52 protein-coding genes and 1 pseudogene (1 of these 53 running past the window's edge) are annotated in these 57,671 nt (G+C 39.4%); 9 read left to right on the top strand and 44 right to left on the bottom strand.

What is annotated here, in order from left to right; translation table 11 throughout:
- The 6 genes from DL92_RS0112990 to DL92_RS20410 all read right to left on the bottom strand — a co-directional run.
- Positions 1 to 1,651, bottom strand: the 5' portion of a protein-coding gene (locus DL92_RS0112990; RefSeq protein WP_026667959.1) for a thiamine pyrophosphate-binding protein. Its footprint begins 191 nt before the window's first position; 1,651 of the gene's 1,842 nt are visible here — the first part of the coding sequence; its start codon is at positions 1,649 to 1,651; the stop codon falls past the left edge of the window.
- A gap of 2 nt (positions 1,652 to 1,653) precedes the next feature.
- The gene (gene rfbF / locus DL92_RS0112985) at positions 1,654 to 2,433 is read right to left on the bottom strand and encodes a glucose-1-phosphate cytidylyltransferase (protein WP_026656752.1); all 780 of its coding nucleotides are present in this window, start codon (positions 2,431 to 2,433) and stop codon (positions 1,654 to 1,656) included.
- A gap of 157 nt (positions 2,434 to 2,590) precedes the next feature.
- Positions 2,591 to 4,738, bottom strand: a complete 2,148-nt coding sequence (locus DL92_RS0112980; protein ID WP_026667958.1) for a LicD family protein — start codon at positions 4,736 to 4,738, stop codon at positions 2,591 to 2,593.
- Between the two features lie 4 nt (positions 4,739 to 4,742).
- Entirely contained in the window at positions 4,743 to 5,432 is a 690-nt protein-coding gene (locus DL92_RS0112975; RefSeq protein ID WP_026667957.1) for a ribulose-phosphate 3-epimerase, read from the bottom strand.
- 112 nt (positions 5,433 to 5,544) lie between these two features.
- Entirely contained in the window at positions 5,545 to 7,929 is a 2,385-nt protein-coding gene (locus DL92_RS0112970) for a LicD family protein (protein ID WP_026667956.1), read from the bottom strand.
- Between the two features lie 45 nt (positions 7,930 to 7,974).
- A complete protein-coding gene (locus tag DL92_RS20410) occupies positions 7,975 to 9,030 on the bottom strand; it encodes a glycosyltransferase family protein (protein WP_051625350.1) in 1,056 nt (351 codons plus the stop codon).
- Between the two features lie 124 nt (positions 9,031 to 9,154).
- Between DL92_RS20410 and DL92_RS0112960 the strand changes: the two genes are divergently transcribed.
- Together DL92_RS0112960 and DL92_RS20405 are read left to right on the top strand one after the other, a co-directional pair.
- Positions 9,155 to 10,357, top strand: a complete 1,203-nt coding sequence (locus DL92_RS0112960; RefSeq protein ID WP_026667955.1) for a CgeB family protein — start codon at positions 9,155 to 9,157, stop codon at positions 10,355 to 10,357.
- Between the two features lie 16 nt (positions 10,358 to 10,373).
- The gene (locus DL92_RS20405; RefSeq protein WP_051625349.1) at positions 10,374 to 11,696 is read left to right on the top strand and encodes a glycosyltransferase family protein; all 1,323 of its coding nucleotides are present in this window, start codon (positions 10,374 to 10,376) and stop codon (positions 11,694 to 11,696) included.
- Between the two features lie 92 nt (positions 11,697 to 11,788).
- Here DL92_RS20405 and DL92_RS0112950 read toward each other — a convergent pair whose 3' ends face one another.
- The 3 genes from DL92_RS0112950 to DL92_RS0112940 all read right to left on the bottom strand — a co-directional run bounded on the left by DL92_RS0112950 (position 11,789) and on the right by DL92_RS0112940 (position 15,598).
- Positions 11,789 to 12,631 (bottom strand): flagellin N-terminal helical domain-containing protein, encoded by an 843-nt coding sequence (locus DL92_RS0112950; protein WP_026667953.1) that lies wholly within the window; start codon positions 12,629 to 12,631, stop codon positions 11,789 to 11,791.
- Positions 12,632 to 12,852: 221 nt separating this feature from the next.
- Complete coding sequence (locus DL92_RS0112945; RefSeq protein ID WP_026667952.1) at positions 12,853 to 14,019, bottom strand: hypothetical protein; 1,167 nt, start codon at positions 14,017 to 14,019, stop codon at positions 12,853 to 12,855.
- Positions 14,020 to 14,209: 190 nt separating this feature from the next.
- Complete coding sequence (locus DL92_RS0112940; protein ID WP_026667951.1) at positions 14,210 to 15,598, bottom strand: ATP-binding protein; 1,389 nt, start codon at positions 15,596 to 15,598, stop codon at positions 14,210 to 14,212.
- A 755-nt stretch (positions 15,599 to 16,353) separates the two neighbouring features.
- Here DL92_RS0112940 and DL92_RS0112935 point away from each other — a divergent pair.
- On the top strand, positions 16,354 to 17,766 hold the full coding sequence (locus DL92_RS0112935; protein ID WP_026667950.1) for an ISL3 family transposase: 1,413 nt from the start codon (positions 16,354 to 16,356) through the stop codon (positions 17,764 to 17,766).
- A 2-nt stretch (positions 17,767 to 17,768) separates the two neighbouring features.
- The gene (locus DL92_RS0112930) at positions 17,769 to 18,107 is read left to right on the top strand and encodes a hypothetical protein (protein ID WP_026667949.1); all 339 of its coding nucleotides are present in this window, start codon (positions 17,769 to 17,771) and stop codon (positions 18,105 to 18,107) included.
- Between the two features lie 205 nt (positions 18,108 to 18,312).
- Here the strand turns inward: DL92_RS0112930 and DL92_RS0112925 are convergent, their stop codons facing one another.
- Positions 18,313 to 18,519: a hypothetical protein gene (locus DL92_RS0112925; protein WP_026667948.1), complete on the bottom strand. Its 207-nt coding sequence runs from the start codon at positions 18,517 to 18,519 to the stop codon at positions 18,313 to 18,315.
- Positions 18,520 to 18,697: 178 nt separating this feature from the next.
- On the opposite strand from DL92_RS0112925, the gene DL92_RS0112920 reads away from it, so the two are divergent.
- The gene (locus DL92_RS0112920) at positions 18,698 to 19,711 is read left to right on the top strand and encodes a PD-(D/E)XK nuclease family transposase (RefSeq protein WP_026667947.1); all 1,014 of its coding nucleotides are present in this window, start codon (positions 18,698 to 18,700) and stop codon (positions 19,709 to 19,711) included.
- Positions 19,712 to 19,784: 73 nt separating this feature from the next.
- On the opposite strand, the gene DL92_RS0112915 is transcribed toward DL92_RS0112920, so the two are convergent.
- The 14 genes from DL92_RS0112915 to DL92_RS0112850 all read right to left on the bottom strand — a co-directional run bounded on the left by DL92_RS0112915 (position 19,785) and on the right by DL92_RS0112850 (position 35,419).
- Positions 19,785 to 21,830, bottom strand: coding sequence for a hypothetical protein (locus DL92_RS0112915; RefSeq protein WP_026667946.1), 2,046 nt, complete (start codon positions 21,828 to 21,830; stop codon positions 19,785 to 19,787).
- 9 nt (positions 21,831 to 21,839) lie between these two features.
- Positions 21,840 to 22,409 carry a glycosyltransferase family 4 protein gene (locus DL92_RS0112910; protein WP_026667945.1) on the bottom strand — a complete coding sequence of 190 codons (570 nt, stop codon included), beginning with the start codon at positions 22,407 to 22,409 and terminating at the stop codon, positions 21,840 to 21,842.
- Positions 22,387 to 23,196: a hypothetical protein gene (locus DL92_RS0112905; RefSeq protein ID WP_026667944.1), complete on the bottom strand. Its 810-nt coding sequence runs from the start codon at positions 23,194 to 23,196 to the stop codon at positions 22,387 to 22,389. The genes DL92_RS0112910 and DL92_RS0112905 overlap by 23 nt, the downstream gene beginning before the upstream one ends.
- Positions 23,197 to 23,224: 28 nt before the next feature.
- Positions 23,225 to 24,130: a hypothetical protein gene (locus tag DL92_RS0112900; protein ID WP_155841155.1), complete on the bottom strand. Its 906-nt coding sequence runs from the start codon at positions 24,128 to 24,130 to the stop codon at positions 23,225 to 23,227.
- Positions 24,103 to 25,431 carry a glycosyltransferase family 2 protein gene (locus DL92_RS20400; RefSeq protein WP_051625348.1) on the bottom strand — a complete coding sequence of 443 codons (1,329 nt, stop codon included), beginning with the start codon at positions 25,429 to 25,431 and terminating at the stop codon, positions 24,103 to 24,105. Before DL92_RS20400 ends, DL92_RS0112900 begins: the two co-directional genes overlap by 28 nt.
- Positions 25,432 to 26,538, bottom strand: a complete 1,107-nt coding sequence (locus tag DL92_RS20395; protein ID WP_051625347.1) for a glycosyltransferase — start codon at positions 26,536 to 26,538, stop codon at positions 25,432 to 25,434.
- 16 nt (positions 26,539 to 26,554) lie between these two features.
- Positions 26,555 to 27,634 (bottom strand): glycosyltransferase family 32 protein, encoded by a 1,080-nt coding sequence (locus DL92_RS19330; RefSeq protein WP_081816906.1) that lies wholly within the window; start codon positions 27,632 to 27,634, stop codon positions 26,555 to 26,557.
- A gap of 28 nt (positions 27,635 to 27,662) precedes the next feature.
- On the bottom strand, positions 27,663 to 29,162 hold the full coding sequence (locus DL92_RS19325; protein WP_051625346.1) for a glycoside hydrolase family 99-like domain-containing protein: 1,500 nt from the start codon (positions 29,160 to 29,162) through the stop codon (positions 27,663 to 27,665).
- 24 nt (positions 29,163 to 29,186) lie between these two features.
- Positions 29,187 to 30,290, bottom strand: a complete 1,104-nt coding sequence (locus DL92_RS20390) for an FkbM family methyltransferase (protein ID WP_051625345.1) — start codon at positions 30,288 to 30,290, stop codon at positions 29,187 to 29,189.
- A 30-nt stretch (positions 30,291 to 30,320) separates the two neighbouring features.
- A complete protein-coding gene (locus DL92_RS21695) occupies positions 30,321 to 31,295 on the bottom strand; it encodes a CatB-related O-acetyltransferase (RefSeq protein ID WP_051625344.1) in 975 nt (324 codons plus the stop codon).
- 15 nt (positions 31,296 to 31,310) lie between these two features.
- Positions 31,311 to 32,444 (bottom strand): hypothetical protein, encoded by a 1,134-nt coding sequence (locus DL92_RS0112865; RefSeq protein WP_026667942.1) that lies wholly within the window; start codon positions 32,442 to 32,444, stop codon positions 31,311 to 31,313.
- A gap of 91 nt (positions 32,445 to 32,535) precedes the next feature.
- Entirely contained in the window at positions 32,536 to 33,684 is a 1,149-nt protein-coding gene (locus DL92_RS0112860) for a hypothetical protein (RefSeq protein ID WP_026667941.1), read from the bottom strand.
- 115 nt (positions 33,685 to 33,799) lie between these two features.
- Entirely contained in the window at positions 33,800 to 34,813 is a 1,014-nt protein-coding gene (locus tag DL92_RS0112855; protein WP_026667940.1) for a hypothetical protein, read from the bottom strand.
- A 78-nt stretch (positions 34,814 to 34,891) separates the two neighbouring features.
- Positions 34,892 to 35,419: a hypothetical protein gene (locus DL92_RS0112850; RefSeq protein WP_026667939.1), complete on the bottom strand. Its 528-nt coding sequence runs from the start codon at positions 35,417 to 35,419 to the stop codon at positions 34,892 to 34,894.
- A gap of 862 nt (positions 35,420 to 36,281) precedes the next feature.
- Here DL92_RS0112850 and DL92_RS0112845 point away from each other — a divergent pair.
- The gene (locus DL92_RS0112845) at positions 36,282 to 36,761 is read left to right on the top strand and encodes a hypothetical protein (RefSeq protein WP_026667938.1); all 480 of its coding nucleotides are present in this window, start codon (positions 36,282 to 36,284) and stop codon (positions 36,759 to 36,761) included.
- A 153-nt stretch (positions 36,762 to 36,914) separates the two neighbouring features.
- Here DL92_RS0112845 and DL92_RS0112840 read toward each other — a convergent pair whose 3' ends face one another.
- From DL92_RS0112840 to glnA, 16 genes are all read right to left on the bottom strand, one after another.
- Complete coding sequence (locus tag DL92_RS0112840; protein ID WP_026667937.1) at positions 36,915 to 37,538, bottom strand: flavin reductase family protein; 624 nt, start codon at positions 37,536 to 37,538, stop codon at positions 36,915 to 36,917.
- 165 nt (positions 37,539 to 37,703) lie between these two features.
- Positions 37,704 to 38,534: a flagellin N-terminal helical domain-containing protein gene (locus DL92_RS0112835; RefSeq protein WP_026667936.1), complete on the bottom strand. Its 831-nt coding sequence runs from the start codon at positions 38,532 to 38,534 to the stop codon at positions 37,704 to 37,706.
- A gap of 277 nt (positions 38,535 to 38,811) precedes the next feature.
- The gene (gene flgN / locus DL92_RS19310; RefSeq protein WP_051625343.1) at positions 38,812 to 39,291 is read right to left on the bottom strand and encodes a flagellar export chaperone FlgN; all 480 of its coding nucleotides are present in this window, start codon (positions 39,289 to 39,291) and stop codon (positions 38,812 to 38,814) included.
- A gap of 3 nt (positions 39,292 to 39,294) precedes the next feature.
- Positions 39,295 to 39,696, bottom strand: coding sequence for a flagellar export chaperone FliS (gene fliS / locus DL92_RS0112825; RefSeq protein WP_026656715.1), 402 nt, complete (start codon positions 39,694 to 39,696; stop codon positions 39,295 to 39,297).
- A 62-nt stretch (positions 39,697 to 39,758) separates the two neighbouring features.
- The gene (gene fliD, locus DL92_RS0112820) at positions 39,759 to 41,297 is read right to left on the bottom strand and encodes a flagellar filament capping protein FliD (protein WP_026656714.1); all 1,539 of its coding nucleotides are present in this window, start codon (positions 41,295 to 41,297) and stop codon (positions 39,759 to 39,761) included.
- Positions 41,298 to 41,376: 79 nt separating this feature from the next.
- Positions 41,377 to 41,850: a flagellar protein FlaG gene (locus DL92_RS0112815; RefSeq protein ID WP_026667935.1), complete on the bottom strand. Its 474-nt coding sequence runs from the start codon at positions 41,848 to 41,850 to the stop codon at positions 41,377 to 41,379.
- Positions 41,851 to 42,039: 189 nt separating this feature from the next.
- Entirely contained in the window at positions 42,040 to 43,329 is a 1,290-nt protein-coding gene (locus DL92_RS0112810; RefSeq protein ID WP_026667934.1) for a CgeB family protein, read from the bottom strand.
- Positions 43,292 to 43,507, bottom strand: a complete 216-nt coding sequence (csrA, locus tag DL92_RS0112805; RefSeq protein ID WP_026656710.1) for a carbon storage regulator CsrA — start codon at positions 43,505 to 43,507, stop codon at positions 43,292 to 43,294. The genes DL92_RS0112810 and csrA overlap by 38 nt, the downstream gene beginning before the upstream one ends.
- 24 nt (positions 43,508 to 43,531) lie before the next feature.
- Entirely contained in the window at positions 43,532 to 43,990 is a 459-nt protein-coding gene (fliW, locus tag DL92_RS0112800; RefSeq protein WP_026656709.1) for a flagellar assembly protein FliW, read from the bottom strand.
- 114 nt (positions 43,991 to 44,104) lie between these two features.
- Positions 44,105 to 46,216, bottom strand: coding sequence for a flagellin N-terminal helical domain-containing protein (locus tag DL92_RS20380; RefSeq protein ID WP_051594236.1), 2,112 nt, complete (start codon positions 46,214 to 46,216; stop codon positions 44,105 to 44,107).
- Between the two features lie 172 nt (positions 46,217 to 46,388).
- Entirely contained in the window at positions 46,389 to 48,242 is a 1,854-nt protein-coding gene (locus DL92_RS20375) for a flagellar hook-associated protein FlgK (protein ID WP_026656708.1), read from the bottom strand.
- Positions 48,243 to 48,293: 51 nt separating this feature from the next.
- Entirely contained in the window at positions 48,294 to 49,952 is a 1,659-nt protein-coding gene (gene flgK, locus DL92_RS0112785) for a flagellar hook-associated protein FlgK (protein WP_026667933.1), read from the bottom strand.
- A gap of 133 nt (positions 49,953 to 50,085) precedes the next feature.
- Positions 50,086 to 50,613: a flagellar protein FlgN gene (locus DL92_RS0112780; RefSeq protein ID WP_242845862.1), complete on the bottom strand. Its 528-nt coding sequence runs from the start codon at positions 50,611 to 50,613 to the stop codon at positions 50,086 to 50,088.
- A 23-nt stretch (positions 50,614 to 50,636) separates the two neighbouring features.
- Positions 50,637 to 50,924: a flagellar biosynthesis anti-sigma factor FlgM gene (gene flgM / locus DL92_RS0112775; RefSeq protein ID WP_026656705.1), complete on the bottom strand. Its 288-nt coding sequence runs from the start codon at positions 50,922 to 50,924 to the stop codon at positions 50,637 to 50,639.
- A 223-nt stretch (positions 50,925 to 51,147) separates the two neighbouring features.
- The gene (locus DL92_RS0112770) at positions 51,148 to 51,702 is read right to left on the bottom strand and encodes an ANTAR domain-containing response regulator (RefSeq protein WP_026656703.1); all 555 of its coding nucleotides are present in this window, start codon (positions 51,700 to 51,702) and stop codon (positions 51,148 to 51,150) included.
- Between the two features lie 54 nt (positions 51,703 to 51,756).
- Positions 51,757 to 53,091, bottom strand: a complete 1,335-nt coding sequence (glnA, locus tag DL92_RS0112765; RefSeq protein ID WP_026667931.1) for a type I glutamate--ammonia ligase — start codon at positions 53,089 to 53,091, stop codon at positions 51,757 to 51,759.
- Positions 53,092 to 53,480: 389 nt separating this feature from the next.
- Here glnA and DL92_RS20370 point away from each other — a divergent pair, with 389 nt between their 5' ends.
- Positions 53,481 to 54,560 (top strand): hypothetical protein, encoded by a 1,080-nt coding sequence (locus DL92_RS20370; protein WP_051625342.1) that lies wholly within the window; start codon positions 53,481 to 53,483, stop codon positions 54,558 to 54,560.
- Positions 54,561 to 54,651: 91 nt separating this feature from the next.
- Here the strand turns inward: DL92_RS20370 and DL92_RS0112755 are convergent, their stop codons facing one another.
- From DL92_RS0112755 to DL92_RS19290, 3 genes are all read right to left on the bottom strand, one after another.
- Positions 54,652 to 55,287: a thymidine kinase gene (locus tag DL92_RS0112755; RefSeq protein WP_026667930.1), complete on the bottom strand. Its 636-nt coding sequence runs from the start codon at positions 55,285 to 55,287 to the stop codon at positions 54,652 to 54,654.
- Positions 55,288 to 55,355: 68 nt separating this feature from the next.
- Complete coding sequence (locus DL92_RS0112750) at positions 55,356 to 56,210, bottom strand: mechanosensitive ion channel family protein (RefSeq protein ID WP_026667929.1); 855 nt, start codon at positions 56,208 to 56,210, stop codon at positions 55,356 to 55,358.
- Complete coding sequence (locus DL92_RS19290) at positions 56,197 to 56,397, bottom strand: hypothetical protein (protein ID WP_034462158.1); 201 nt, start codon at positions 56,395 to 56,397, stop codon at positions 56,197 to 56,199. Before DL92_RS19290 ends, DL92_RS0112750 begins: the two co-directional genes overlap by 14 nt.
- 238 nt (positions 56,398 to 56,635) lie before the next feature.
- Between DL92_RS19290 and DL92_RS0112740 the strand changes: the two genes are divergently transcribed.
- The gene (locus DL92_RS0112740) at positions 56,636 to 56,848 is read left to right on the top strand and encodes a helix-turn-helix transcriptional regulator (RefSeq protein ID WP_026656699.1); all 213 of its coding nucleotides are present in this window, start codon (positions 56,636 to 56,638) and stop codon (positions 56,846 to 56,848) included.
- The gene (locus DL92_RS0112735; RefSeq protein ID WP_026656698.1) at positions 56,845 to 57,321 is read left to right on the top strand and encodes a hypothetical protein; all 477 of its coding nucleotides are present in this window, start codon (positions 56,845 to 56,847) and stop codon (positions 57,319 to 57,321) included. Before DL92_RS0112740 ends, DL92_RS0112735 begins: the two co-directional genes overlap by 4 nt.
- 86 nt (positions 57,322 to 57,407) lie before the next feature.
- Here the strand turns inward: DL92_RS0112735 and DL92_RS0112730 are convergent.
- Positions 57,408 to 57,671: pseudogene (locus tag DL92_RS0112730) on the bottom strand (group II intron reverse transcriptase/maturase); the annotation flags it as partial.

Here is a 57,671-nt window from a genome sequence, read left to right as displayed (position 1 = left end):
CAAGCTCATTTCCCGTGACCACCCTGCTGTAGGGATAACCGAACGCTTCCGCAATCTTTTCAAAAGACGGAAATGCGAGATCTCCGCTCTCGGGGCCAATTCCGACTTTTGAATACTCTTTGAACAGATTGTTCTGAGTAAGTCTGATCGAATGATAGCCCTCATTGTTTATGAGAAATACCTTGATAGGGAGCTTATTTGTGATAACAGTCTGAAGCTCCTGAAGGTTCATCATTATACTTCCGTCGCCTTCAAGACATATTGTTTCTTTTCTTCCTGCCGCGATGCAAAGACCTATCGCTGCGGGAAGACCATATCCCATGCTGGCTACCGCGTTGTTTATTATAAATCTCGTGCCTTCTTTTACTACCCAGCTCTGGTGGCCCGCTACGCAGCACGCACCGTTACTTACTGCAGTAAGACTTCCCTTAGGAAGTGCCGCAGAAAGAGCTTTGATAAATCCGTATACATTAACCTTGTTATCGCCTGTATGGAGCTGACTTTCCGATACAACGGGATATTTTTCTTTCCATGCAACGCACTGTTTTCTCCATGCATCTGCAGGAGAAACGTAAGTCTCGCCACACTTATCTGCTGCCGCATAGAGCTTTTCAAGAAACTCTTTTGCGTCAGCGTGAATCTTCATATCAACATGAACAGTGTGTTTCTCCATCTCGGCAGGTTCAATGTCGACCATTACGACCTTGGCAGCTCTTGCCCATGTTCCCCATGTGTAGCCTACCTGTCTGATTGAAAGCCTGCTGCCTATGACGATGACAAGATCCGCATTCTGTATCGCAAAGTTCCCCGGTCTGTCACCCATATTACCGCCGCGGCCGCAGTAAAGCGGATTGTCTGTTTCTATAACATCAATTGAATTCCAGTATGTACAAACGGGAACTCCGAGTTTATCCACAACTTTTCTGAACGCGTCAAAACCACCTGAAATACGCACTCCGCCGCCTGCATAGATGACGGGACGCTCAGCTTTTTTGACCATCTCGATTACTTCGTTTATTGTTTCATCAGAAACTTCCGGAGTCTCTTTTTCATAAGAAGCTGCTTCTTCCTCGCTGTAGCCTCTGAGCGAATCGGGATCGATCTCAGCGCCCTGGAAATTAACGGGAACATCGATCCACACAGGGCCCGGTCTTCCGACGTTCATAAGATGCCAAGCTTTTTCCATGTGATATCTTATGTCTGCGGGATCTTCAAGCATAACTGCGTACTTGCACATGTGCTCAGTCATGCGGGTTATATCGTACTCCTGATCTCCGAGAGAACGAAGTCCCTTGCGATCATACTCTTTTCCCATGAGCTTATGCTCATATCTGACTGTTGTGTCATAACGAACCTGCCCGCTCACTACAAACATAGGAAGCGAATCAAGCCAGCCTCCGAGCACTCCCGTTATCGCGTTGGTTCCGCCGGGACCCGAAGTCACGCAAAGAGCCGCAACTCTTCCGTCATATCTTGAGTAGCTCTCAGCCGCTATAGCCGCGCCCTGCTCATGATGGAAGTGCGTGCATGTCATTCCTTTGGTATGGCCAAAAGAATTATTCAAATACATAGCGCCACCGCCTACTACAGTGAAACAGTCGGTGACGCCCTTTTTTACCAAAAATTCTGCTATATAATCAGAAACTCTCATATTTACCACCTTATCCAAGGTGCTCTACCTGTTTCAACAAGTTCCGTAAGTTCGTCCCTTTCTCTTGCCGTATCCATGCACTTCCAGAAGCCGTCATACTTGTATGCGACCATCTCACCGTCTTTTACGAGATTGTGCATAGGTTCTTTTTCAAAGAATGTCGCATCGCCCTCGATATAATCAAAAACTCCTGGCTCAAGAACCATGTAACCACCGTTAATTCTGGCGCCGTCCATGCTTGCTTTTTCTCTGAAATCTTTAATGGTAGAACCATCACCTTTATCAATGTCAAACACACCAAAACGCTGTCCGGCAAGAATCGCAGTCACAGTCGCAAGTTTGCCGTTTTCCTTGTGGAACTCAAGGAGCTTTGTCATGTCTATGTCACACACGCCGTCACCGTAGGTCATGAAGAATGCCTCGTTTCCGACATGCTCTCTTATCCTCTTGATACGTCCACCCGTCATGGTGCTGTATCCTGTGTCGACAACAGTTACCTTCCAGGGCTCCGCCTTCTGTGAATGGAACGTTGTCTTATTCTCATTTGCGAAATCGAAAGTCACATCACAGTTGTGAAGATAATAATTTGCGAAATACTCTTTTATCACTTCCTGCTTGTATCCCGCGCATATAATAAACTCATTGAATCCGTAATGCGAATATTCTTTCATAATGTGCCAAAGTATCGGCTTTCCCCCGATCTCGATCATTGGCTTTGGGCGAAGATGGCTCTCTTCACTGATTCTTGTTCCGAAACCTCCCGCTAAAATTACAACTTTCATCTAATCTCTCTTTCCTTCCCGTTGGGTTACATAGTGCCCCGGTGTCGGAGATTTTCCGTGACCACTACGGCAATATGTACAATTTTTGCTCTATTTATATCAATAATAAATTACATAGTAATATACTACTTTTTGAAATTTTTTTGTAGTCCATTAATTATATGTCCACGTTCTCCAGCATTACCGGAATTTTCCTGTTCGCACATTCCATAGCTATAACACCGGTGTCACCGTAGTATGCGTCCCACATATCAATAAACTCAAGGCTCTGGTTATCTTCATCCCAAATAACACCTTCTGCGTTCTTTACTTTTTCTACAAATGCAAGGTATCTCTCACGAACATCATCTTCTGCCTTATCAAGGTTTGCAGTCAGATAATCCTGGGGAACAAAGATTGCAACAAGTTTTCCTTCTTTTGCAGTCTCCGCAAATGTATCAAGAACACGCTCAAATTTATCGATTGCTGCTTCGCCGCGGCACATGAGAGTACTGATGGTGTAGTAATAAATGACTGCCTTTCGGTCTGCATATCCACCGAGGAAATCATGCCACTTTTGTTTCATGGCTGCATCATCGGCTGATTGTATTTCATCATGTCCGTGTCCGGAAGCATCGATATTCTCTGCATGCGCACATACTGCGTTTTTAGTATCATCTGCTAAGCCGTCGCTCTGCACACGTTTCTGCCAGTCTCTTCCGACATATGGTGAAACTTCGATTTTGTTTTCCCAAAAAGCCCTTGTCTCCTCGCTGGAAAAGCCTATCAATTTCTGAAGATAGAGTTCTCTTTGCTTCTCTGACTTAAGAAGCACCTTATCTGCGTTTACTACCGCAGGCTGCTCCGCAAGTATCTCAATACTGCGGCACGCCTTGTCCTCACTGTCGATTGGATCGTCAATGTCAAAGCAAGGCACATAAATAAGCTCATCCGTCGCATTTATTATATTCGACGAATAGAAAAACTCATGCACGGTAAGCGACGAATTCCACTCATCATAAGGCACCTGTATCACTATCGCATCAGGATGAACTCCCGCATAGTCGAATTTCTCGAAATCCTCGACATTAAGATACTTAGGGAAAAGAGCTCTTTCATCATGCATATCACCAACTTCGCCAACGAAATTGGTATCGTAAAAACTAATCGGAATCACATGAACATCATGTCCTTCCGATACGTACTTATGCCACAAGCCTTCCACGGTATCCCACCAAATCGCCCTGCAAGGCAGGAAAAGAATAGTCTTTTTATCCTTTTCTTTTTGCGGAACAAGCATTTTTTCCATATATCTTCTGACTGAAACAAGCATTTCATTGGAATCAAAAGTATACCTGAACGGATTATGTCCGATTTTTTCAGCAAGCGCTCTCTCCTGACTGATATACACGGGATACTCGTGCATTCCGCCGCCCTTATGTATCTCCATGTAGTTGCCGTAATCCAAAGCCAATTTGTAATCATAGCAACACGGCACCTGTAGCAGCGTATTCTCGAACTCCATCTCAAAAGATTTATCCATGAATTTTTTGGGATAAATATGATTCCCATACTGGAGATAAAAAGGCATCATGGCCACTCTGTCAGCCTCAGACACAGGACACTCCATGTATATTTTTTCGATCAGCTTCTGAAGCTCATGTTTAAGCTTTTTTCCCCTGCGAAGATGAACGTGATTTTCTTTTTCAAGATTTATAACAAGAGATTCTATATTATTTGCAAGACTGCCCAACTCGTCCGCTGCATCAACGGCGTCATGTACCAAGATTGCCCGTTTTACTCTTTCAATACGCTCTTTTTCTTTTTCCTCGTCATTATAGACTCCGTCCATGGGAAAAATATCAACTCCCACCGTATAAGGACATCCGCTGAACTTCGAAAGATGATTCTCACTGCAATCTATGGTGTTACAATTGACTATTCTTCCGAGAAAATTGTCATAGCCCTCTTCGATATCTTTTAGTAAAAGAACTATGTACACACTCGGAAGCTCTTTCTTTGCAAGCTCAAAAAAGCGCTCATAATCATCGCGCAACATATAAATATCGAAATCATCATCCCACGGAATATATCCACCGTGGCGCACTGCACCTAGAAGCGTTCCATAATCCGCGAACCACTTAAGACCATGTTTTTTGCACAGCTTATCAATATCAGACAACATCTGAAGCTGACCTGCCCAATAGCGCTTCATCATCGTTGTGATATAAAAGCCGTTTCTGACTTCCTCTCTGAAAAAAGAATCAGGAAAACTGATCTCATCAAGCGGCACAATATTCTTTTCTTCGGGATTATTTATTCTCATCAGATCAAACTCGCTCCTCTTTCAGATATGAAAAATCAAGCTCTCTTATCGCAGGGATAATTTTCGAATACTCGGTGTTTTTTCCGAACAAAAGAGTTGTACCGAGAACAAAACCGTCCATCTTCTTTGGAACATACTCTTTCATTCTCTCCGCGCCGCAAGCTCCGTCCCAATAAAGCTCAAATCCCATTTTTTTCCTGAGGTGAAGGAGCGCGTCAATTTTCTCACCAACGAAAGGAAGAAACATCTGGCTGGCGTTGCCCGGATTAACCGCCATAACAAGAACTCTGTCAACAATGCGAAGCTGCTCTCTTACAGACTCAACACTGGTTCCCGGATTTATCGCAATACCCGGATGCATTCCGTAATCAATTATCTTCTGGATTGTCGCAGACGGATGATACTCCGCCTCGGGATGAATGTAGACCGTATCTCCCTCGCGAAGATACCTGAGAAAAAGCTCTATATTATTCCTCGGATGCTCGATCATCAGATGCACATCCAGAGGTTTACTGCTCAATCTTGCAATCGATACCATGTCATAGAGCGACATGGCAAAGTTATTAACATACCTACCATCCATGATATCAATGTGAAAAGAATCTATTCCGGCCGCCTCAAGTGCCTTGACCTCTTTCTCAAGATTACCGAAATCAGCGCACATCATGGACGCCGTAAGTACAAATTTATTCATACTGCCCCCTCAAAATATATGAATTGTTCCATTCATTTGAAACCTATATCATATACATTTTATCATAGATAATGCTTTTGTCAGCGTTCAGCCACGCATAAACGCTGAATTTTCAAGATATTCCAAAATCTGCGATCATAACAGGCTTTCCAACAGCAGAAAAAGCCGGCACAAACGGCGACGGACTTCCGTAGTACGCATCATATTCCTGCGCTATCGCATCCGCATCTTTAGAATCTTCAAATGTAGCTTTTACGTAGCCTTTTGAAACAGCGCTATCTATTACATCAAATATCTCTTTTGCCAAAGAATCCTGCACTTTAAGCCATTCTTTTTTATCTTCGGGATAAAGAGAAATCGAGACATCAATATTATCAGCCGACTCCTTTAATATCGCCAACTTTGAATTAAGTGCCTCTGTAAGTGAAATTCCCCGCTCCGTGCTCTCAAGAAGTTCATTGGCACCTATACAGACAAGGAGCTTCTTCCTTCTGCTCTCTCCCGCTTTGTTATCAGCTTTTTCACCGAGAGTTTCAGTTAACGCTTCTATATATTTATCCGCAACCTCGATTTTCTTTTTCCATATATCTTCCGTTTCCTGGCCTGCAAAAGAAGAAAGCGTATCAATATACAAGCTTCTGATATTTTCCGATTGCACAAGAACCTTATCTGCAGCGATCACACCGGGAGCCGTAACGTAGTGGCGCATATTGTACATATCGCTTCCGTCATCCTGCGAAAACTCCGCCGTTGGTGCGATTGGAACATATACCACATTATCCGCATATTTCCTGACATTACTTGCATAGAAATATGGCGGAATCGTATGGCATGGATTTGCTTCATCATATGGATTCTGAATATAAACAACATCGGGAGCATGCAAGCCAAGGTCATAATTTCTGAAATCCGTACATGAAAGTTCCCCGGGATACTCGCTCATATGCGCAGATTCCGCAATCTCCTCATCAGTCATATTAACTTCGCCGACAAAATTCTTTTTCAAAAGAGGAAGCGGAACAACATATACGTCTGTGTCCGGATCTGATATCTCCTTTTCATATAAGTCTTCAAAAGCCTTCCATTCTCTGATTCCTATGGGTAAAAAGAGAATTTCTTTTCTATCTAGAATGTTTTCTTTTACCGATTGTTCCACCTTATCTAAAGCATCCCTACTCTTATAAAAATCGGTTTCGGCATTATTTGCAACCGTTTCTTCTGTGGCTCCGCTCTCTGCCTTTTCTTTTACTTTTATATAATCTTCCCAAAGCGCATCACACAAGGATTGCAACGCACCTACAAGTTTGAATGTACACTCTCTGTCCGCACCTTTAACATTCTCGGTAAGCGTTCCAAGATCTGCCGCAAGCTGCTGAATATCACCTACAAGCTTCGTAAGTTCATCAAAAGCCTCTGCGGCAAGCTCACTTCCCGCACATATCTTATCCGCATCTGCAAGCATCTTCTTAAGCCCGGAAACACATTCTTTTGCAACCGTCTTAAGAGAATTACTTTTATCAGGGACATCTCTTTCAAGAATTTTCGAATCAAACTTATATCCGCCAAAAGACTCTCCTGAGATTTCTTCCATCTCTTTCTTTTGCCCTTCAAAGAAAGGATAATTATGTCCGTCCCAGTTCTTTTTGACCGTACAATAATCGCCGTATCTTTTGGTAAGTACCGTGTTGTAGCAGGCCGGCACAGGAATTGTGGTATTCTCAAAAGGAAGTCTTATACTTTTTTCATACCACGATTTCGTTTCGCCCGCACCACTTCCATATTTAATTACCCAGGGAAAAATCTGCCCGACACGATTCGTATCCTCAGGCTTAACTCTTGCCATTTGCTTCTCGGCAAGGCGATACAGCGAAACAGCAACTTCTCTTTCAGACTTTTTGTCCGGATTTAACTTTGGAAATTTTGCATTGTATTTTGCGGAAAACTCATTAAGCTTCTGTAATACCGCATTTTTATTAATTTGTCCGTCTATGATGCCATCTGCCACTGCAAGGATATTAAGGATCTCATCGCAGCGGGACTTTTCTTTTTCCTCATCTTCATAGAGATAGTCCTTGATAAAAATGTCTACTCCCGCAAGCCACGGAAAATTATTGTGTTCATTAAGATATTCAAGATCAAAACACATCTTGGAATTATTGACGACTCTTGCCAGAAAGAGCCAATGATTATCTTTTCTCTCATAGTCGTGGATAACGAAATTCTCCGGAAGCTCTGCATCCGCGACCTGTCTGAATTTATCATAATCGTCTCTAAGCATGCAAATATCAAGGTCATCATCCCACGGAATGAATCCGCCGTGCCTTACCGCGCCGAGAAAAGACCCCCAGTCCGCAAAATATCTGATCCCATACTTTTCGCATATACTATCTATCTTTCTTAAAATGTCCAGCGTAGCCAGCCACGCCTGCTTAATCGCCGTAGGTATATAGAAGCCGTTCCTGACTTCATCACGTAGAAAATCAATGGAATTGTCCATTATTTATCCCCTGCTTTTTCTTTTATTATGTATCCGATTATAAATTCACATAAACCTTCTCTTTAAATAATCAATTCCTTGCTGAGATAGCATGCCCGCGTCAAGTTCCGACCTCAAAAAATCCTCAGCACTCTCATCGCCCAAAGCCTCTCTTCGCATCTGAAACTTATACTCATTTAGTCTTCCGATCATTTCATTCACACTGTTTCCAAACAAGGGAAAAGCGCCGACTCCACCGTTAACTTCGCAAATTTCTCTAATATCCATCAAAGCATTAAGCTTATTATCAAGCTCCCGCCTATCTTTAAGTTCCGCAAGTACTCTGTATACAAATTCGTAATTCTCCATACCAATTGCTTCTTCAATTGTGTCAAGAAACTGCAATCCAAGCTTATACATTTCTTCCTTTTCGGGTGACACTGTATAATACTCATCGAATCTGTATTTATCACTATATTCATTGCAAAACTTCTCTCTGTACCTGTCATAGCTTGTGAGCTTACTAAGCCCGCAGTCATGAATGCACCAAGGCTCATCCTGCATTATTACGCCAACTTTGTATCCTCTTCTCTTAAATTCTTCACATTGTGACAGATCATAAAAATCAAATCCGTCAAAAACGTCTTCTCTCCATGGAACGTCTTCATTAGTCGCTATAAGCATTCCATCAACCGCATCTGTCTCAACAACATCCTCATCCGTCATTCGTTCAGATCTAAGATCAAGCTTCTTTTTTTCATTCACTGCATAAGTTGCACCAACAGACCAATGGTCCCATCCGGATCCGTTTTGCGGAAGAAAGCCTCCTATTACGCCAAGAATTCCATATTGCTTATTCTCTTCAAAAACTCTTACTAAATCTTGTGGGAAATTTCTGTTTAAAATAAAAACATCCTGATGTATGTAGACTTTATAGGTAGCATCCGTAGATTTCATCGCCGCGTTGTAACCGGCGCACATTGAGGGGGCATCCTTGATAGTGATAAAATCAATCTCCATGTTTTCAGGTACATTCAGCCTGTCAATATACCATGCACATTCACTTGCCACCCGGTCATCATTTACACAGGCAATAAAAGCCATCTTAACTTTATCCTGCATGAATCGCAATCCCCCTAAATCCCCGAAATAATAATCAAATTATACCTAAATATTCCCACACATTCAATTAAACCAATGGTATGATAGTAATGGCTATACCAAATAACATCCCCGGAGGACTGCTATGAAAGTTCTTTATCTTGATATATCAATTTTTTTCGCCAACATGGACATGCTTGACGCCTTGGAAAAGTACACAGACAGCGAAGGAAATCACCTTGAAATAGTAAAATACCCTTATAACTACGAAGAAAAAAAAGCAACAAGCAATCCCGATTTTGAAGCAGACTTTCTTAAAACCATCAGAGCGACGAATCCTGACTTCGTCTTTTCATTTAATTTCCTGCCGGTAGTTTCCAAAGTCTGCAATATTGAAGGCGTTAAATATGTCTCCTGGGTTTATGACAATCCGGAAGCTTTCCTTTACTCATGTCAGGTCATAAATCCCTGCAACATTGTTCTTATGTTTGATTCAAAGGAATTCGAGACATTTAGAACAGGCGGCATAAAAACAGTGCACTACCTTCCTCTCGCCGCATCCACAAGACGCCTTGACAAGCTTATTCCCGGCAAAAAAGAAAAAGAAAAATTTACAACCGACATCTCTTTTGTCGGCTCCTTATATACAGAAAGAAGGCAATACTATGATGAGATTGCTCCAAAATTAAGTCCCTACTCACTTGGGTACATTGACGGACTTATCCGCGGTCAGCTCCAGGTCGACGGAATAAACTATATCGAAGAATGCCTTCCGCAGGAAATAGTTGATGAAATCCAAAAAGTAAGCAACATATATCCTTATCCCGACAGCGCCGAAACACCTGCATATCTCTATGCCAATTACATAATAAACAGACAAGCTACAATCATCGAGAGAAAAGAAATCCTCACAATGATAGGCGCTCACCACAATATGAGGCTCTATACTTACGGACAAAACAAGGCTTTTTGTCCAAAAGGTGTCGAAAATATGGGCGCAGCGGACTATTTTCTTGAAATGCCTTATATCTTCAAACTAAGCAAGATCAACCTCAACATAACTCTCAGGAGCATCCAGAGGGGAATCCCGCTAAGAGCCTATGATATCCTCGGCTCAGGTGGTTTTCTTTTATCCAATTACCAGGCAGATCTCGCCAATATCTTCGTTCCGGGAGAAGACTTTGTATACTACGAGGATAGAAAAGATCTCCTTGATAAGATTGATTATTATCTTGCAAACGAATCTGAGCGCAAGCAGATTGCCCAAAACGCCCATGATAAAGTCGAAAAAGAGCATTCTTTTGATGTGCGCGTCGGCCAGATAATTGACATCGTAAAGAGTGTTTAATATGAGGTAACTATCTATGATGTTTCCACCAACAATAGATATAACAAAATATCAAGATGAAAACGGCGCCTATACCGAAGCAGGGCGCCATGAAATGATGGATGATACCGAAAAAGAATACGAAGTCTTTTCTGAAAGATACAGCGAAGATGTACTCTCGCACCATGAGATGCTCTGCAAAATCAATTCTCTTCTTGTAGCTCAAACAGATGCTTCTTATAAAGAGATATGCGATATTTGTGAATCATATGAATATCATAAGCTATCTAAGATTTTTACCGACTTCGACAGATTCTTATCTGCTCATATAATCTATCAAACAGAAAAAGCTGCCGGAATAGCCGAAAATGTTTTTTCTCTTATAGATTCAGTAAATGATTATGTATATTTAAAGCAGATAACTTTCTATTTATTCAGGAGAATACAAATGGATTTTCCTGAAGATGAGACTTATTCATTTTATGAAAACATAATAAATATAAATCCATCCATATTCTACATTCTTCAAATGTTGGATGAACTACGCATAGGCAACAAATATGCCGTTGCAGAAAAGCTTTCATATTTCTATAAAAAATCCGGATATGCAAACGAAGCCCTGCTCATAAAATCTTTTTCCGAAAAAAAATATGAGAATGTCCCTATAAATAAGCAAAATATTATTCAAACGGGACGCTCATACAATACTCCCAAAAAAATCTGTTTTATAACCTGCGTAAACAATGCCCTTATGTACGACGAATGTTGTTACTATATCGGAAAATTACTTGTTCCTGCAGGATTTGAAATAGAAACACTTTCAATAAGCGACGCATCCGGCATGGCTGAAGGATATAACATGGGCCAGTCTGCAAGTAACGCTGACATAAACGTATTTCTTCATCAGGATGTCTGTATATTGAACCCTTACTTTATTTATGAAATCGCTGACATTTTTGAATCTGATAATTCTGTTGGTATGGTAGGTCTTGTAGGAAGCCCCGCTCTTCCTCCCGATGCAGTAATGTGGCACGACAAAAGAGTCGGAAACTTGTATTCCGCGTATCCCGACAACCTGTCATATGACTATACTCCGGACAGATCAGGCCGTGCAAAAACTTCGGTTGAAGCAATAGATGGGCTGATTATGATTTCCAACAAAAAAATACCATGGCGCGAAGATCTCTTTGACGGATTTGATTTCTATGACATTTCACAGTGCACCGAATATATTAAATCCGGGTATAAGGTTGTAGTCCCCGAACAATCATCTCCATGGGCAGCTCACGATGACGGCTTAATGAAGCTTGGCCTTTATAATAAATACAGGCTTCTGTATATAAACAAATATAAATCTTGAAAAAACGCAAAATAAAAGGGCTCCGTTTCCGGAGCCCCTTTTGGTAGTTGCAATTATGCAAATGACCAAGTTTTCTTGTGAACCATCTAGGATTAACCGAGAAGTGAAAGAACACCCTGGTTTGTCTGGTTAGCCTGAGCCAGCATTGACTGTCCAGCCTGTGCAAGGATGTTGTTGTTAGAATACTTAACCATCTCGGTAGCCATATCTGTATCACGGATAAGTGATTCAGCAGACTGTGTATTCTCAACTACGTTGTCGAGGTTCTTGATTGTGTGCTCAAGTCTGTTCTGGATAGCACCAAGATCAGATCTCTGCTTTGATACCTTCTCAAGAGCGGACTTAATAGTCTTCATAGCTGTACGTGCGTTTGTAGCATCACTTCCTGTAACTTTGCAGTTATCAGCAGTAATCTCGAGACCAGAACATTTCATCTTCTGGATTGAAATTGTAATCTGGTTCTCATCAGTTGCACCATCTTTAACCTCAGAACCAACCTGAAGCTTCTTACCTGTGAATGATCCATCAAGAAGAGCCTGGTTGTTGAACTGTGTAGCTGAACCTGTTCTGTCGATCTCGCTTCTAAGAGCAGAAATCTCAGCATCGATGTAGCTACGGTCTGAAGATGTAAGAGTCTCGTTAGCTGCCTTTGTAGCAAGCTCGTTCATTCTCTGAAGCATATCATGTACTTCGTTAAGAGCACCCTCAGCTGTCTGAACTGCTGAAATACCATCCTGAGCGTTAGCTGAAGCCTGTGTAAGACCTCTAACCTGACGTCTCATCTTTTCGGAAATTGCAAGACCTGCTGCATCATCTGCTGCTCTGTTGATCTTGTAACCGGATGATAACTTCTCACTTGACTTAGCCTGAATTCCTGTTGTGATTCCAAGCTGTCTGTTTGCATTCATTGCTGTAATGTTGTGTTGTACTACCATAATATAATTCCTCCTTGAATTTGTACGGTGGCATCCTTGCCACTCGTTTGCTCGTTTCGAAATAGTTCTTAGTGCTGGCCTAAAAACCATCTCTGTTTTGTTTTACACTTTTATTATCGACTATAAATCTAAAAAAATAACCCCTTTTAAAAAAAATAATGTATAAACTTTTTATAAACTACATTTTTGTCAAAAAATATCTTTATTTTAGCGCAATCGCATTACTCATTATTCTGTTCATCAGAAGCTGAATTTGTAGCATTTTCTTCATGTGCCGGCGGCTGCATGCTTTCTGATGTGTCAGTACTCTCTTGTGTCTTCGGCTGCTCAGTATCACGCATTGCAGTCTCTTCATTCTCAGTTACTTCCTCTAACTTTTCTTCTACAGGAGTAATTACGCTTGCAGCTGTATTTGCCTGCTCGGTATTTATCTGCTCGCCCAGAACAGGTCTTTTTTCTGCAACAGAAGTTTCAGTAGACGCCGCCTCAGTCTTATTCTCCGTAGTTTCGGAATCTTTCTGTTCGGACTCTTTTATCTCAACTACAGGTGTATCGGATTCAGGCTCTTTTGCCTCCTCTTGTTCCTCTGTCAGCTCGCTGCTTGCTGCAGTTGCAGCTTCCTCTTCAAGTTCTTCCTGCTGCTCTTCCTCCTCTTCCTCAGAAAGAACGGGCTCAACCTTCCATGTAACCTTCACAACCGGATGAACAGCAACATCCTCCCATTTCCCGTTTGGATTACAATATCCCGTAAGTCCAAAAGAATACGAATCAAAATCTATCTCATCAGGAGACCTTGAAAGCTCATACGAATAGCTTCCACTCTCCTCATCAATCCTGTAAATATAAGCATCCTCAGGTGCCCTGCGCATTTCGGTGCTGACAGATATCTCGCCATCTTCGGAAACAGGCTTCTCATTGCCCTCATCATCTACAACGGCAAGATACATGCTGCATGCATCCGAATCGCCAAAGTCCGTGTTTCCTGCTATCTCAATATCTCCGAGATTTTCAACACTTGCCGTTATCGTGACAATAACAGGGACGTTACTTCTGTTTTTTACCGTAAGTGAATCACTTCGCCTTGAAAAATCATACTCTCCATCATGATTTCTAAACAGGAGCGTAGCTCCCTCCTCGACCTTTCCTCCTCCGTACTTGGCCGCATCGGTAGCAAAAATAAGGCCCTGCGGATCTATAACAAAATCAAAAGGAGACTCACTCTCTTCGCTGATGGCAGGTAGCGCTACAGACACCACATCTTTTCCATATACTTCAAGCGGAAGCGTAACCGTATCAACCGCCCGCACATCAACAGAACCGGCAAACAACATAATTGCCGTGCAAATCCCCGTTAACAATGCAGTTGTCCTCATCCTTTGCTTCTTCATGATTTCTTCCCTTTTTACCCAATATCGAAAAATCAACTACAAGACTATTTGTTTTATATATCGGCAACATTTTTATGTTTGATTATATTATACACTCGCGCCGTGCATACAACAAACAGATGGGATGTGTGTGTCTTTTGTCAAAAATACAAGGGATTTTGCTTGGTTTTTGACAAAAATATGAGTGATTTTACTCTATTTTTGTCAAAAATACATTTTTCTTTTGCTTCGCATATTCAATAAGTTCGTCTGTAAATCCGCTCTTGGAATATATTACGAAATATTCTTTTCGCGTATCTTTTTTCCAATTTACATGACGAGCCTTTTCCTGCAATGCCATCAGCACTCCCATTCCCTTCTTTTGGTTTGAATACTTACACTCACCAAAGACCATATCCGTACCGGTCGAATCATATGCCACAATATCTATTTCTATATCTTTTGCTCCCCACCATCTTCCGACTCTGTTAAAAGATACACCTTCAGACAAAAGCTCCCAAATATTCTCACGGCAAATATCTTCGTATACATAGGAAACATGGTTGTCCACAAAATTTTTCTTAAGCTTATCCAGCACAAATTGTACTTTTCCCGATTCAAGCATGCTTCGATTCGGATATACGAACTTAAACCAAAATGTAATGAAATTATCCTTTATCCTGTACAATCCCATTTTACTCTTCTCAGGATTTTCTTCAGTAATAGGCACTTCTCTTTCTATGATGTCCAGATCAATAAGATTCTTTAAATACGATGTCAAATTTGATTGAGACACCCCTAAATCCCCTGCAATTTTGCTAAGTTTATGATTTCCGGCAGCAATTGTTTTCAAAACAGAAAAATAGCTCCCTATCTCAGATACTTCCTTCTGCAGCAAAAACTCCGGCTCAGCATAGAGGAAAGCGCTTGTAGACAGAATGTTATCCCTTATTGATGAATAGATATCTTTTTTCCTATCAAACAACTCAATATACTTAGGGACGCCCCCTGTGACCGCATACTGCTGAATCTGCTCATCCGGTGACAGCGTTTTATCAAATTCATGATAATATGAAAAATCAATCTGCTTAAGCTTTATCTGCGCTGTCCTGCGACCATATAACGGCGAATCATAATTTAAAACTTGCGATGTCATCATATTTATTAAAGATCCGCATAGTATCAGCATGATATTCGCTTTTGAAAGAACCTCATCCCAGATTTTTTGCATTATCGACGGAAATGCCTTATTTGCCTTACCCAGATTCTGAAATTCATCGATTACAAGAACAATTCTCTTTTTCTCTGATTCCTCTGCTACACTCTTAAAGATAGGTGCCCACGAGTCTAAAGACGCACTTGCAAGCAACTCGTTATCAAACATTTCCGATACGAGATTCTTAAATGCATTCCTATTATCTGATTCACTCTCTTCCGTTGCCAGGAAAAAGATAGCACTCTTAGCTTCACAAAAATGATTGATAAGCGCAGTCTTACCAACGCGTCTTCTTCCGTATATGACAACAAATGATGCGCCGTCTCTCGCATATTCATTCTCCAACGTTGCCATCTCGTTAATTCTATCAATAAACTTGGGCATCAGCCTTCTCCTTTAATTGTTATATTTATAATTATTATAATTTGAATTATTATAATTGTAAATATATACCAAAGGTACTTGCATACTAAAACGCATAAATCTGCTGCAATTAACAACATCAACATCAATTTTGAAGTACTTTGAAGTCAATTTGAAGTTAGTTTGAAGTTGACTTTGACAGAAAAGAAGCCGACAACATCGGAAACGGTGAGAATTATTCCCTCATAAAACCTACAACTCTATTCTGCATCACAGATCTGGGACTCATCCCGAAAGCGCCAAACTACGAACCGAGCTTGAGAAATACAAAAACAGGAATACGTGAGTTACATCAAGCGTCTTATTTTCTATTCTTGCAGCCTCAGGCACCAGTTCAATATACTTCTCAAAATACTCAATTATTCCCTTCTGTGCTTTCTCAAAGACCTCTATATCTGTCTTGCTTCTGGTCTCCTTAGCAAATACAGGTTCACCGCTTTCATCAAATTCCTCAAGCTGCGGAAACGGCGCCGTAAGAATAGTGGGTATTCAAAGTTTTTGAGGGTCAATCATTTTGAGGGTCTAGTTTGAGGGGCTGTCGTGAGGGGCTACTTTGAGGGTTTGGTTTGAGGGTCTACAGTAATAATAAATAGAACCAGGGTTAATCAGTTATTGAAACTGACTAATCCCGGTTCTTTTTTATGCAAGAATCATTTCCTGCATTTCCTCCGTCTCTTATGATGTTTCTTGGACTAAATATCAAAGGAGGAGGATACATGAATAGTATCACAGATTTACTAGACCTTGAAGATAACGATGTAATCATCAAAAGCATTGATATCCAAGGTCAGACCAAAATTCTCACACTCGAAACACATCCCACTGCTCATTTCTGTCCCATCTGCGGATTCAGGATGTATTCACGTGGCATCAAGAAAAGGACCATCAACCATCCAATCTTACAAGATAATTACTCTCTTGTTCTTATCCTTAAGCAGCGAAGATGGCGCTGTATCAACCCTGACTGCCACTACAGCACTAACGAATCATTTAAATTCGTCAACAAGAGCCGCAGGATGTCTAACGCTACTGAAATGCTTATAGTTAGCGCCTATAAAGATCTCATGGAAACATCCACATCTATTGCAAAACGTTTTAATGTCTCAGACACCTTTGCACATGAGGTATTCGATCGTTACGTTAAGCTAGACAGACTTTCTCTGACTGATGCCATATCTGTTGATGAGGTATTTCTGGATATGGATGATTACTGTAAATACGCCCTTGTAATACAGGATTTTCATACCGGCGATCCCATCGACCTACTAAGAAGTCGTCGCACAAACGTCACAGAACCCTACTTCACACTTATTCCTATAGAAGAACGCCTAAAAGTCAGATATCTGATTTCAGACATGTACAATCCTTACATAGCATACGTCGAGAAATACTTTCCAAATGCTGTTTCGGTTGTAGATTCCTTCCACGTCATCCAGTGGATTGTGAGGCTTATTGATAACTACATACGGGCACTTATAAAAAAGTTCAAACAGCGCGACAGGGAAGACTTTCTAAAGCAGCATCCTGAAATTCAGCCACCATTCTCTATCCCGCTTTCCAATGAAGTATATCTGCTCCAGAAATACAGGTGGCTTATTCTGGCTAATCAATCTAACATCAAATATCACAATGATCCTCGCATGGATAATCACTTCCATGCTCTTATGAACACCTTTGACTATGAAGACGCTTTATTTCGTATAGATCCAAAGCTTCGAGAATACAGGGAACTTAAAGAGAAATACGTCCAGTTTAATTTACGCAACGCAGAAAATCCAGCGGAAGCCAGAAAAGAAATACAGATACTCATTCAAGAATACAAAAACTCTGAGCATGAGATATTCCGTGATTTTGCATCATTACTGGTGAAATTTGAAGATTCTATCATCAATTCATTCATCATGGTTGAAAAGATCGGTGACGGAAATATATATGACAGTCGGCTTTCCAATGGTCCCATAGAATCCATGAACCGCAAGGTAAAGGATCTAAAAAGACTTGGGCGTGGTTTTAGAAACTTTGAGCATTTCCGAAACAGATTCCTCTATGCCACCAGATCCGCACCAATACTTAATGCAGTAAATGAGTACAATACAGTCTTATATCTTGAAGAAAGTGAGGATGAATAACGATGTTTAATGAAAATGTTTCTGCAGAACTCCAAGAAATCCTTGCTATTGAACTGCACAGATATAAAAGAGAAATAGGGCGCATGACCAAAAAAGAGTGGAATCTTCTCATAGACTGGGTTTACTCTGGCCATAGTCCATACACCAATGGTGATGGTATTTTTGACGATGATGGTTGGCCTTTAGACTTTATAAATACATTTCGTGGCTGGAGTAATATACGAGAATACAGCAATCAGCCAGGTAATGATGAGGCTCAAACTTTCTCCGCTATACCTGATGGAGATAAGTTTGATGATTTCCCAGATGACTTTTTCAACGCAACAGACTTACCATTCTGACGAATGTCCCAGCCCGCGGAGTAATCCGTGGGCTATTAAAATGGCTCTCATATTCAGCCCCTCAAACCAGACCCTCAAACCAGACCCTCAAACTAGACCCTCAAACTAGACCCTCAAACTAGACCCTCAAACAAACCCCTCAAAAACTCCCCATACTAAAAGGGCCTGACCCTCAAGTCAGACCCTAAAAACGCTTGGCAAACCCTCAAAAAGTTTGATTATCCAGAATAGTTTCCAGAATATAATAATTGTCGAATATTGCACTGCTGTTTTTCTCTTCATCAGAATAAAAAGGTTCTATATCCAAACCTTTATCCGCCATAAATTCAGGCTCCAGCTGCAAAAAGTAAAAGCCCTTGATATGCTGAGCGAACAACTTCTGAAGATACATCTGAGTAGTGCCCTTTGCCACATCATATTCAGCCCCACCCTTGTTTTTCTGTCCTACAGAAAATCTTAAGAAAATTCGACGGTATTTCTTAAGATTTATCTGCTATCATGGATAAAGTCGACAGTCTTTCAATGACAATTCTATGTCGATGCTATGGCGATTCGCCAAATCTATAAAAGTTCTATAAGTGAGGTATCAAATGAAAAGTAACCAAACAAATCTTTCAAAATTTTTTCCAATGATCAAGACCAAAGAACAGATACTTGAAGAAATCAATGCAAATGATACGCTTCGTGCAATCTTCAACAATTGGCCGGAAAAACATCAAAATGAGTTTCTGTCAATCTGCACAGGTTCCAAAGGCGTAAAAATGCTTTATGATTGCTACTTCAAAGAGATTCTCAATCCCGAATATGCTCCTGAGCGTCTATCATCGCTTCTAAGCACAATACTTGGAAGAAAAGTCACAGTGAAATATCAGCTGACTAACGACAACACCCGCATCGGAGATGAATCATCCCTTGTTATAACAGACATCGTAGTAGAGCTCGAAGACGGAACTCTTGCAAACATCGAAGTGCAAAAACTCGGCTATGCCTTCACAGGAGAAAGAGCTTCATGCTACTCCGCAGATCTTCTGCTGCGTCAATACAAGCGCATAAGGGATCTACGTAAAAAAGAATTCTCATATAAGGATATCGCTCCTGTATACACCATCGTATTTCTTGAAAACTCCCCTTCTGCATTCAAAGAATACAAAGATGTTTTTGTTCACAAATTTTCTACCGTATCGGATACAGGCCTAAAGATGAATATGCTCCAAAACTTTATATTTATTCCCGTTGATATTTTCCTTGAAAATCTACATAATAATGGTATTAGAAGTGATTTGGATGCGTGGCTGACTTTCCTTGGCTGTGACGAACCTAAATATATCTCAAAACTGTTAGAAACACATCCCGATTTCAAGTCTATGTACCATGACCTTTATGGCATATGCCGGAACACAGAAAGGATGATGACTATGTTTTTTTCTGAAGAATTGAAGATTCTGGATGATAATACAGTTAAATATATGATAGATCAACTTGAAGAAGAGGTTAAAGAGCAGAAAGCTAAGCTTTCTGAAAAGGATGCCACTATCGCTAACAAGGACTCAGAAATCGCTCAACTACGAGCCGAGCTTGAGAAATACAAAAGCATGAATAAATGAGTTACATCTGGGCTGAATTGATTTTTCAATTCAGCCCCTTATTTTATCATTTTTGCTCCCGTCTATTCGCACATCACCCAATCACATCTCTTATATCCGTCATCCTCCCAAAAAACGGATCTTCCACCTTAAGCTTCAAAAAATCTTCATCCATTATCCGGATCTTATTTACAAGAGAAAGAATCTTCTCATCCAGCCTCTTATTTTCTATTCTTGCAGCCTCAGGCACAAGTTCAATATACTTCTCAAAATACTCAATTATTCCCTTCTGTGCTTTCTCAAAGACCTCTATATCTGTTTTGTTTCTGGTCTCCTTAGCAAAAACAGGTTCACCGCTTTCATCAAATTCCTCAAGCTGCGGAAACGGCGCCGTAAGAATAGTTTCCAAAATATAATAATTGTCGAATATTGCGCTTCTGTTTTTCTCTTCATCAGAATAAAAAGGTTCTATATCAAGCCCTTTATCCGCCATAAATTCAGGTTCCAACTGCAAAAAATAAAAGCCCTTGATATGCTGATCAAACAATTTCTGAAGATACATCTGTGTAGTGCCCTTTGCCACAAAATCAAACATTCCAATTGAGCCCTCATCCATGTTCAGCTTATCAATGTATTTTTTATAATTCTCGCGCTGTATCTTGGACTTTCTGAGTATCTCTTCTTCACGTTCAGCACACGAAACATTCGCAGCATCTATACCAAATCGTCTCTTTAACGCTTCATCCGCGGATCCGGAATACTTCATGCTGTCCACATATTCTATATCTTCCGGTTTCTCCATCCCCGCGCGGATTGCAGCAGTTCTGGACGAAAGAAAATAAAAAGACTTAGCACTCGTCGCAACCTTCTCGTAAAGCTTTATCGGCAGATATCCGTCTCTGGCACAGAACAAAAGCTGCTTATAGCCCTGTTTCTCAGCTCTTCGCTTCATCCACAAAACAAAATCAGTGATCATCGGCGCACAGAATGAATATCCTATCCCAAACGAATCCTTCACAGATACTTTTTGCGAAGCTTCTTCAAACCAAAACGGACTGTTAAAAACCGACGCGATCAGCATTCCGACTTTAACTCTGTCAGAATAGCTCTTTATCTCATTATCCAAACCAAAGCCGCCCAAATGATCATACAGATCGGCACCATTATATATACGCTGAGTATCTATACCATATTCCGAAGCCTTTTCAATATCCGTCGTTTCATCATCACCGATATGCAAGATTTTCTTCCCCGGATATCTTTCTTTGAGAAAAGAATACAGCCCCTGCGTTTTCGACACTCCATACTCACAGGAAGCAAAAACCTCACTAACATCGCTCAGTCCAAATCGGCCAATAATACTCTCTATCTGCTCTCTTGAATAGTAAGTATCCGAGGTAATGCAAACTGTCTTCCCTGCAGAAATCGCACTTCTGCAAATCCCGCATACATCTTTTCTCTCAATGATAGTTTTTTGATCCAACATCCATTCAAAATCCGCCAATTCTCCCGCGGATACGGAATGTACGTCTGCTGCCTCAAGAAGAAATGCGTATATCTCTTCCAATCTAGGCGCATGACTTTTTGACAGCTCTTTCTCAGCATACAGACGGAGCCTTGCGAAATCAGGAATGATAATGCCCTTTTCCTTAAGCTTCAGATCTATCAATTCAAAAAGATCCGTGTAGCACATCTCGATTCTTGCAATCAGAGTTTCAAAAAAGTCAAAGCTGATCACGTCTGATTTCTCTATCTTTTCCAGAAGGCACTGCACGGTATATCCTTCGAGCCCGGAAAAGACATATGACACATCGTTTACAGCAAGAAGATCCTTACCTCGAACATCAAAAAGAGCGATATTTTTTTCAATGCATAATGCCCCTATCCTCTTGGCTATCGCCTTGCACGATCCCGGACGAGCAACCACTATTATAAGTGATACTCCACTTTCTACTGCTTCCGAGATTGGAATTATGGGATAGCCGTAGATTTCACCGTCTTCTCTGAAGCCGTCAAGGAGGCCGACGATGCAAAGAGAATCTCCATACTCAGAAAGGAAACGCTCTGTTTCTGTACCAAGACCGTAAAGAGCAATTTTATTATCTTTTTTTCCGTTCAAAAGCTCTTTGATATCATCCATCTACTCAACTCACGCCTTTCCAATCATTTTTTCAACATATGTCAGCAGGTTACGTTCAAAAGCTTCAGCCGAAAAAATATTTTCATATATCTCGTAGGCTTTTTCTCCCATGCCCTTTAACTTGTCAGAATTACTTACACACCAAATAATCTTTTCCTTAAGCCCCGATACATCTCCCGTATCAAATACAAGACCATCATATTCATCTCTGATATACGCAGCCGTACCGGTCGCACTTGAAACAAGGCACGGAACTTTATGCATCATCGCTTCTGCACAAACCGTCGGCATCGGGTCCTCTCTCGACGGGCAAATCAGTACATCTGAACCATCCAACAAACGATGCACTTCTTTTCTGGATACCGTTCCCGGCATAAACACATTTGGAAAGGCTTCTATTTTCTTAGAAAGACTTTCAGCCATAGATGATGTTTTTTGTCCCACCAAAACAAATTCAACTTTCTCCAAAATATACGAAGGCAATTGCTCAATAGCTTCCGCCAAAAGATCCTGTCCTTTACGCCACTCTATATATCCAATCGTGAGAAATTTTAATTTATACGTTTTTTGAAACCCCATATATCAAATCCTCTATCGTCACATCCGATCTATATTTTGCCATCGCTTCTCTCGGAACAGGACCGACAGAAAGTAGTTTCATATTATGCGTATCTATTCCCAACAGCCGTTCCTCTTTAATTCCTTCATAAAAAAATGGTGAGTCATGAAGCCACCATATAACCGGAATCTCCGAATTCCTTTCGGAAAGAAAAACATTATAATTGATCGTATTACATATGATTAGTTCAAATCCTTTTGTCCATGGAAGTTCCTTCATAGTACATATCTGAAGCCTTTTATCGATAATGACCGGGATAGAACTTTCCTCCAGCTTGCTTCTAAGCTCACCATCAAGCATAGACGCATAAACAACATCATATCCAGCTTTTTTTAAGGTAAGCGCAGCATGATACAATGCCAGCGCCGGCCCGCCAAGTGTCAGATCATTCGAAAGAAGAAGTATTCCTTTCGCCTCTCTGTTTTCCGGCAATTCCTCTTCTTTTTCAAAAAGAGCTAACTCATGAAGATCAAAAAAATGATATATCTTATTCTCAGGAACACCGATCCACGTAAGCTGCTTTTTCATTTCCGTCACATAAAAACTCAGAATTATAACAGCATCATACTCAAGCCCCGTAATACTCTCAGGCGAAACAACCGGCCACCCGTCCAACTCCGTGCCCTGTTTCTTTATATCATTATCCAAAATCGCCACGACATTCTTTCCAATAAACCAATGGCGAAATCTCCTATAATAATCTCCGGTACCAAAGAGAATATATTTTTTTGTGTCATCAAGATGCATGTGATCCTCCGCGTATCTATGCTAAACTTTAACGCAATTTATCAGAATGCTTAATCTTTTCATAGCATGCTACTATATTTCGAATATCGTCATCTTCAAAACCCATATCTGAAAGTGTCACTTCATCACATATATACCTAAGTCCGTTAAAGGGATAAGACGCATACCATACATCCTTATGACAGGCCAATGCTGCTGCAACTCTATGCGCACCATTAATTAGATTTCCGTTACTATCCACCGGAATAAATTGTTCCTTTATAAATCCATCTGTATTCATAGAGTTTACAAGTTTTCTAAAGCTTTCCTGAAATGCCTTAATCCCTCTCTTATTTGAATACTCTGAAAAATACGCAGAAATATAATTTTCTGTAGGTTCTTTAGCATCACAGCCGGACATAATAAACTGCTTATACAATCTCTCACCATATCCATCACATATATCTGCTAACAACTCCGATGCATATAAGTATCGAATGACAATATCTAATCGTGTTTCTTTGAAAAAAAAGCTTGCATCAGTCTTCTGCGCACTTTTCATTTCCTTTTCTATATCCCTATCTTTATACCCATAAACAATATTCTCATGTATAGAATAATCTTCACTCCATATAAGCCTATCCTCAGAAACACTCATATCAATAAGATCCTTTCGAATAGATTTATATACCTGTTCATTTTCCGCAGTTATAACTATATAGTCATATTCAGCATTTAGAATCTTTTGTGGTTCATCAATCGGCAAATTAAGTCTTCTAAACCACTCATACTGCCTATCAACCCACAATACAACCTCTGCATATTTGGAAGTTTTTATTTGCCTATAAAAATCATATCCAACTTCCCCTGCACCATAAATTATAATGCGACACCCTTGCGGTATAATTGAAAAAGGAAACAAAAATCTCATAATTGTTTTTCCGGTAACTCCCACAATATTTTTTCTTCAGCAACTCCAATATCATCTAATCTCTTTTTTATCTCTGACAAAAATCTTATATGTTCAACTCCTATAACTACATAATCACAACTTTCTTTTTTCATTTCTTCAGGCAACAATAGCGGAAAGCCTTTATCCTCCGTCTTTGCATCAACCCAAGAAACAACTTTTACAGTTGCCATGCTCTGAAGTTGTGCATAGTAGCATCTTCCAACCATTCCCGCGCCATACAAAACAACATTGCAATTCTGCATACTCAGCTGTTGCCTAATCTTATCCGGAAGCAAATATACAGTTTTGGTCAAAACACCATATTCCTTGTATTTCTTCTCTTTTAAAAATAAAAACTCAGCAAGTGAATAATTAACTATTTCTGATTTCAGTTTCTTCCAATTCTCATCTTCAATATATTTATCACAATCATTTGCAAGACCAATGCGCGAAAAACCATCACCATGTAAAACTTCATAAACTTCAGCAAAGCTATTGTATGAATTAAACCATCCCGTTCTCTCAAAAATATTTTTTATTGCAAAGTTATAATATATTTTCCTTCTTTGCATTAATAACTCATCATTCTTAATTCTGTTCCAAATTGCTTCAAGAACAGATATAGTATCTAACGGGCTGGTGTCATGCCGTCTCATTGAACTTCTCGGATTTTCACTCCTGTAATGAACCAATACTTCATCCAAAAAATCCATTTTAGAAGCGTAAAAAAGAGCAAAAAAAGTAAAATACATACTAAATGCGGTAACTCTCTCATCCTGATGTCGAATATTGTTCCTTGCTAAATAATCATGCCTGTACATCTTATTCCATACGGTTGTAGTTGTGTAATGAAAAGGATCACCATCATATTCTTCATACCCGCTTTGCAAAAGCCATGGCGCAGGTTTCTTTATACCTGTTTCATAGTGGAATTCATCAGCTGCAAATACCAGTACATCACTTTTTTCGCGTTCCATAAACAAAACTGTTTTTTCAATCAATTGTTTTTCAAATCTATCATCTGCATCCAAAAAAAGGATATAATCTCCGTTTGAATGATCATATCCCTTATTACGTGCCGCACCTCCACCACAATTACTCTGTGATACCAATTTAATGCGAGCATCTTTTCTACAAAAATCTTCTATAATTGCCTCACTATTATCCGTAGAGCCGTCGTTTACGCATATAACCTCAAAATCTGAATATGTTTGTGACAACATATCTCCCAATGAATCTTCAAGATAATCTTCAGCATTATATACTGGAATAATTACAGAAACCTTTCTACCTACGTACCCCACCTATATCATCTCCATACTCTTAAGCAACTCTTCCGCTTTACGTTTATTTTCCTTATCTTTGTCAGTAAACCAACTTGCAGCATATTGATGAATTGAGAATGAATTACTCGTAATGTATTGCCTGCCCGTATGATTGCTCTGAACTGTAAGATAATTCATCGGAAGAATAGTCACTCCATCTACAACCTGCATCTTACCGTTACATTTAAGCCCATGTTTCTTCAACACTTCGGTCTGATAAGTCGGAGATGCAATTGTATTCAAGCTACCATCTGCATTCACAAAATTTACATTTTCATATAGTTCATACATTTCCTTTAAAATATGAACCCCGGGTTTAGCTCCAAATCCTACTCCAAAGGCAACTTTCTCATTGTCCTCAAACCCTGCATAAGCCGGCAAATATAACAGTTCATCCAACGGCTTTAGCAATTTCACATCAGTATCAAGATAAATACCACCTTGATTATAAATAACTTTCAACCTGAAATAGTCCGGAACAAATCCATATTTTCCTCGCTCATAAGCTTCTTTTACATATTTACACTCATTGAGATCACAATTGTTTTCATCCCATCTTACAACTTCATAATCAGGACACCATTTATACCATGTCTCAATATTCTTCTTATACTCATCCGGAATATCTTTTTTTCCAAACCAGAAATAATGTATCTTACGAGGAATCTGTTCCGTATCGCTCTTTCCAATAATCTCATCACAATCTTCAATAGTAATCAAATTCTTCTCATAATTTTCTTTTCTCATCAAAAGAAAACTGAATACAGGCAAACCTGATGACACTCTTTTCTCCAACACCTGAAGTATTTCCGAAAGAGCACCTGAAGTGATCAATATAACCGCATTATCGATATCATTCAATACTTCATCCAAACTTTTTATTGTGTACTTATTGCCATAAACTAATCTTTCTTTTCCATGCTTATCTTGATTGCCATCTACTACTTGAATAGATTTACATACAGTCGGAAGTACTGTCAGAATCTCGCTCATCTCATCAAGCATTTTTCCGGCTCCATAGCAGATAAGATTTTTACCGGCAATATATTCTAAAAAACGGTCATAATAAGAATTATATAGTCTCATTTATTCTCCCATAAAATCAGTCTAGATGCTCCATAATAAAGCGATACTTTAATATTTTCTTTTTCTTATTTTCTTTTTTTTCATCATCAAGCCACGAACCTGCATATTGATGAACAGAAAAGCTTTCTTTATGTGCTTGTCCAATACCAATCATATTATTGACTGAATTAAAATATACCGGAGACAACACAAGAAAGTCATCATATTTTCTCGACATTCCATCGCATAACAGTCCATGTTTTCTTAATATCTTTGTTTGATATATTGGGCAAGGAATAAGTTCTTCACCTTCCTCAATATTCGGAAATTGCATGTTATCATACTCATTCAACAGTTCTTCTAAAATAACATTTCCTTTTATTGCACCATATCCCAAACCACAATTCACATAATTGGAATCTTCATAACCACAAAAAAAGGGAAAGCTTAGCAAATCATCCCAAGGCCTTAACATTTCTACATCAACATCCAGATAAATTCCTCCATATTGGTAAATCACATCCAATCGTGCATAATCTGAAACATAAGCATACATTTTTTTTTCATATGCAGCTCTCATGTATTTATTCTTGTTAAGATCATAATTATTCTCATCCCATTTTATTATTTCATAATCAGGACAATACTTTTTCCATGTTTCAATATTATCAATAAATGATTTTGGTATTTCAGTATGTCCAAACCAACAATAATGTATCTTTTTGGGTATTACACTACTTCCTTTATCAGAAAAATCATAGTATGAATAAGTCGGTTCAAACAACTTTGGAATATAAATTACTTGATTGTCAAATATAGGTATCTCATCAATCTGACGAATAATTTCTTCCGCATATTTATCGGAAGCCAAAATAACAATCGCATTTTGTATTTCATCATATTTCTCTTCAAATGAGCGAACATCGTACTTCTTTCCGTTAACCTCGATTGTCTTTTGCTTATAATAATTGTCCAGAATATATAGTAGATTAAAATCAACATCCTTATATTCCATTATAAAATTTTTAAAATCTTCACCGGCACAAAGACATATAACATCTTTTTTTAAAATAAGTTCTCTAAATATTTCTGATGTTGTATTTTTAATCCTCACCATAACCTATTCCTCAAAACCAATATGTCACTTAATACTCCATTATTATTCTTTCAAGCGATATTATTTCTATAGCATTTTTTTTGGATAATACATCAGTAAATACCTTTGAATAATCATAAGTTGCAGTTACCACAAGCACATCTACCTCCGGCCAATCATCATCAATACTCAAGACCGGATACCGACAATATATATCAGTATTTCTATCAACCACAAATAATGGTTTCATATCATGTTTTTCCATTTCAGAAAGAAAATGTTTTCCCAATAATCCGTATCCATAGATTGCAACTCTCTTCCCGCTAAGTGATGAACAGATATTTTCATTTCTTTCCTTTAGACATAACCACCTATCCATAATCCTATTAATATGACGTTCTCTATCATATCTATCGCATGTAGCATCATACAATGTATGATCTATACTACTTTCCAGACTTTTAATCTCGCTTACTTCATCATTATTTTCACTAGACTTCGCAATTGATTTTCTAAGCGAATTCAAAAACTGATCACCATAAAACATGTCCGGTTCTAAAAACATGCCTTCTCCCCATTCATTCCAGGCATTGATAAACATCGCTTTGCATTCATTTTTTTTATTACGAAGAATTAGTTTTGTCATTCCTTCTTCAAATATGTCAGGAGACGCATCAGTAACAACCAGTCCCGTCTTTCCTCGCCGTGGAGTATCATCATATCCGACAAAACCGCACACCGACACTTTTTTCCCAATTTCTCTGCTTAGAAGATCATCCCACAAAGTGCTGTAATCATAGCACTTAACTCCTTCCTTGTTTTCCGGCACCCTTCTTCTCATAACATCTATTGGTTCAGATATGAATAGCTCGTCCAATACATTAAGTAACACTAATCTTGTAGAATTACCTATAAAATATATTCCATTTAAATCATTTTGAACCGCAAGTTCTCTCCAGCACTTAACCATATTCGCCAAATCAGGAATATCATCAGGTCTATAAAAAGCAAATACTGGTTTCCCATCAATTGTTATATATCTTTTATCTTTAAAAAAAGGTAACAGATACATAAAATGCTCTTTCCAATCATTATAGTTACCATATTTTTGTTCCAGTAAAACATCCTGTCCTTTGGGAGCTTTATTATTAAATTCACTTGTCCAAACATTTCTATTGCTCAGATTGCTCCAAGTTCTAGCCCATGTTTCATTCGCCCAAGAAAAACAGAAAGGCAATTGAACATCTTCCCATTTTAGAAGTAACTCCGCAGGTTTTTCTAATATTTTCCGTCCATCTTTAAACCAATAATGATAAATACATACTCCATCTATCCCGGTACGTTTCACTTGGTCGGCTTGTTTTACAAACGTATCTTTTTTGGTCAAATCGTAATAATCACCATTTTGAGGTATACGTGGCTGAAAATGACCTGCAAACAATGATGTACCTTTTTTTACTGCTGTCCATTCCGTAAATCCTTCTCCCCACCACTCATCATTTTCCGGAATTCTATGAAACTGTGGTAAATAAAGTGCCAAAACCTTCATTTATACAAATCTCCCTAATCAGTTTTAATGAGCATCGTTAAGTATTTTCTCTGCTCGAATCAGTCCTCTCCTTAACACAGAAGGTCTCATAATATTAAAATGTTCAACATACCACATATATCCATCAGAATGCTTTGTTTGGAAACCATATTCTTTTAATCTATTATTAATCGCATCATACGCAAATTCCTGATGATATGTGCAAATAACTGCCTTCATTTCTTTTGATCTATTTATAATATTTTTTGCACCATTTAATGCATAATACTCCTCTCCTTCTATATCCATCTTGATAAAATCAACACATTCCTCATCCACCTCTAGATCTATTGTTGTTGTTCCTATATCACAATAATCGGATACTCCTTTATTAATTATTTTTACTTTATCTCCATATTGTGAAAAGGTCATATGTAAAGCTTCTGCCCATTTTTTATCCGGTTCAAATAAATACGCTCTCTTTATATGATCTACTATATCTAACGTAAAATTACCCTCTGCAACACCTGCATCTATAACAACTGATCCATTTTCAACTTTGAAACAATCGGTCAAGTATCTATGTGGCGATTTCAAATCCTGTTCAATAAGCAATGATCTATAATAAGCTCGCACCTTTTCCTCATTATCATAATTTTTCGAGAAAAACATTTTCTTACCATTATGAATCGTATACAACAGCCCATTTTCAGATTCAATAATCATATCTTTACAGTTATATTTTTTTGTAAACTCATAATTGAACACATCCAATGGGTTGTTATTCAAGTAAGAAACAATTTCATGAATTTCTTCATCTTCAATATCACGATATCGAGTAATCAGTTTTTTCTTTCTAAAATACTCATTTTCCAGTATCATTGATTTCTTATCATTGAACTCATCACATATTTGAGTATAGATTTCTTCTTGTTTATACACTGAAATATAAATATAGCACTTTGAATATTTATCTAAGATTGACGGAGAATAAACCTCATATCCAAAAAATTTTGATCCAACTTTATTTTTGTCATTATCTATATAGCCAAGTATCTTTTCTTCGCTAAGTTCATTGGCATATATCTCATTCAACTGCCGAGCACGTAATCCCGTTCCCCAAATAAAAATCCCAAAATTATCAGTCACTTTGTCCCCCTATTTTTATTCATATGCATCTTAATTATGGTTTACTTCATCTAAATCACAAAATTTATTTATAAAACCAACGGGGTCAAAAAAATATTCAACATTTTTCTTCAACATATCATTTGACCAATTCCACCAGCTTATTTCTAATAGTTTCTTAATTATTTCCTCATTAAATCGTTTTCTTATCACTCTTGCAGGCACACCAACAACAACCGAATATGGTTCAACATCCTTTGTCACTACAGCTCCAGCGCCTATTATTGCACCATCCCCTATTTTTACACCACTTTTAATAACTGCATTTGCTCCAATCCATACATCATTTCCAATATATGTTTTTTTATTTTCCCCAACATTAATAACATTATCTACCAGATTAAGCTTTTCATTTCTACGAGTAACCTCAATAAGATTTTTCTTATAAGATTTGTCATCTTCTATACCAAAAGAATTTTCTCCTATATAGTAATAAAATGGAGATGTTGTCACAGCGTCCAACTCATGATCCAACGCAAGCAATGCCGTGCCATTTATAGAGCAGAACCTCCCTATATCAGCAAATGGTGATATACTCAAAAAACTCTTGTACCCATATGTACATTTTCCGATTTTACAACCTCTATAAACGATATCCTCAGAAGAAAACAGTTCCTGTTCTCCATTATCCTCTGTGAAATCTATAATTTCCCTTTTGCAATCCGGAATATAATTCGGTATTATTTCTACAATTTCTCCGGTTAAATCAATTACCGATATCAGAAGGCATGTTGCTCCTTCAAAATCATTTGGGCTAATCATATCAAAATTGAGAATATTTGAATTATATTTAGATAAATTATTATCAATTACACCTTCCACTTGAAAGCCATATCGCGTCTCAATAAGCTTCTTGCAAAGCATTCCCAAATGCCCATATGGATATATGTAAAACTTACTTATTCCCTTATCTATACATTTTTCAATTGATGCACATATTCTTCTAATATAGAATCCCTCATCCATACACTACTGCCCCTACTACAATATTGTATTTTTTATAAAAATACCTAATGTTGCTTCTTGACTCTCACTCCACAGATTCTTGGTTACTCTCTTTTTCTCTGCAGGCAATATATCAAACCAACACATATCTCCAACCTTTTCAACATCCTCTGATAATTCAAGATCTACTTTATTTACATTCAAATTATCATTTACAAAAAATAAATTATTATCTATTATCGACGTGATAATTGCTTCATTTGATTCATTTGTATCTGCGAAACAGCATCCATGCACTTTTGAAAGCTGATCACAAATCTTCACCTGATTTGTCTGAGTATCAATCATCAGTGACTCATTTGCAAAACATGCTGGCAAAATAATCACTTTGCCCAAATTAAACGCATCAAAAAATCTATACTCAGCCTCCCTTTCCTCTAATTCTTCAGTTAAAATTGTTTCAAAAGATATTCCCTCCTTTTCACCAATAATTCCTTCATTCTGTGACCAACGGACTATCCTCATCTTACTATTATCAACCAAATAAAAAATCCCATCTAAATAATAAAACAACTGGTACTTATAATCTGCAGGACCTACATGAATATAATCCACATTATTATTTTTGGGATCAAAACAACATAATACATTTGAAAATGTAGTACTAAAATATATTTTATTATCTATCTGTCTAGATAAACTGAATATATTTTCTTTATTATCAATATTCTTTTCGCTATCCTTCAACAAAATGCTGAACCAATCTGATAAATAATCTATTTCTCCAAATTTTGGATCATAAACCATTATTTTATGTGCTGATTCAGGCATTATATAAAACTTATCATTTATAAAACAACTTGATCTGAATTTAATGCTGATATCAGATTGAGCATTATCTAAAAAAAACACTCTTCTTTCTTTTGTTTTTATATCATAGTCAATCAACCTATCTGCCTGCTCTGGTATACAAATCATTCTATTTTCATATCTGCCAGTTAAGGTGCATAAAAAGCCGCCCTCCACTCCATATTGTGGAATAATATATGATTCTATATTTATTTCCCCTGTCTTAATATTTCTTCGGCATAAGAAATTACCGGAAACAAACCACATATTACCTTCATATACTTGAAAAGATTCACACTTCAACAAATACTTTTTTTTCATCACCCAAACGCTCCATTAGAAATAATAAATAGAATACTGCACTTCAGAATATCATGATTCTTCCGCACCTTCTTGTAAAATATTATAATTCTTATCTTAAGAGATAATACAAAAACTCATCTAAACTCATTATTCTTTTAAAGTTTAGACCATAAGCATAAATAAGCATATTTTCAATTTCATGATAGTGAGGACCGGAAGTTATAACTATTATGTCAAAAGGTTTTTCTTTTATAGTAGATGGATGAAATATTGTAAAACCATCCTCATCCACTATTTTTAATTCTCCCGCTTTTATATCAACAATTAATTCTATTTCTATATTCTCATTATATATAAATTTTTCTCTCTCTTTTTGATATGAATACCCTCTACCATAAAAAATAACTTTAATCTTCCGATTATAGACCGATAAAAAATGCCTCAACCAATTTCCTTGAATTGGACGTAAATAATTTTCAACCTCCATTGGTAAATCAAAATACTTATTTAATAAAGGATTTGCTACTTGCTTATATTTTAGATTTGATATGGCAATTTCATTATCCCATGCTTTTGAATAATCACTCTCATATACATGAAACTTTTCCGGAATTGCTCCAATTCTGCGTGCAGTAACATATAACAATCCAGAAAACTGCGAATCAAGACCAGTTTTACACCCTGACTTTTCAGGATCAGGAATATGATAAAATCTTGTTCCAAGCCCGGCAATTGAGTCTTCTCCTGACAAGCGATATGAAACATCCAATAATTCATATCCATTCTCTTCACAAAATAATCTATAAAATAATTCAGCAGAAAATTGATAAAAGCCGTGTCCATTCCATCCATTAGTAGGTGTCATTAATACCAATGTTCCACCAATTTCAGGCATGCTCATCGCATTTCGTATTGATGTTGTATAATCAAACACATGTTCAAGCAATCCCCCATCTAGAACAAAAGAAAAACGATTTTTATGTTCTTCACTTATAGGATTAGAAAAATCAACTAAATCTGTAGCTTTTTCATAATCACTTATATCATATGAGCGAATTTCCTCTGCACCTAAAGCTTCAAACATTCTTTCGCAATAGCCATCATCCTGAGTCAAAGAGTCCGTTCCCATAAGATTCGCTATTCTTTTTTCAACGCCAAAGAACCACTGTCTTCCCAACATCGCAGATTTTGAAAAAGATACTTGGAATCTTTCCTTAATCCACAAAAGATAACAGTATTCATAACTCCCCATCGCCATAATTTTCATTCCTCCCAATCGAAAACATATAATGTCATGCCTATATTATAAATCAGCGGAGATAAAAAATCTCCGCTGATCTAGATTTAGATATAGGCTAAATATTTATTAACACTTACTGAACTACTAAAGTGATTTCTCCCGTAGTATTTGCTCCATCATTAAATACTACAGTATATTTATATGAGCCTGGTTTGGACATAACGCTACTAACCGCACTCTTACCAAGCTTAATCTTTCCTGCCTCAGTAAGATCAAATGCAGATGTTGCATTTCCACCGTTATAAGTGATACTGCTTATCGCTGTGGCTGCTTTTGAACCAGCTCCAAGGCTATATGTCCAAACAGCATCTGTATCTGCTGCCGCTGTTACACTGCCAACTGTAATACTAGGTGCTGCATCTGTAGGTGTTTCTGCATATGACCATGTTACATTAACAGTAGGAGCTGTAGCATCAGCTGCGATTGGAAGATTACTTACTGCGCCTTCCATGCTAATATCAATGGTCTTCCAGCCGGTTGCATCAGATTTTGCTGCATAAGCATACGCACCATTATCAACCTTCGTTTCAAAATTACCAGGAATACCTGCTATATTCGCTGTAATAGTCTGTTCTGTAGCTGAAACTACTGTTGTCTCATCTCCAACTTTAAGTCCAAGATAAAGATTAGGATCGCCTGTTGTTGCAACTGTACTACTTTCAGCAAGTGCAATGTCTTTTCCACCGTCTGATGCTGTTGTTTTTACCTTAACTGAAAGTGTTACATCACAGCTACTTTTATTAGTTACTGTAAGTGTATTGCTTTTATTAGCATAAGTATTGGCAGCAGTGAGGAAATATACGCCTGTATCTCCCTCTGCAGCAGGGAACGTTGCACCTGAATGTTTTGCACCACTAGTCGCACTAATAAGTCTTTCAGGATCCATTGTGTAACTAAACGGAGTTGCTCCTTCTGCTATTGTAGGAAGATCAACATTTATAACTTTCTTTTCCAAATGTCCTTCTGATGTACCTGCACCATCAGTATTACCACTAGTTACCGGACCATCCGCAAATGCAGAAATGCTACTTCCAAATACCATTGTTACTGCAAGAGCAGCTGCTAAAATTTTCTTTGTGTTCAACATAACTCGTACCTCCTTGATATCTTTCTGGTTATGCTTATTACTTTTACCGCATCTTCCTGACACGATATGTTACCATGATCATTGTTCTATGATTATCGTAAAGGCTACTCTCAACGTACTTACAGTGTTCTGATTTTCGTCGATAAGGTGATAAACCATAACGCAATCATATGTACCTGCATCTAATTTTTTTTCTAAGGATATATCAGTCATCTCCGATCCTCTCGGTATTACCGGAGATTGCAGAATGGGCTCATTTTCGTCGCTTGCAAGAAATACATCAAAGAATACATCATTGGTATTCCCAGCATCGTTTTTTACATAAGCATCTTCCGATACAGCATCTCCTGTCGCAAAATGCCATGTCGTGCTCATCTGCGTGCTATAATATCCGGGCGCAACATACTGCTCATTTATGAGCTCTTCTGCGACTTGTTCCGCGTTAGTGCTTGTCACCACAACATTGCGCTTCACTTCATCTCTTACTGCGCCATTCCCCTTTACCAGGAGAATTATTACAGTCACCAGTAGTGCAGCTATCACCACGCCGCCTCCGATGAATGCTACCTTCGTTCCTTTACCCATAACCTTTTCTTCTTTTGCCACCTTAGTAGCCCTCCAAATGTAATATTTTACATTTCTGCTTTTCCACATTTACATCATGCGCAGGGAGGCTCTTTGCCCCACGATCTGTGATGTATGATCTTAATACACTTCTGCGAGTTTATTTTCGCCACCACCCGCACTTTCTGACTTCTTAACAGTCTGAATCCAATGAACCTATATAGTTCACGTTGACAAGTTGCTAATCAAGCCATCACCATCAAGTCATGGATTCCTATTTCATAATCCGGGGCCATAAAAGAACTTTTTGTCCTTACTTTTTTCGTCATATAAAGTATTCTGATTATACAAAACTAAACGTCTAAGCGTCAATAAATGCTCAGAATACTACATTTTTTGTAACATCCTTCATGTCGCATCTCATTCTTCGCGCCAGTAAAGGATTTACTAATTTACATATCGGAAAAAGTGTTAGAGATATTTATAGTGTTGCGTTCGAATTTATAATTATTTTATATTTGATTGGGAGGTTATATCCCTTCGCGGTTGGAGGCAAAAAAGGATTATCTAAAATCCTTGTAACCGGATCCAGAAACAATTGTGATTTTGGAAACGGATTCTATTTAGGAGAAACCTATAATCAAGCTTTTTCATTCGTTTTTGAAAATGATAAGTCCTCTGTATATTCATTTAGATATTCCCTTGATGGACTAGATATTTCAGTATATTTTCAAAACTGAAAAAGCCTTAAACAAGCTGATTCCGATAGAAAAATATTACCTTTGCGCACCTGAACGCGACGAATGTAAAAAACAATTGATTGAACGCAGCTTTGAAATTGACACAAAATTAAAACTTGCAAAAAGAGAATTTAAAACCGGCTCATACATAGAGGAGATTTTTGATGAGAAACTTTGACCATAATGGCTTGCTACTTGCAGAATACCAGGGAAAGCTTTTTGAAAAATCAAGTGATTTAAATTGTTCCACCGGGATTTTTATAAGAAGATTTTTACATTCCGAATTGTTGAATAAGTTAGATTCCAATAATCCCGCATTACTGTCATTGGATGTAAGCGAAGGAATTACAAGTATTATTGAGCAATTTGGTGATACTGATTATGGAAAAATAAAATATTCAAAAAGTGCATTATTCTGGATTGGGTATATGTATCGATATATATCATATACAAGAGAAATATCCACAAAATTCATCCTGGATATATTTACGTATAAGCAGATGAACGATGTATATTTCTCGTTTCACACTCAAACCCCGGAATGGTGCATTAATAGTTTGTTAGATATTAACGGAATAGATGATAGCATTTTTGACAACAATCTTCGGCTAAAAAAAATAATTAAGAAAAAAGGGAAATATTAACTTGTTTGTTCAAATTGTACAAACAAGTTTTATTTCTATCTTCCTAGACTATAAAATGGATCAAGATACGGCACTTCATCTCTTTTTACAATTTCGTCAAATATAATAATAACAGCGCAACGTTTGAACACGACAAACATTGCGCTGTTGTTTTTATCTTATTATCTTCTCAAAATCATCCTTAGGATGCTTACAGATCGGACAGATATAGTCATCGGGCATATCTTCGCCGACATACTCAAATCCGCATATTGTACATCTCCATATTGTCTCACCTTTCGGAGTCTCTCCAACCGGCTGAGGCTTTGGCTTGATATTATTCTGGTAATATTCATAAGTACAGGAAGGTGTATCTGCAAGAACGTCCATAAATACAGGTTCACAGATGAACAGCGTATGTGAACCAAGGTCGACTTCTTTTTCCACATTCAGAGAAAAGTATGCATTAGTCCCTTTTGTTATATAAGGAATACCGTTATCAGCAAGCTTATAATCACTAAATGATGCAAACTTATCCACATCTCTTCCGCTCTGGAAGCCAAAGTGTTTGAAAAGCTCAAAACCCGCATCGTTGCTGATAACAGAGATATTGCACTTTCCTGCTTCTTTCAGCATGTCATGAGTGAGATTTGCCTTGTTGATCGCGATTGAAATCCTGTTGGGATCCGACGCAACCTGAACAGCTGTGTTGGTGATACAGCCGTTTTTCTTATCACCGCTAACCACAGTACATACAAATAAGCCATAAGATAACTTATACATTGCCTTAGTATTCATAGAAGATTCTCCTTTCTTCCAATAGAAACATTCAGTGCCGCCTACCTGTAATAATTATTTTAGCATACCTTTTTAAACACAATAATATCAAAAATAAAGATTGCCCCGGATTCTTCATCCGGAGCAACCTTATATATTAGTGGGTTATGTTTTCTAATATTTATCTTACTGAAGGAGTGAGAGAACACCCTGATTTGTCTGATTAGCCTGAGCGAGCATTGACTGACCTGCCTGAGCAAGGATATTGTTGTTAGAATATCTAACCATCTCCTCAGCCATATCTGTATCACGAATCTGTGACTCAGCTGCCTGTGTATTCTCAACGACGTTATCAAGGTTCTTGATTGTGTGCTCAAGTCTGTTCTGAACAGCACCGAGGTCAGCTCTCTGGCTTGATACTGCCTCAAGTGCACTCTTGATTACCCCGATGGAATTTCTTGCATTTACACCGCTTGTACCTATAACCTTAACTTTAGTTCCGTCAATTTCAAGACCTGAAGCAGTTAGTTTAACAATATCAATTTCAATCTGGTTAGTATCAACAGCTTCTGATCCAACCTGAAGTTTCTTATGACGGAATGTTCCATCAAGAAGATTTGTGTCATTAAACTGTGTAGAAGCACCTGTCCTGTGAATCTCATCAACAAGTGCATTGATCTCTCTCTGGATGTATTCACGATCAGAAGTCTGAAGAGTATCGTTAGATGCCTTAACTGCAAGTTCGTTCATTCTCTGAAGCATATCATGTACTTCGTTGAGCGCACCTTCAGCTGTCTGTACTGCTGAGATACCATCCTGTGCATTTGCAGAAGCCTGTGTAAGACCTCTTACCTGACGTCTCATCTTTTCTGAAATTGCAAGTCCTGCTGCATCATCTGCTGCTCTGTTGATTCTGTAACCTGATGAGAGTTTCTCACTTGACTTAGCCTGTACATCTGTTGTAATTCCAAGCTGTCTGTTTGAGTTCATCGCTGTGACATTGTGCTGTACTACCATATTATAATCCTCCATGAACGGGGCCGCTTCCCTGCTGCCTTTTTCATCCTTTTAATATTGTGCAGCTTACGCGGACTCCCTTCCATGGCTGCTTGTTTTTTTGTTTTACACTATTATTATCGGCTGTGATTTCGTTTACTTAACCCTTTTTTTTATTTTTTTCAAAAAAACATACAATAATGAATTTTTTTCTACTTTTTTCGATTTTTTGCTAAAGTAAAAGAGATCGCTTGCCGATATATGGCAGCGACCTCTTTGTAACGGTCTTATACAAAAATCAATTTTTCTTATCCAAAAACTGTGGTGGAATCTCCTTGAAGTTATTCATGGTCCTGTAGTAATTAAATGCCACGGCAGATGACTGCTTACTGGTATTCATCTTGCGACGTGCCGCGTCAAAATATTTCTCGGCAAGCCTTTTGTTTCGATGTTCCGCAGCTTCAATCGATGCGCTCCTTGCAGTGATATCACGAATAAGATCCTGCATGCGGCGTATCTGGTCTGCGAACTCATCTTTATTGGCATTAACTTCTTCTTTTACCCTGTCAAAAAGAGTCTGGAAACCATCATCAAGAGAAATAAGTTTATCGATAAGTTCACCCTTTTTATCAACAGTACCGTCAAATGCGATTTCATCAACATTATCGGGATCGGAGAGAATTTCTTTTTGTTTCTCATTCTCTTCCTCAATCTTTGACATAATGTCGATCTTCTTAATAAGACTTTCTTCCAGCATATCCATACTTGAAGATAACATCTTTTATGCCTCCTTAACGGCGATGTTGTTCGCCTTCATGACTTCTACCCAGTTGTCCCTGATGGCATGCATATGCTTATTGACCTCAGCGACTATCTCTCTGTCTTTACTCATATTTGCTTCGACAAGTCTTCTTCCTATATAAGAATACATATTTTCAAAGTCCTGTGCAACAGCATACTTCATATCAAGAGTGCTTCTGAGATAATCTATGATACGTTCCGTCTTCATAATGTTTTCATGTGCCTTTGGCACATCGTTATTCTCAATCGCATAATCCGCGATATTGAGAAACTTTATTGCCCCGTCATAGAGCATAAGTGTAAGTTCCGGGCCGCTTGCACCCATTACCTTATTATTTTTATACTGAGCATAAGCTTTCTGTTGAGTTGTCATTACCGGCATATGTGTTCCCTCGCATTCTGTAAAAAAATATCCGTATAATCATAAGTCTTCATTTTATGCCATTACTGTCCTCCACCAAAGAAGCCTGCCAGAGAAGAACTGCTGCTGTTTATCTTTGAAAGAGCCGTCTCCATAGTAGAGAACTTCTTGTAGTACTTATCCTGTGCAGCCTCAAGTGCTTTCTGTGCATCTGAGATCTTGGTCGTATAAGCACTGTACTGTGAAGCCATCAGCTTATCTTCATAAATTGTAAACGCACTGCTGTATTCCGTACCCCTCATAAGATTAAAGAGCTTATCTGAAAGAGCATTCGACAACTGCATAAAAAAGCTCTGAACCATGTCGGGATCTGTTGATATTGCTGCACTTAGAAGGTCCGGATTTCCGCTGCTTGCAGAGTCATCTTTGTCACCGTCTATGTGAAGCACATCTCTCTCATTCTCATCTGTTGCAAAGTAGCTTCCCGTTGCAATACCAAATGTTGCAAGAGTGATCTTACTTGTCACTCCATCCTTTGATGTTACTTCAAAAGCCTTACTCATAATATCTTTAAGTGCATCTTTTACATTACCGATTGTCTCATCGCCGCTGAGGATTCCGTCTTTGATCTTCTTCTCCCATTCCTCAACCTCTTTATCAGACATTGCATCTTTCTGATCATCGGTAAGCATTTTGTACTTCTTGGCTTTATCTGCATTATAAAGAGTAGCAAACTCCTTCATAAGATCGTTGTACTCTTTGAGCATCTTCTTAATATTGTCGTAGATACCGCTTGTATCCTGTTTAGTCGAAAGAGTTATTCCCTTAGCTTCCTCATTAACGGTAATTGTAAGTCCGTTGATCTCAAAAGTATTTGAATCGGAATAATAATCTTCTCCGTTAAGAACTATATGAGCCCTGCTTCCCTCGATATAATTCTTTCCGTTATTAACAAAGCCCAGCCTGGACATCGCATCACCTTCGGTAACTTTAAAAGAAGCAGCTTCGCCCATCTCTTTTGATGCTACATAAAATCTTCCGTTTCCTTCGTCGTAGTTGAAGTCAAGCCTTGTATGTGTCTTGGAAGAATCTGCACTTTTGAGCTTACTGAGAACACTCTCTATAGTATCATTCTTTCCGATTGTAACTTCGATATTATCCTCAGAATCTCCGCCTATTTTAAACTTAAGTGTCTGAGTTGCAGATTCATCACTGTCCTCGGAAAAAATACCAAGTTCAGTCATAGTAGTTGTCTTAGCCGCATTCTTATTGCCGACCTGAACCTTCTCGCCTGTCAGATATGCAGCCTTTGCAAGACTCGTAACATCAAGTGTCTGAGTAGCGTTCATTGCACTTTCGCCTGTTACGATTGTTACAGCATTTGCATTTGAAGCAGTTGTAACCTTCTTTGAGTAAGCAGCCGAAAACTTCATGCTGGTCAAAGTACCGTTATAAAAATCGGTAACCTTCTTATTAAGCGCTTTTAAAGTATCCTGCTTCCAGGTAAGCTTCTTCTGCTCTCCGGTATAAGTATCAACCTTATCTTTCTTTTTCTGCGTAAGAGCTGTGATAATGCTCTCTGTATCAAGACCTGAGTTCATTCCTGTAATTCTGATAGGCATAATGTTTCTCCTTTCTCAATCCGTGAGATGTAATCGGAAATCCTTTTCCTGATAGAGCCGTTTTGTACGACTTACTATGTTACCTCTTCTCGTCAACCAAGATTCCCGCGATTTCCCAAACCTTGGCGATCATATCAAGTGTCTCATCCGGCGGAAACTCTTTTATAACCTTCTTTGTTTCCTTGTCCACCATCTTGATAGTCACTCTGTTGGTCTTCTCATGAATTCCAAAAACAGCTTCAGCGTTGGACTGAACCTTCTTGGTCATCTCAGAGATTGCCTTCTTGATCTTGGCGTTATCAGCCTGTATCTGCTCCTCTGTCTCAGCTCTCTTGCTCTGATTGCTTGCAAAATTTTGAGCAGATGACTCGTTTTTGGAGCCTGCAGTATTGTCTGCTGCCTCAACCGTAAGATCCATGTTCTGAGCTGCCGCATTTGCTTCATAATCCGCAACTTCGCTCTGAGCCTGGCTCTGATTATTTACCTGTGTTTTTACCTGTGGCTGTACCTGCTGAATAAGCGGGCCAAATCCGTTAATTCCATCCATTCCCATAATCCTATACCTCCATGTCAGAATCAGGAATCACCTGTATATATCAACATTTACGTGCGTCACAAACTCATTCCGTTATAAACATAGTATTTCTTACTGATTATATCGGCCGAAGTCCTTTATTCTTTAGTAATATGGAAAAGAAAATCGTAAATTTTAGAAAATTTTAAGACTTTCGGTCCGTAACGATCATATTTCCAGTATCTTCGGCAGTAATTTCGTATAAGCAAATTCCTCAAACACCTTTTTCTGCCCGTTTTCCGCGATAGCTTTCCTCTCATCCTCATGTTCAAGATAATATGCGGTAAGTTCAAGCATCTCTTCAGGCGTATGCGCGATCACAAGCTCTTTTCCATTCTCAAAGTACTCATCTATCTCTTTCTGGTAAGTTGTGATAAGAAATCCCCCTGCCGCAAGAACATCGAGTACACGAAGCGGAACCCCCGAGATGATGGACCTCAGCGTAATATTGAGGTTAACTTTGCTTCTCCTGAATACCATCGGCATTTTGGTTGAATAATCCGCAACTCCCAGATTGCTGACTCCTTCAATGGGCTTTGCATCAGGCATTGTATACAAAACGGTATCGAATTGCTCGCCCATTCTTTCGAGAATATGTCTTCTTTCGTTGACCGTGACCTTTTTTCGCAACATATCACGAACAATTCTGTCATAGTCAAGATCATAATTCCCCGTATCTTCGAACTTTATATACTCGCGAAGCCTCTTTATGTGCTCAGGCGTTATCGCCTTTTCATCGGTAAAAAAATCGTGTCCGTATATCTTCTCCTGAAGAGTTATGACCGTATCTATATACTCTTTAAGACTTGGCGGAAGATATTCCACCTGATCGTAAAAGTTAAATTCATTGTCGTAGAGATTTCCCAAAAAACATACATCATGCAGATATACTATACTTCCGCCCGTTTCAGCATCAAGCTCCTTACAGAACCCCAAAAGCCTCTTCTCATTAACACCAAGAGGCGAGTACTTAACGGTCTCTATTCCCTTGGCTCTCATCTCATCATAGGTCCCCCTGTCAAAAACATAGACTCTGTTCACAGGATTTTTTATGGTATGTGAATCAAGCGTATAATGCGGACAGTCAAATACCCACGACACGTACAGCGTATCGTACTTCTGGCAAGCATCGGAAATGCTCGGATAATAGCAAAAGCTGTAGACTATGTTGTAATATCTTTTGCCCTCTTCTTCCTTGGTCAAAAGAGCTCTGAATTTAGCATCATCTTCATCTGTAAGTTCATAGCCACTTAGCTTGAACTTTATCACATCAACCTCGTGCCCCAGTCTCTTCATGGCGTCCATGCAGTCTTCGCCGTTAAATTCATCCCAGTAGTAGTATAGTATTCGCATTCCGTCACCATTCCCATTAAATAACGGCTGCCCCTTTCCGGTAGCAGCCGCTGCAAATTCACTTTGATCAAAGCAATTTCTTGAGTTCCTCGATTCCGGATACATCTGTTGCTTCTTTATTCTCATTCTGAATCTGGATATATACTTCTTTTCTGTAAATCGGGATATCCTTGGGAGCCGCGATTCCGATCTTGATCTGGTCTCCTCTGATATCAAGTACTGTAATCTCTATATTGTTATTAATAACGATAGCTTCGTTCTTTTTTCTTGATAATGCTAACATATCCTTTCCCTCCCTATAGTATGATTAAGCTTTAGCTGCTTTGTTATTCTGCAAAATCTCATAAATAGGGAACTTAACAGGATATTCCTCATTATCAATGATTGTCTGAGAAGCCTTCATCTCTTTTGTATTGATGATAAAGGGTCCCTTAAGGTTTACTGTCATCTGCTTAAGATCATGCGGAACAGTAACCGTTACAAGCACGAGCATATCCTCATCCTGCAGATCTCCGATGTCAGCTACAGCTTCCTTATCTACCATAGGCTGATAATCCGGGCAAACAAAGAGCGGATCCATAACGGGCATTGCAAATCCGGGTTCCTCTACTGACTGCAACCACTTAATAGTGTTTGTTCCCTGCTCCTCATCGTGCATAAGTGTGAATCTCTTAAGATCAGGAAAACCGATTATTCCATTTGGAAAAGAAATGATCTTACTATCTTCAATCTCAACCTCTCCAAAGATTCTAGTGTTTAATTTCATGCTGTAACCTCCATAATCCTGATAAAAAATGTTATTTATCACTATTTAATTATATACGTAAAAACGTACAATTACCATACTTATTATAATCTTGATGATATAAGAAATTCTTCATCAAATATAATTCATAAGCGATGTCTGGCTGATCTTACCTGTCGCCATAAGGCTCGCCTCATATGTCACCTGTGCGGATGTAAGCTGTGTGACCGTAGTTGCAAGATCGATATCCTCGTTCTCAGACTGAAGTGACTGGAATGTCGTTGTCTGTGTCATAAGTCTTGAATTTACAAGGTCAAGTCGCTTAGATCTTGTTCCGTTGTCGGTAACGGCTATATTTGCGGTATCGAGAGCTCCCTGGAGAGATGTTATCTTGTGCTCAAACTCTTTCTGAATACCCTCTCTCTGATAGTTATATGCCTTTTGAGCTGCTGAAAGCTCTGCGTCTATCTTATTCCATTCAGCAGATTCTTTGGCTGCACCGGACAACTTTTCTTCAAGTGTCTTAATTGTGGCCTTTATCTGTTTGAGTGTTCCGAGCATATTTGAAAGATCGTCGATATCTCTTTTTACACCTGTTGTGAAAACCGCATCTGCTGTGGTATTGACAACAACCGACTGTGCGAATCCCACGTCATAAGCGATGTCATGGGCTGCCGATCCTTTATTATAAAGTATTTTCTTACCATTGTCATCGGTATATGTACAGTTGAAGAGGTTCTGAGGTCTTATGTCTCCGCTGTCCCACTCTTTTTTATCATAGACAACATTGATCGCATTGGCGTTGATAAGTTTGGGCAGTGTTGCAAGCTTATCGGACAGCTCTTTATTCAAAAGAACTTCTCCCGTAGCCGCATTCAAATATGCCACTGAACCGGTAGGTGTAGAGTCGATCGTCTTGTAAACCTCATCAATATCTTCTTCGCTTGTAGTTGTGTAGATTATGTTTGATGAAGGTATCTCAAGTGTTGTCTCTTTATATGACGAATACACACTTCCGTTTGCTGTAACATTGATTATGTTTCTTGTGACTGTTCTGTCGACATTATTTGTGACGCTTCCGTCAGTAACAGTATATGTGCCGTCACTGTTAATTACCGCAGTTGCAATCCTTCCGTCATATTCAAGTTTCATGTTGTAAGTCTGGCCAATTGCATCAACCAAAGGAAGCTTAAAGCTGACTCTTTCACCCTGTTCATTTGTAAATGTAAGTGTTGTCTTCTGAACCGTCTCTGTCGAAGCAGTACCGGATTCGATATTGGAGCTCTGATGAGATGTATCATAAACTCCGTTCTTGTCTACAACAAACTCATATTCAGTGACGCCTTCAGTTGCCTTTATGTTATGAGATCCATCGGCGTTACTTGTGACGTTATAAACAATACCTTCACTTGTGACCGTATATGATTCACCTTTTTCAAGTCCGTCAAGCGTCGGAAGCGATACATGATGAGTTGCCCCAAGTGCTGTTGTATATGTAAGCTTTATAAGCTCTGCATTTCCGTTTACCGAACTTGTTGCGGGCTGCTTGAGATTCTCTCTCCACTTAAGTGAAGGTGCCGAGAAATCATTGTCGCCGCTTCTGTAATTCAGGTTATCGTAGGAAAGCCTTATCTTACCGACATTGTACTCAACAATATTACTCTCCTCTACGACAGCCTCTGTACTCTGTGCCAAAAGATTTGTGGACTCAAGCTTGCTCATTCCCGCCACTCTGCTTGAAGTTGAAACGTCTGTAGCGTTAAACTCATCATTTATGCCTGTGTAATCAGCAGTTGTAGTTGTAGAAAAAGTAAGCGATGTATCTGTTCTATAACCTGTAAAGATATATCTTCCGGCATAGTCCACATTACCTGTTGCATAGTATTCTTTCGAAAGAGCCTCCATCTGCGCAACAATCGTATCCAGATCGTCTACCGTAAGATCCTTGTTGGCTCCCTTTGTTGCCTGTTTAACGGCATCGGTAAGTACCGAAGTAACCGTAGACAAAGCATCTGCTGTTACATCGAGCCAGCTTTCTGCATCTTTTGCATTCTTCTCATAATATTGTGAAAGCTGAGTAACATTGCTTCTAAGGCGCAATGCTCTTATAGCGATAACAGGATCATCTGAGGGTCTTGTTATCTTCTTTCCGGTTGCAAGCATGGTGTTGAGCTGATCCTCAGTGATCTTGTTGTTATTGATATTATAAAGTGAATTATTCTGCATTATCTTATTCGTAATACGCATGGTAAAAAAGACCTCCGTATGAAGACCATCCTTAGTCAAAAACAATGCGCATCCGTGCAGCATCTCACTTTGTATATTAGTTCACTATGAATATCGGCAGGCACACCGCATTTCTTAATATCTATTAATGAAAAAAAGCTAAAGCCGGCCTGCTTTAGCTTTTTTATTATTCTTAAACTCCTGTCTGGAGTATCAGTCTGTCATAGATCTCTGTAAGCGTCTGTATCATCTTAGACGAGAGATTGTAGGCATTCTGAAACTTAACGAGGTTTGCTGCTTCCTCGTCTTCATCTACTCCGGAATCGGAATTTCTCTGTTTATCGATAGTCGTTTCGAGAGCAGTGTAGGTTTTTTCAAGAGTTCCCGAATTGCTGGTATTGAGCGCTACATCGGCAAGAACTTTTGTAAGGAACTCTCCTGATGTGGCTCCCCTGAATATCTTTGCCGTGTTGAACATATCTCTTAATTTCGTGAGGTTTCCAAATTCTGATTCACCCTCAGTAACGTCGGCTCTTGTCGCAAGTCTGCCTGCATCCTTAAGGAGAACACCATTCACCTCAAAATTGCCTCCGCGAAGCATGTAATATCCCTTATTCTCAGATTTTTCCGTAAGCTGATCGTATGAATACTGTGCTGCCGAATTCATATCGATTCCTCCGGTAAGAAGGAATTGTCCGGGTTTCTCATCGGAATCTGAAGGATAACCCGTGGTCATTATCCCATTTACAGCCGATGAAAACTGTCTTATCCACTCATTCATCTGAGAGAGATAATAAGGAATTCCCTGATAGTCGTTAAATTTGCCAACAGACACTTTTCTGTGCGCTTCAGGCATGCTCTTTAGCGTGTCACCGTCTATTGTAAATGTATATGTATCTTTTCCGTCATATTCCCAACTGTCGTATCTGTAATCCTGATCTCCGATATGAATCGCGCCCTCAATGGGAAGCGTGCACTTAGTCATATCCATAAGGTTCTTGTCGGTAACTTTTACGGTCACCTTGACGGGACGCGACTCGCCGTCAACAACCGTGCAGTCTCCGTTGAAGTAATGGCCGTTATTTCCGTCTCTTACCGCAAGAAGTCCCTGAAGCTCTCCGCCGATAAGCATTGAATCAATTGCAAAATCAGAAAGTTCCGCTATGTTGTCTCCATCCTTATAGCTTGCACTTCCCCACTTAATATCATAAAGTCCGTCAATATCATTCTGGTTCGTAGATCCGTCCGACGGTCTCGAAACACAGACCATCTGTCTGAATTCGTAAGTATCAACGAGTTCATATCCGCCGGCAACCCAGACCTGGTAACGTGTTGCGCCCGTTTCTCTGTCAGGCTGTGTATCATCGACGATAGCTGTTTCTTTTACTTCTACCGATACCAATTTGGAAAGATCGTCTATAAGAACATCTCTTTTATCCCTGAGTTCGTTTGCGGTCGTTCCCGTCATCTCGATTACGTTGATCTGCTTGTTGATGGAAGCAACTTCCTGAGCTATCGATGTGATTCTGTCAGCACAGAGTTTGATTTCAGCATTTACGTCAGCCTGTGCACCCTGAAGGTTATTATATGCATTGTTAAAGTACTCGGTGATACTCTGCATTTGTGATATAAATGTACTCTTTGACTCTGTCGTTCCCGCTGCAGTCATTACCGACTGAAGAGAAGCACTCATCTTGGTAAAAAGAGATGAGAAGCCGGTCGTTCCGTTGTCATCAAGGTACTGCTCGATAAGCTTGTTGTAATAGTTCTTCTGGCTCACATTTCCAAGGAGCTGTTCGTTATTTCTGAACTTAACGTCATAGAAACTGTCGCGGATTCTTTCAATCGCTATAGTATCAACACCTGCACCTGCACAGCCATACTTTGCAAATACCCTGATAGCATCTGAAGCTTCCTGTTTAACCTTCTGCCTGCTGTATCCATCGGTATTTACATTAGATATGTTGTTTGCTGTTGTGTTAAGTGCTGCATTTGCGGCTCTTAGTCCGGATGCTGCAATATTAAGTCCAAAAAATGTCGATGTCATAATCTCTTCCCTCCGACATATTTACCATGTGTGCCAAAATTACCGTCAAAGTCACGATCCAAGTGTTGATACCAGGTGTTCAAGCATCTCACTTACTACGTTTATGTATCTGCTTGATGCGTTGTATGCGTTCTGAAACTGGATCATAAATTCAAGTTCCTCATCACTTGATACGCCGACGATCTGCTCTCTTGCGGCAGATATAGATGAAACGGTCTGCTCCTGAGCTTCCGCAACGCTTTTAAGCTTATCTCCCGTGTTGGCTATCTGTGAAACAAGGCTATTGTAATACGACAGGATGTCATTTCTTGTATAAACATTTGGATTTAAAGTATAATCCGATTTTGTAAAAGCTTCTTTTAAAGCCGTAACAGTTGCTGTATCTTCGTTTCCCTCAACTGTTCTGTATGTGAATGTCGTGGGATCCGTCAAAAGAATCGGATTAACCTGTGCATTCTTTATAGTAAATCCTGTCTTTATACTTCCTGCAGGATGCTTGTCATCTATCTTGTAGGCCAATGCATCTTCTTCGTTTGATACTATGAACATCGTGTAATCCGAAGCTCTTCCGAGTGAATTGTCCATCGTGGCCGGATTACTCTCCGCATCTTCCATGACTTTATTGATCGCAGTCATAACATTGTGTATCAGCTGATCGAATTCCGCTTCTACATTCATAATGACCGACTGTGAAATATTGCTTTTATAATAATCTGTGCTCTCTACAATGTCGTGATAAGACGCATGGTGGTCTCCTCTTGCAAGAAGAACCGCTTTGAGCTTACCTATATCGGTATCTGTGGCTGTGGACACCGGCTGAGTCAGGTCAAAAAGATGTGCTCCCTCGATTGAAGTAACAATTTCTTTTCCCTCTCTGTCATATTCCTTGACCGCAGCATACTCCCAATAAGGTGTGGCATATCCCACGCTGCTCTCGAGCTTAACATCGATTCCTATATGATTTACATGATCGGTGGTTATGAAACTCGATCCTTCAAAAAGAACCGATACATTACCGAAAATGTCTTCCGAATAATCTATTTTTCCATATTGACCGAGTTTATCGAGAAGATTGTTTCTTGTATCTCTAAGGTCATTTGCCTTTTCTTCTCTTCCGGATTCAATATTTACAATCTCTTCATTTAAAGCCCTAATCTTATCGCCAATATCATTTATATTTTTAACTATGTCGGAAACAGAGGCATCCAGGTTGTCCTGATATGAAACAAAGCCGTCATACACGCTCTTTGCTTTTGTCAGAAACTCATTTGCCCTCGTCACAAGCGCACTCTGCGTAACCGCTGATGTAGGATCCTTGGCAAGTTCCTGCACGGATGTCCACAGATTATTTAAAGATTCACTGAACTCTGTTCCGTTCATCTCCTGAAGCTGATCTTCTATCTCTTCAAGAGCTTTCTGAGAAATATCATAATATGAGTATCTTCCCGATTCTTTTCTGTAAGCTTTGTCAAGGAAAACATCCCTTACCTGCTTACAATTATTATATTCAACGCCTGTTCCTATCTGCTTCCAGGCAATACATTCATTTCTCTTCTCAAGAGTCTGATATGCCCTTGTTCCCTGTGATATCTGCTGTCTTGTATATCCTTCGGTATCAAGGTTTGCCATATTGTGTGCAGTTGTATTAAGTGCGTTCTGCGATGTCTGCAACCCTGATGTGCCGACATATAAGTTCGCCATGAGGGACATATATCTTTCCTCCTGATCTTTATAGGTCTTTTAATGCATTTTTTTGCACAAAAAAGACACTACAGTTTTTCATTTAGTTACCAAAGGGGGTTATCTACATGCATCTGTACCACTTTCATGCTCATGTGATACATTACTGCTTTGCATCAAACCCGCCCGATGTGTAACCAAGACATTCACCTGTAGTGCCTAAAGCTCTTGAATAATTTGCTGTTTCCGGAGCTCTTTTTGAGGCCTGGATGATATTCATCTCGAATTGGACCATCTCAAGTGAACTGCGCAGCAGCTCCTGATTCTGTCCGTTTACACGTCTGACATCTCCTGCAACACCAACGAGCCTATCGCGTTGCACTGCCAGGTTTTTCTGATCGACAGGTCTTTTTTCCAATACTTCGATCAGATCGGTCAGTTTCAATGAATTAACATCCTTGTTAAGTACGTTTGCGATATCCTTCATTGCCTCTTCGCGCTTTTTCTCAAGAGACTGGATATTACCTATTACGCACTGCTCCTCATCCGTGATTTTCGCAAGTGCCTCAAGATTTCCTTCGATTATTATGGAAGTCTTTTGGCTAGATAACCCCAGTAAATTTTCGTACATTGTACACTCCTGCTCGAGCACGTCGACCAGATTTTCCATTAAGCTTGCCACCGGAATCATCCTCCTGGATTATTTGTATTTAATTATAACAAGCCATTTGCTTCTTCAAATTTAGCGAGTAATTTGTCAGCAAATGCTTCTCCGCTTACATCATAAGTGCCGTTCTTTACAGCAGCCTTAAGCGAAGCAACCAGATCTTCTCTGACATCAGGAGTAGCCTTAACAGCCTGCTTAGCAACCTGAATATCTTTTCCTATAGAAGAAAACGAAACAGTATCTCTTACATCGCTTGTCTTCTTAGTCTGCTGAGTCTTGTTTACTTTGTTGTTTGAGTAGATCTGCTGAACTTGATTGTACGCTTCTATACGCATATCTTTTCCTCCTTCCTTGGAGCATTTTGTACTTCTTACTACATTTATCGGAAGAAGTTTCCATAACTTTAGTTCTGAGTAAAAAATAATTTTCCCACGGAATTTTTGTAAGTTATGGTTCAAACGCCCAAGGTATGCACCCTTTTTCACCCTACATTAATTTTATCGGACATATTACGCAAAACTTTAGATTAATTTTATAAAAAAGATCAAAAAACTTCAATTAAATTGCCGAGAGCGAAATAACCATCTCCGCCGTCTCTTTTAGATTGGTTCCCGAGTCCATTGCGCACTTCTGGAGGTATCTGTGCGCTTCCGGCTCTGTCATATGGTGCCTGTCCATCAGAATCTCTTTTGCCTGATTTATTATCTTCTTGTCCTCATCGGACCTGCCCTCTTTCTTTGCCTTCTCTTTTGCCTTTTTTCTACTTCTTGTAACGCCTTCAAGCATGAGTTCAAGGGTGGAAAAAAGATCCGACTTCTTGAGCGGAGTCGGCAGATATACCAGTTTATCTCCGCAATTATCAAGTGGAGCCTTGTCAGGCGATGCTATCATCAGCATCTGAAAGAACTTGGGAAGATCAACGGCAAGCTCCGAATAGAGCATGTCACTTAAGCGGTAGCCACTGATAACGACTCCGCTCCCCAAATCTTCCATAGCAGAAAGAGCCTGCGCTCCCGAAGTGCAGGTAACCATTCCGTCATATCCGCCACGGCTTAATATGCTTTTGAAATTTTGCGCATCTTCCGATTTCGCAAACACAATAATAATATTCACAAATAAGCCTCAAGTTTCCATAAATTAATATTTTTACGAACCCAAAATCTATTATCAGAAGATGTTGAGGTATCTTCCGATCTCCCACTGGGTTACGCATGTGCGAAAATCTTTCCACTCTTTGCGTTTTGCATCAAGCATTTTATTAAATATGGAATTGCCGAGAACTTCTTTTACAAATTCATCATCCTGGTAAGCGTCAATGGCTTCACCGAGTGTCATAGGAAGTGTCTCAAGTCCGCTCTCTCTGAGATCGTCATAGGTCGCGTTCTTGAGATTATCACCAAGTTCCTCGGGAGGAGTCATCTTCTTTTCTATACCATCCATACCCGCTGCAAGAATAAGCGCGATCGCAAGGTAAGGATTACATGTAGAATCGGGATTTCTGAGCTCGATTCTTGTATCCTGTCCGCGCTTTGAAGGTATTCTGATAAGAGCGCTTCTGTTGGCGCCGGAAGAAGACCATGAAATATTGACGGGAGCATCGTATCCCGGAACAAGTCTCTTATATGAATTGACGATAGGATTGGTAACAAGTGTCATTGCCTTAACATGGCTGAGAACTCCTGCAATAAAGTATTTGGCTGTATCCGAAAGCCCACCGTTGTCATCTACAAATATGTTATTGCCGTTCTTGTCATGCGCAATGATATTTATATGCATGCCCGATCCGCTGATTCCCTCTGTAGGCTTGGGCATAAAGGTAGCGTAAAGGCCATGCTTCTTGGCGATTGTCTTAACTGCCATTCTGAAAGTCATGATCATATCTGCTGTTCGCTCTGCATCCTCTTCTCTAAAGTCGATTTCATGCTGTGCCGGCGCAATCTCATGATGCGAAGATGAGATATCAAAACCAAGTTCTTCCAGGTTAAGGATGATGTCTCTTCTTACGTTCTCACCCTGATCTGCGGGAGCAACGTCGAAATATCCGCCTTTTTCATGTGTCTTGTTTGTCGGTCTTCCCTCATCGTCATAATCAAATAAGAAGAATTCCGGCTCAGGATTGAGTTTAAAGTTAAGCCCCATTTTCTCAGCTTTTTTTACCACTTCATGAAGAACATTTCGGGAATCTCCCATGAAAGGTTTTCCGTCAACCGTATAGACATTGCAGAACATCCTCGCAACCTTGCCCGCCTGCGGTCTCCATGGATATATCTCAAAGCTGTCAAAATCGGGATATAAGTACATATCACTCTCGTCACTTCTGACAAATCCTTCAACCGATACGCCATCAAACATGCACTCGTTATTAAGCGCGCATTCAAGCTGACTTGCAGCAATGGCGATGTTTTTTGGAATTCCGAAGATATCACAGAACTGAAGCCTTATAAAAGCTACGTCCTCTTCCTCAACGATACGGAAAATGTCTTCTTTGGTATATTTGCTCATATTGTCCTCCATTATAAAAAGGGCACCTCAAACAGCGAGCTCTCCTGCTCGTGTTAAAGGCGCCCTTGCCGTTCACATTTACTTCCTATATATTAATATTCTTTGGTTTGATGTGTCAATCGATTATTTTGAACCAAAACTATCGCATCCGATATCTGCCTGTTATCTTAATTTTATTATATATTTGTACGATTTCCCTAATATAAGCCTGCGTCCTTACCGATATATATTGTGAAATATCCACGCGCCGGTGTAATAACGGCACGCGGCATATTGAGCTACGGAAAGCATGGATCTTCAAGGAGGATTGTTAATCTTCAGCTTTGGAGGTTCACTTTTTTTGCGCAAAAAGCATGAACCTTCAGGCTAACAAACGGAGGGAAAGAACCATGAAAATTGCACAAAGTAACGTAAACCTGATGTCGAGTTCGTCATACAGTGAAGGGCATTCTGTGAGTGTGTCAATAAGCACTGTTCCACGCGGAAGTTTCAGCGACAGCCTTGAATCTCAGAAACAGAAAGTTACATCTGATGATTTTTCGACATCCACCGGCGAATTTGCCTTGGGAAGTGAAAACTACAACTCGCTGAAGCCTTCAATGACGAGAAGCCTGAACACAACAACCGGCTCTCTTGAAGATCAGCTGATGGCCATAAGGACTTCACTTCTCGAACGGATTCTCCGCTTCATGAGGATTCTTGGCGGCGATGATATGAGTGAAAGCTTCGGTCAATCATTAGATAATATGTCGGGAATGATCGGAGCCGGCGGATTTATGTCCGTAACGACCGTGACCGAGAGCCATTTTGAAGAAGAGGCTGTATCCTTTGAAGGCACGGGAACCGCTCTTACAGAAGACGGCCGAAGTATTGATTTTGGAGTTAAATTCTCCATGTCATCAAGGTTTGTACACGAATCCGGCATAAGCATCGCAAGCCCCAAAAACTTCCTGGATCCGCTTACGATCAATGTCGGCAGCGAAGTAACATCAATAAGCGATCAGACCTTCTTCTTTGACATTAACTGCGACGGAAAAGAGGATAAAATTTCGAATCTGTCAAAAGGTACAGGTTTCCTTGCCCTTGATAAAAATGGCGACAGGCATATAAACGACGGCTCGGAACTTTTCGGCACAAAAAGTGGAAACGGCTTCAAAGACCTGTCCGCATATGATCATGACGGAAACGGTTGGATTGATGAAAACGACGATGTATACAACGCTCTCAAAGTCTGGATTCGTAACGAAGACGGTACCGATACGCTTCTTTCGTTAAAAGAAGCCGATGTCGGTGCAATTTATCTTGGAAGTGCCGTAACAGACTACAGCTTACGGGACAGTTCTTTTAACACAGCTGCAAAGCTGCGCGCAAGCGGTGTATTCCTAAAAGAAAGCGGAGGCGTGGGAGTCGTCCAGCAGATTGATATGGCGACTCACGATGCTGACATAGAAAATCGTTCCATTTCATAAAATTTGAGAAAAAAAGAGTCCATGACCTATTTGCGAAATCTCTTCCGGTTAGGTCATGGATTTTTTATAATTTTCTTCTCTATAATCCTACTCACGATTGAAGTGCACCATTATCCGAAGTGTGCACATCTCGTTCTCTCTTTCCGTCCACTTCTCCGCTTAGGAAGTGGCGTCTGCACAGCGATACATAAGATTCGTTCCCTCCAACCATGACCTGCTCTCCTGTGCGGACAATCTTGCCGTTACTGACTCTGGCATTGAAATGTGCGCGACGTCCGCACCAGCACACGGTCGGAACTTCTTCAATATAGTTTGCTATTTCCATAAGTCTCTTGGATCCCGGGAAAAGATGACTTGTAAAGTCGGTACGAAGTCCGTAGCAAATAACAGGAAGATCGTATCTATCAACAACTTCCGCAAGAATATCCACCTGTTCTTCAGTAAGAAACTGCGCTTCGTCAACAATCACGCAGTCAAGCTCTTTCCAGCCTTCCGCTTTTCCCGTAAACCACTCATTTTTTACTTCATCAATGAATTCTTCTACAAATGTCGCCTCAGCGCTAAGCCCCATTCTGGACTTGACGATTTTTTCTCCGTCCCTGTCATCGGTCTTAGGCTTTAGCAAAATACATTTTTGCCCCTTCTCGATGTAGTTGTACTGCACCATCAGCGCATTGGCTGTCTTTGAGCTCCCCATTGCCCCGTATCTGAAATATAACTTTCCCATACCTTCTCCCGTGTCTATGTATAATTGCGCTATGCCTTTGTATCACGCTTTTTTAGCTTTTATGCGCATCAGTTTTGTTTCTCATTTGAGTTGATAAGAACAAGTTTGTTGTAAGGAATCTCGATTCCCGCTTTTGCAAATCTCTTCATTATCTCTACAAGACAGTCAGAGCATGCCTTCGGGTTATCCTTGAAATCTTCCGTCTCAACGAGTGCCCTTAATGTGACGCCGCTATCATCGCAGCTCTTACACAAAACCGTCGGTCTTCCTCCATGATGCACCGGATGCTCAACAATAACGTCAGCCATGATATCCATAGCCTTCTGCATATCCGTTCCATACGCCACAGAAATCACTATCGGAAAAGAAAACGATTCTTCCTGAGTGTAATTGATGATAGTCGCCGAACCAACTGTAGAATTGGGAATGTAAATAATCTCGTTCTGATAAGTCTTGATAACCGTGTGTCTCAACGTGATGTTCTCAACATAACCGGGATCGATAGAGTCAATCTTAATCCTGTCTCCGACATCAAAGGGTCTGGATCTCGATGCCGAAATCGCAATACCTGCAAATACATTGGCAAGTGTTGACTGGGCTGCAAGACCGAGGACAGCGGCAATAAGTGCGGATGATGTAGCGACACCTCTCCAGATCTTGGAAAATGCCGGCACATTTCCAATAACAGTTGTTAGAGCAAGTCCCCATATGACCGTAGTTATAATACCTCTCAAAAAAATAAGATGAATTTTACCGCGAAGTCTTTCCTTACTGATATATTTATTGAGTAAAAGATTTATGACATAAGCGCATAGGATCGGCAAAACATACTTTGAACCGTATTCAAGTATTTCCATCACCCATTTAAACTCGTCTTCTTTCCCCTGCCCAACAAACTCTAAAACAGACTCAAGCATCTTCATCATCCATCTCCTCAAATGCGATCATAGAATCGATAATGTCTTCAAAGTCCTCTCGCAGTTCTTCAAGAGTGTCACCTTCATATGTATAGGTTTTTCCGTCGATTACAACTTCACCTGTATAGTAATCGCAGTTTTTGTCGTAATTAACGGTACCTGTATATCCTTCATATTCAAATTCTTTTTCCATTTATTATTCGTCTCTTTCTTTTTTCTTAGCAAATTACTATAAGCATTGTAAATCATTCATAGCCGAATTTAAAGAATATCATGGAAAAATCGTGATTTCGAACATGCTTGCCTTCATTAAGTCATAAGTACCGATTTTACTCATGAGAAAGTTTTTTGCAAAGTATGCTTGACATTTTATGCAAAGTAGACTATGCTAAATATGCAAAGCGAGCTTGGCAAAAAGTAATGAGGTATCAATGAAGAACAAAATAAAAGAATTGCGAAAAGCAAATAAGCTATCACAATCAGAACTTGCCGACATTGTCGGAACAACCAGACAGACAATTACTTCCATTGAAGTTGGCAAATACACTGCTTCATTGGGACTGGCATATAAGATAGCGCACCATTTTAACATGACAATTGAAGAAGTATTTGATTTCAGCAGCTTGGAGGATGAAAACTTATGACTAACACCGGAAAAGAAAGAATCAAAGCATCAATAAAGAAAAAAATCACTGCATATGCATTAGTGGCATTTTTAAGTAGCGCTTTACTCATTATTTCCCAAAGACCATCTATAGCTTCGCTTTATGCAAAATCAGGGCATGCTGATTTTATGCAGGGTTTTGTGGTCGGAATGGTTATCGCCATAGAAATAGTATGCGTTTATCAGATTTCTAAATATATAAATGCTCTTAAAGATGAAAAAAAGCTTATTAGAATCTACAATGAGCTCAACGATGAACGTTTATGTCAGATTGAATCATTATCCGGCAAATCCGCAGTTGAATTTACCGCAATTGTTCTTCTGATCCTTGCGCTTATTGTAAGCTTCATAAGCTTCGAAGCTACAATCGCATTTTTAGCTGCATTAACTATTCTTTTTATCACAAAGAAATCATGCTCAATTTACTATACAAGAACTTATTCAGGCGAATAAAATAGTTGTTCGCACATCGAGTAGAAGGCGGTGACTAACCGCCGTCCTCTCACAGCACCGTACGTACCGTTCGGTATACGGCGCTTTCAATAGTTGACGTGCACAGACTGATAGGCTGTGGCTAAATCAAAGAAGCCACTGTTTATCAGTCTTTCTTTATTTAACGCCCAAATCACAGCCTTATTGTTACTAACGTACCAATACTTCCTGCGACTGTTCGCAATAGTTGCCGCATAGTGTTCTGGAATTCCGAGCTTTACGAGATTTCTAAATTTAGTCCTCGGTAGTTTCCATTGCTTCCATATACACATGCGAATTCTGTGATAGAGCCATCCGTTGATGTCATCTAT

This window comes from Butyrivibrio sp. AE2005 (assembly GCF_000686965.1).
In the GTDB taxonomy this organism is placed as follows: Bacteria; Bacillota; Clostridia; order Lachnospirales; family Lachnospiraceae; genus Butyrivibrio; species Butyrivibrio hungatei_A.
Note: the sequence above shows the minus strand (reverse complement) of the source record. Positions and strands in the feature narration are given on the sequence as shown.

Coding starts and splice junctions, on each gene's coding strand:
- rfbF (WP_026656752.1), bottom strand. CDS start 2,433: ATGAAAGTTGTAATTTTAGCGGGAGGTTTCGGAACAAGAATCAGTGAA.
- DL92_RS0112980 (WP_026667958.1), bottom strand. CDS start 4,738: ATGAGAATAAATAATCCCGAAGAAAAGAATATTGTGCCGCTTGATGAG.
- DL92_RS0112975 (WP_026667957.1), bottom strand. CDS start 5,432: ATGAATAAATTTGTACTTACGGCGTCCATGATGTGCGCTGATTTCGGT.
- DL92_RS0112970 (WP_026667956.1), bottom strand. CDS start 7,929: ATGGACAATTCCATTGATTTTCTACGTGATGAAGTCAGGAACGGCTTC.
- DL92_RS20410 (WP_051625350.1), bottom strand. CDS start 9,030: ATGCAGGATAAAGTTAAGATGGCTTTTATTGCCTGTGTAAATGATGAC.
- DL92_RS0112960 (WP_026667955.1), top strand. CDS start 9,155: ATGAAAGTTCTTTATCTTGATATATCAATTTTTTTCGCCAACATGGAC.
- DL92_RS20405 (WP_051625349.1), top strand. CDS start 10,374: ATGATGTTTCCACCAACAATAGATATAACAAAATATCAAGATGAAAAC.
- DL92_RS0112950 (WP_026667953.1), bottom strand. CDS start 12,631: ATGGTAGTACAACACAACATTACAGCAATGAATGCAAACAGACAGCTT.
- DL92_RS0112945 (WP_026667952.1), bottom strand. CDS start 14,019: ATGAAGAAGCAAAGGATGAGGACAACTGCATTGTTAACGGGGATTTGC.
- DL92_RS0112940 (WP_026667951.1), bottom strand. CDS start 15,598: ATGCCCAAGTTTATTGATAGAATTAACGAGATGGCAACGTTGGAGAAT.
- DL92_RS0112935 (WP_026667950.1), top strand. CDS start 16,354: ATGAATAGTATCACAGATTTACTAGACCTTGAAGATAACGATGTAATC.
- DL92_RS0112930 (WP_026667949.1), top strand. CDS start 17,769: ATGTTTAATGAAAATGTTTCTGCAGAACTCCAAGAAATCCTTGCTATT.
- DL92_RS0112920 (WP_026667947.1), top strand. CDS start 18,698: ATGAAAAGTAACCAAACAAATCTTTCAAAATTTTTTCCAATGATCAAG.
- DL92_RS0112915 (WP_026667946.1), bottom strand. CDS start 21,830: ATGGATGATATCAAAGAGCTTTTGAACGGAAAAAAAGATAATAAAATT.
- DL92_RS0112910 (WP_026667945.1), bottom strand. CDS start 22,409: ATGGGGTTTCAAAAAACGTATAAATTAAAATTTCTCACGATTGGATAT.
- DL92_RS0112905 (WP_026667944.1), bottom strand. CDS start 23,196: ATGCATCTTGATGACACAAAAAAATATATTCTCTTTGGTACCGGAGAT.
- DL92_RS20395 (WP_051625347.1), bottom strand. CDS start 26,538: ATGAGACTATATAATTCTTATTATGACCGTTTTTTAGAATATATTGCC.
- DL92_RS19330 (WP_081816906.1), bottom strand. CDS start 27,634: ATGGTGAGGATTAAAAATACAACATCAGAAATATTTAGAGAACTTATT.
- DL92_RS19325 (WP_051625346.1), bottom strand. CDS start 29,162: ATGAAGGTTTTGGCACTTTATTTACCACAGTTTCATAGAATTCCGGAA.
- DL92_RS21695 (WP_051625344.1), bottom strand. CDS start 31,295: ATGGATGAGGGATTCTATATTAGAAGAATATGTGCATCAATTGAAAAA.
- DL92_RS0112865 (WP_026667942.1), bottom strand. CDS start 32,444: ATGAAAAAAAAGTATTTGTTGAAGTGTGAATCTTTTCAAGTATATGAA.
- DL92_RS0112860 (WP_026667941.1), bottom strand. CDS start 33,684: ATGGCGATGGGGAGTTATGAATACTGTTATCTTTTGTGGATTAAGGAA.
- DL92_RS0112855 (WP_026667940.1), bottom strand. CDS start 34,813: ATGTTGAACACAAAGAAAATTTTAGCAGCTGCTCTTGCAGTAACAATG.
- DL92_RS0112845 (WP_026667938.1), top strand. CDS start 36,282: ATGAGAAACTTTGACCATAATGGCTTGCTACTTGCAGAATACCAGGGA.
- DL92_RS0112840 (WP_026667937.1), bottom strand. CDS start 37,538: ATGAATACTAAGGCAATGTATAAGTTATCTTATGGCTTATTTGTATGT.
- DL92_RS0112835 (WP_026667936.1), bottom strand. CDS start 38,534: ATGGTAGTACAGCACAATGTCACAGCGATGAACTCAAACAGACAGCTT.
- flgN (WP_051625343.1), bottom strand. CDS start 39,291: ATGTTATCTTCAAGTATGGATATGCTGGAAGAAAGTCTTATTAAGAAG.
- fliS (WP_026656715.1), bottom strand. CDS start 39,696: ATGCCGGTAATGACAACTCAACAGAAAGCTTATGCTCAGTATAAAAAT.
- fliD (WP_026656714.1), bottom strand. CDS start 41,297: ATGCCTATCAGAATTACAGGAATGAACTCAGGTCTTGATACAGAGAGC.
- DL92_RS0112815 (WP_026667935.1), bottom strand. CDS start 41,850: ATGGGAATGGATGGAATTAACGGATTTGGCCCGCTTATTCAGCAGGTA.
- DL92_RS0112810 (WP_026667934.1), bottom strand. CDS start 43,329: ATGTATCCGGAATCGAGGAACTCAAGAAATTGCTTTGATCAAAGTGAA.
- csrA (WP_026656710.1), bottom strand. CDS start 43,507: ATGTTAGCATTATCAAGAAAAAAGAACGAAGCTATCGTTATTAATAAC.
- fliW (WP_026656709.1), bottom strand. CDS start 43,990: ATGAAATTAAACACTAGAATCTTTGGAGAGGTTGAGATTGAAGATAGT.
- DL92_RS20380 (WP_051594236.1), bottom strand. CDS start 46,216: ATGCGTATTACGAATAAGATAATGCAGAATAATTCACTTTATAATATC.
- DL92_RS20375 (WP_026656708.1), bottom strand. CDS start 48,242: ATGACATCGACATTTTTTGGACTTAATATTGCAGCATCCGGACTAAGA.
- flgK (WP_026667933.1), bottom strand. CDS start 49,952: ATGTCCCTCATGGCGAACTTATATGTCGGCACATCAGGGTTGCAGACA.
- DL92_RS0112780 (WP_242845862.1), bottom strand. CDS start 50,613: ATGATTCCGGTGGCAAGCTTAATGGAAAATCTGGTCGACGTGCTCGAG.
- flgM (WP_026656705.1), bottom strand. CDS start 50,924: ATGCGTATAGAAGCGTACAATCAAGTTCAGCAGATCTACTCAAACAAC.
- glnA (WP_026667931.1), bottom strand. CDS start 53,091: ATGAGCAAATATACCAAAGAAGACATTTTCCGTATCGTTGAGGAAGAG.
- DL92_RS20370 (WP_051625342.1), top strand. CDS start 53,481: ATGAAAATTGCACAAAGTAACGTAAACCTGATGTCGAGTTCGTCATAC.
- DL92_RS0112755 (WP_026667930.1), bottom strand. CDS start 55,287: ATGGGAAAGTTATATTTCAGATACGGGGCAATGGGGAGCTCAAAGACA.
- DL92_RS0112750 (WP_026667929.1), bottom strand. CDS start 56,210: ATGAAGATGCTTGAGTCTGTTTTAGAGTTTGTTGGGCAGGGGAAAGAA.
- DL92_RS19290 (WP_034462158.1), bottom strand. CDS start 56,397: ATGGAAAAAGAATTTGAATATGAAGGATATACAGGTACCGTTAATTAC.
- DL92_RS0112740 (WP_026656699.1), top strand. CDS start 56,636: ATGAAGAACAAAATAAAAGAATTGCGAAAAGCAAATAAGCTATCACAA.
- DL92_RS0112735 (WP_026656698.1), top strand. CDS start 56,845: ATGACTAACACCGGAAAAGAAAGAATCAAAGCATCAATAAAGAAAAAA.